The sequence below is a fragment of the Thauera sp. DNT-1 genome (assembly GCF_055393985.1).
Genome location: NZ_AP043752.1, coordinates 3,932,136 through 3,987,707 on the forward strand (window position 1 = coordinate 3,932,136; position 55,572 = coordinate 3,987,707).

General features: G+C 69.6%; 51 protein-coding genes, 1 tRNA gene and 1 other RNA gene (2 of these 53 running past the window's edge). 20 read left to right on the forward strand and 33 right to left on the reverse strand.

The window, feature by feature from the left end:
• From ACZ5PP_RS18095 to ACZ5PP_RS18115, 5 genes are all read right to left on the reverse strand, one after another.
• Positions 1-107, reverse strand: partial view of a prepilin peptidase gene (locus tag ACZ5PP_RS18095; protein WP_004302462.1) — the start only. The gene continues 745 nt to the left of window position 1, outside the view; the window shows 107 of its 852 coding nt (coding positions 1-107); its start codon is at positions 105-107; its stop codon lies beyond the left edge, outside the window.
• A gap of 4 nt (positions 108-111) precedes the next feature.
• Complete coding sequence (locus ACZ5PP_RS18100) at positions 112-1,341, reverse strand: type II secretion system F family protein (RefSeq protein WP_004302460.1); 1,230 nt, start codon at positions 1,339-1,341, stop codon at positions 112-114.
• Positions 1,342-1,356: 15 nt separating this feature from the next.
• Positions 1,357-3,072 (reverse strand): type IV-A pilus assembly ATPase PilB, encoded by a 1,716-nt coding sequence (gene pilB, locus ACZ5PP_RS18105; RefSeq protein ID WP_004302458.1) that lies wholly within the window; start codon positions 3,070-3,072, stop codon positions 1,357-1,359.
• 88 nt (positions 3,073-3,160) lie between these two features.
• Positions 3,161-4,441, reverse strand: coding sequence for an HlyC/CorC family transporter (locus tag ACZ5PP_RS18110; protein WP_004302456.1), 1,281 nt, complete (start codon positions 4,439-4,441; stop codon positions 3,161-3,163).
• Positions 4,442-4,524: 83 nt separating this feature from the next.
• The gene (locus tag ACZ5PP_RS18115; RefSeq protein ID WP_012584904.1) at positions 4,525-5,355 is read right to left on the reverse strand and encodes a cytochrome C assembly family protein; all 831 of its coding nucleotides are present in this window, start codon (positions 5,353-5,355) and stop codon (positions 4,525-4,527) included.
• 48 nt (positions 5,356-5,403) lie between these two features.
• Between ACZ5PP_RS18115 and ffh the strand changes: the two genes are divergently transcribed.
• Genes ffh through gloA form a run of 5 tightly spaced genes read left to right on the forward strand, consistent with a single transcriptional unit; the run spans position 5,404 to position 9,491 of the window.
• The gene (ffh, locus tag ACZ5PP_RS18120) at positions 5,404-6,774 is read left to right on the forward strand and encodes a signal recognition particle protein (RefSeq protein ID WP_004302452.1); all 1,371 of its coding nucleotides are present in this window, start codon (positions 5,404-5,406) and stop codon (positions 6,772-6,774) included.
• 16 nt (positions 6,775-6,790) lie between these two features.
• Positions 6,791-7,567 (forward strand): EI24 domain-containing protein, encoded by a 777-nt coding sequence (locus ACZ5PP_RS18125; protein WP_004302451.1) that lies wholly within the window; start codon positions 6,791-6,793, stop codon positions 7,565-7,567.
• Positions 7,564-8,313: a competence/damage-inducible protein A gene (locus tag ACZ5PP_RS18130; RefSeq protein WP_004302449.1), complete on the forward strand. Its 750-nt coding sequence runs from the start codon at positions 7,564-7,566 to the stop codon at positions 8,311-8,313. The genes ACZ5PP_RS18125 and ACZ5PP_RS18130 overlap by 4 nt, the downstream gene beginning before the upstream one ends.
• Entirely contained in the window at positions 8,310-9,077 is a 768-nt protein-coding gene (locus ACZ5PP_RS18135) for a M48 family metallopeptidase (protein WP_004302447.1), read from the forward strand. The genes ACZ5PP_RS18130 and ACZ5PP_RS18135 overlap by 4 nt, the downstream gene beginning before the upstream one ends.
• Positions 9,078-9,104: 27 nt before the next feature.
• Complete coding sequence (gloA, locus tag ACZ5PP_RS18140; RefSeq protein ID WP_004302445.1) at positions 9,105-9,491, forward strand: lactoylglutathione lyase; 387 nt, start codon at positions 9,105-9,107, stop codon at positions 9,489-9,491.
• Positions 9,492-9,523: 32 nt separating this feature from the next.
• Here the strand turns inward: gloA and ACZ5PP_RS18145 are convergent, their stop codons facing one another.
• Complete coding sequence (locus ACZ5PP_RS18145; RefSeq protein WP_012584906.1) at positions 9,524-10,615, reverse strand: HD domain-containing phosphohydrolase; 1,092 nt, start codon at positions 10,613-10,615, stop codon at positions 9,524-9,526.
• A 77-nt stretch (positions 10,616-10,692) separates the two neighbouring features.
• Complete coding sequence (locus ACZ5PP_RS18150) at positions 10,693-11,937, reverse strand: nitronate monooxygenase (RefSeq protein WP_004302441.1); 1,245 nt, start codon at positions 11,935-11,937, stop codon at positions 10,693-10,695.
• A 140-nt stretch (positions 11,938-12,077) separates the two neighbouring features.
• Here ACZ5PP_RS18150 and acuI point away from each other — a divergent pair, with 140 nt between their 5' ends.
• The 3 genes from acuI to ssrA all read left to right on the forward strand — a co-directional run bounded on the left by acuI (position 12,078) and on the right by ssrA (position 14,091).
• Complete coding sequence (gene acuI, locus ACZ5PP_RS18155) at positions 12,078-13,061, forward strand: acrylyl-CoA reductase (NADPH) (protein WP_004302439.1); 984 nt, start codon at positions 12,078-12,080, stop codon at positions 13,059-13,061.
• A 36-nt stretch (positions 13,062-13,097) separates the two neighbouring features.
• Positions 13,098-13,676 carry a peroxidase-related enzyme gene (locus tag ACZ5PP_RS18160; RefSeq protein WP_004302438.1) on the forward strand — a complete coding sequence of 193 codons (579 nt, stop codon included), beginning with the start codon at positions 13,098-13,100 and terminating at the stop codon, positions 13,674-13,676.
• 87 nt (positions 13,677-13,763) lie between these two features.
• Positions 13,764-14,091, forward strand: a transfer-messenger RNA (tmRNA) gene (gene ssrA, locus ACZ5PP_RS18165).
• 116 nt (positions 14,092-14,207) lie between these two features.
• On the opposite strand, the gene ACZ5PP_RS18170 is transcribed toward ssrA, so the two are convergent.
• A complete protein-coding gene (locus ACZ5PP_RS18170) occupies positions 14,208-15,023 on the reverse strand; it encodes a fibro-slime domain-containing protein (RefSeq protein ID WP_464826425.1) in 816 nt (271 codons plus the stop codon).
• Between the two features lie 195 nt (positions 15,024-15,218).
• Here ACZ5PP_RS18170 and tnpA point away from each other — a divergent pair, with 195 nt between their 5' ends.
• Genes tnpA through tnpC form a run of 3 tightly spaced genes read left to right on the forward strand, consistent with a single transcriptional unit; the run spans position 15,219 to position 17,663 of the window.
• Positions 15,219-15,536: an IS66 family insertion sequence element accessory protein TnpA gene (tnpA, locus tag ACZ5PP_RS18175; protein ID WP_012584785.1), complete on the forward strand. Its 318-nt coding sequence runs from the start codon at positions 15,219-15,221 to the stop codon at positions 15,534-15,536.
• Positions 15,536-15,895, forward strand: coding sequence for an IS66 family insertion sequence element accessory protein TnpB (gene tnpB, locus ACZ5PP_RS18180; protein WP_012584784.1), 360 nt, complete (start codon positions 15,536-15,538; stop codon positions 15,893-15,895). Before tnpA ends, tnpB begins: the two co-directional genes overlap by 1 nt.
• A 22-nt stretch (positions 15,896-15,917) precedes the next feature.
• A complete protein-coding gene (tnpC, locus tag ACZ5PP_RS18185) occupies positions 15,918-17,663 on the forward strand; it encodes an IS66 family transposase (protein ID WP_012584783.1) in 1,746 nt (581 codons plus the stop codon).
• A gap of 236 nt (positions 17,664-17,899) precedes the next feature.
• Here tnpC and ACZ5PP_RS18190 read toward each other — a convergent pair.
• The 5 genes from ACZ5PP_RS18190 to ACZ5PP_RS18210 all read right to left on the reverse strand — a co-directional run bounded on the left by ACZ5PP_RS18190 (position 17,900) and on the right by ACZ5PP_RS18210 (position 22,490).
• Positions 17,900-17,975, reverse strand: a tRNA-Ile gene (locus ACZ5PP_RS18190).
• Positions 17,976-18,017: 42 nt separating this feature from the next.
• The gene (gene rpoD / locus ACZ5PP_RS18195) at positions 18,018-20,018 is read right to left on the reverse strand and encodes an RNA polymerase sigma factor RpoD (protein WP_004302431.1); all 2,001 of its coding nucleotides are present in this window, start codon (positions 20,016-20,018) and stop codon (positions 18,018-18,020) included.
• Between the two features lie 49 nt (positions 20,019-20,067).
• Positions 20,068-21,963 (reverse strand): DNA primase, encoded by a 1,896-nt coding sequence (gene dnaG, locus ACZ5PP_RS18200; protein WP_464826426.1) that lies wholly within the window; start codon positions 21,961-21,963, stop codon positions 20,068-20,070.
• Positions 21,964-22,123: 160 nt separating this feature from the next.
• On the reverse strand, positions 22,124-22,336 hold the full coding sequence (rpsU, locus tag ACZ5PP_RS18205) for a 30S ribosomal protein S21 (RefSeq protein WP_002924646.1): 213 nt from the start codon (positions 22,334-22,336) through the stop codon (positions 22,124-22,126).
• Positions 22,299-22,490, reverse strand: a complete 192-nt coding sequence (locus ACZ5PP_RS18210) for a hypothetical protein (RefSeq protein ID WP_187283028.1) — start codon at positions 22,488-22,490, stop codon at positions 22,299-22,301. The genes rpsU and ACZ5PP_RS18210 overlap by 38 nt, the downstream gene beginning before the upstream one ends.
• On the opposite strand from ACZ5PP_RS18210, the gene tsaD reads away from it, so the two are divergent.
• Entirely contained in the window at positions 22,474-23,514 is a 1,041-nt protein-coding gene (gene tsaD / locus ACZ5PP_RS18215) for a tRNA (adenosine(37)-N6)-threonylcarbamoyltransferase complex transferase subunit TsaD (protein WP_012584910.1), read from the forward strand. The genes ACZ5PP_RS18210 and tsaD overlap by 17 nt on opposite strands.
• Before the next feature lie 217 nt (positions 23,515-23,731).
• Here tsaD and plsY read toward each other — a convergent pair whose 3' ends face one another.
• Complete coding sequence (gene plsY / locus ACZ5PP_RS18220) at positions 23,732-24,340, reverse strand: glycerol-3-phosphate 1-O-acyltransferase PlsY (protein WP_004323472.1); 609 nt, start codon at positions 24,338-24,340, stop codon at positions 23,732-23,734.
• Between the two features lie 167 nt (positions 24,341-24,507).
• On the opposite strand from plsY, the gene ACZ5PP_RS18225 reads away from it, so the two are divergent.
• Positions 24,508-24,882: a dihydroneopterin aldolase gene (locus ACZ5PP_RS18225; RefSeq protein WP_004323471.1), complete on the forward strand. Its 375-nt coding sequence runs from the start codon at positions 24,508-24,510 to the stop codon at positions 24,880-24,882.
• A gap of 19 nt (positions 24,883-24,901) precedes the next feature.
• On the opposite strand, the gene ybaK is transcribed toward ACZ5PP_RS18225, so the two are convergent.
• The 9 genes from ybaK to ACZ5PP_RS18270 all read right to left on the reverse strand — a co-directional run bounded on the left by ybaK (position 24,902) and on the right by ACZ5PP_RS18270 (position 33,700).
• Positions 24,902-25,390, reverse strand: coding sequence for a Cys-tRNA(Pro) deacylase (gene ybaK, locus ACZ5PP_RS18230; protein ID WP_004323469.1), 489 nt, complete (start codon positions 25,388-25,390; stop codon positions 24,902-24,904).
• A gap of 115 nt (positions 25,391-25,505) precedes the next feature.
• Positions 25,506-26,435 (reverse strand): site-specific tyrosine recombinase XerD, encoded by a 930-nt coding sequence (gene xerD, locus ACZ5PP_RS18235; protein WP_464826427.1) that lies wholly within the window; start codon positions 26,433-26,435, stop codon positions 25,506-25,508.
• A complete protein-coding gene (locus ACZ5PP_RS18240) occupies positions 26,432-26,920 on the reverse strand; it encodes a methylated-DNA--[protein]-cysteine S-methyltransferase (RefSeq protein ID WP_004323466.1) in 489 nt (162 codons plus the stop codon). Before ACZ5PP_RS18240 ends, xerD begins: the two co-directional genes overlap by 4 nt.
• A gap of 14 nt (positions 26,921-26,934) precedes the next feature.
• Positions 26,935-27,519 carry a chalcone isomerase family protein gene (locus ACZ5PP_RS18245; RefSeq protein WP_004323464.1) on the reverse strand — a complete coding sequence of 195 codons (585 nt, stop codon included), beginning with the start codon at positions 27,517-27,519 and terminating at the stop codon, positions 26,935-26,937.
• A gap of 35 nt (positions 27,520-27,554) precedes the next feature.
• Positions 27,555-28,832, reverse strand: coding sequence for a glutamate-5-semialdehyde dehydrogenase (locus ACZ5PP_RS18250; protein ID WP_004323462.1), 1,278 nt, complete (start codon positions 28,830-28,832; stop codon positions 27,555-27,557).
• A 109-nt stretch (positions 28,833-28,941) separates the two neighbouring features.
• Positions 28,942-29,952 (reverse strand): DNA polymerase III subunit delta, encoded by a 1,011-nt coding sequence (gene holA / locus ACZ5PP_RS18255; protein WP_004323460.1) that lies wholly within the window; start codon positions 29,950-29,952, stop codon positions 28,942-28,944.
• 19 nt (positions 29,953-29,971) lie between these two features.
• The gene (locus ACZ5PP_RS18260) at positions 29,972-30,499 is read right to left on the reverse strand and encodes an LPS-assembly lipoprotein LptE (protein WP_464826428.1); all 528 of its coding nucleotides are present in this window, start codon (positions 30,497-30,499) and stop codon (positions 29,972-29,974) included.
• 11 nt (positions 30,500-30,510) lie between these two features.
• A complete protein-coding gene (gene leuS, locus ACZ5PP_RS18265; RefSeq protein ID WP_464826429.1) occupies positions 30,511-33,105 on the reverse strand; it encodes a leucine--tRNA ligase in 2,595 nt (864 codons plus the stop codon).
• Positions 33,106-33,370: 265 nt separating this feature from the next.
• The gene (locus ACZ5PP_RS18270; protein ID WP_138860611.1) at positions 33,371-33,700 is read right to left on the reverse strand and encodes a hypothetical protein; all 330 of its coding nucleotides are present in this window, start codon (positions 33,698-33,700) and stop codon (positions 33,371-33,373) included.
• Between the two features lie 342 nt (positions 33,701-34,042).
• Here ACZ5PP_RS18270 and ACZ5PP_RS18275 point away from each other — a divergent pair, with 342 nt between their 5' ends.
• Positions 34,043-36,277: a UvrD-helicase domain-containing protein gene (locus ACZ5PP_RS18275; protein WP_287471408.1), complete on the forward strand. Its 2,235-nt coding sequence runs from the start codon at positions 34,043-34,045 to the stop codon at positions 36,275-36,277.
• A 40-nt stretch (positions 36,278-36,317) separates the two neighbouring features.
• Here ACZ5PP_RS18275 and ACZ5PP_RS18280 read toward each other — a convergent pair whose 3' ends face one another.
• The 5 genes from ACZ5PP_RS18280 to ACZ5PP_RS18300 all read right to left on the reverse strand — a co-directional run bounded on the left by ACZ5PP_RS18280 (position 36,318) and on the right by ACZ5PP_RS18300 (position 40,593).
• The gene (locus ACZ5PP_RS18280) at positions 36,318-37,196 is read right to left on the reverse strand and encodes an HDOD domain-containing protein (RefSeq protein WP_043741847.1); all 879 of its coding nucleotides are present in this window, start codon (positions 37,194-37,196) and stop codon (positions 36,318-36,320) included.
• Positions 37,197-37,387: 191 nt separating this feature from the next.
• Positions 37,388-38,785: a phosphomannomutase/phosphoglucomutase gene (locus tag ACZ5PP_RS18285; RefSeq protein WP_012584916.1), complete on the reverse strand. Its 1,398-nt coding sequence runs from the start codon at positions 38,783-38,785 to the stop codon at positions 37,388-37,390.
• Positions 38,786-38,919: 134 nt separating this feature from the next.
• Positions 38,920-39,348 carry a YybH family protein gene (locus ACZ5PP_RS18290; protein WP_004324122.1) on the reverse strand — a complete coding sequence of 143 codons (429 nt, stop codon included), beginning with the start codon at positions 39,346-39,348 and terminating at the stop codon, positions 38,920-38,922.
• 99 nt (positions 39,349-39,447) lie between these two features.
• Positions 39,448-39,648 (reverse strand): zinc-finger domain-containing protein, encoded by a 201-nt coding sequence (locus tag ACZ5PP_RS18295; RefSeq protein ID WP_004324121.1) that lies wholly within the window; start codon positions 39,646-39,648, stop codon positions 39,448-39,450.
• Positions 39,649-39,672: 24 nt separating this feature from the next.
• Positions 39,673-40,593, reverse strand: coding sequence for a branched-chain amino acid transaminase (locus ACZ5PP_RS18300; RefSeq protein ID WP_012584918.1), 921 nt, complete (start codon positions 40,591-40,593; stop codon positions 39,673-39,675).
• A 239-nt stretch (positions 40,594-40,832) separates the two neighbouring features.
• Here ACZ5PP_RS18300 and ACZ5PP_RS18305 point away from each other — a divergent pair, with 239 nt between their 5' ends.
• From ACZ5PP_RS18305 to mnmA, 3 genes are read left to right on the forward strand one after another with little or no spacing between them, the layout of a single operon-like run.
• On the forward strand, positions 40,833-41,285 hold the full coding sequence (locus tag ACZ5PP_RS18305) for an NUDIX hydrolase (protein WP_004324116.1): 453 nt from the start codon (positions 40,833-40,835) through the stop codon (positions 41,283-41,285).
• Between the two features lie 8 nt (positions 41,286-41,293).
• Complete coding sequence (locus tag ACZ5PP_RS18310; protein WP_464826430.1) at positions 41,294-41,977, forward strand: hypothetical protein; 684 nt, start codon at positions 41,294-41,296, stop codon at positions 41,975-41,977.
• A 28-nt stretch (positions 41,978-42,005) separates the two neighbouring features.
• Positions 42,006-43,103, forward strand: coding sequence for a tRNA 2-thiouridine(34) synthase MnmA (gene mnmA, locus ACZ5PP_RS18315; RefSeq protein ID WP_004324112.1), 1,098 nt, complete (start codon positions 42,006-42,008; stop codon positions 43,101-43,103).
• Positions 43,104-43,180: 77 nt separating this feature from the next.
• On the opposite strand, the gene ACZ5PP_RS18320 is transcribed toward mnmA, so the two are convergent.
• The 5 genes from ACZ5PP_RS18320 to glnE form a co-directional block, all read right to left on the reverse strand.
• Positions 43,181-44,137, reverse strand: a complete 957-nt coding sequence (locus ACZ5PP_RS18320) for a hypothetical protein (protein ID WP_004324109.1) — start codon at positions 44,135-44,137, stop codon at positions 43,181-43,183.
• Positions 44,138-44,189: 52 nt separating this feature from the next.
• The gene (locus ACZ5PP_RS18325; protein WP_004324107.1) at positions 44,190-44,756 is read right to left on the reverse strand and encodes a DUF2062 domain-containing protein; all 567 of its coding nucleotides are present in this window, start codon (positions 44,754-44,756) and stop codon (positions 44,190-44,192) included.
• A 199-nt stretch (positions 44,757-44,955) separates the two neighbouring features.
• Positions 44,956-45,408, reverse strand: coding sequence for a SixA phosphatase family protein (locus tag ACZ5PP_RS18330; RefSeq protein WP_464827067.1), 453 nt, complete (start codon positions 45,406-45,408; stop codon positions 44,956-44,958).
• A 95-nt stretch (positions 45,409-45,503) separates the two neighbouring features.
• Positions 45,504-47,033 carry a CYTH and CHAD domain-containing protein gene (locus tag ACZ5PP_RS18335; RefSeq protein WP_043741849.1) on the reverse strand — a complete coding sequence of 510 codons (1,530 nt, stop codon included), beginning with the start codon at positions 47,031-47,033 and terminating at the stop codon, positions 45,504-45,506.
• Between the two features lie 211 nt (positions 47,034-47,244).
• Positions 47,245-49,953, reverse strand: a complete 2,709-nt coding sequence (glnE, locus tag ACZ5PP_RS18340) for a bifunctional [glutamate--ammonia ligase]-adenylyl-L-tyrosine phosphorylase/[glutamate--ammonia-ligase] adenylyltransferase (protein WP_464826431.1) — start codon at positions 49,951-49,953, stop codon at positions 47,245-47,247.
• 118 nt (positions 49,954-50,071) lie between these two features.
• On the opposite strand from glnE, the gene ACZ5PP_RS18345 reads away from it, so the two are divergent.
• The 3 genes from ACZ5PP_RS18345 to tldD all read left to right on the forward strand — a co-directional run.
• Complete coding sequence (locus ACZ5PP_RS18345; RefSeq protein ID WP_464826432.1) at positions 50,072-54,097, forward strand: YhdP family protein; 4,026 nt, start codon at positions 50,072-50,074, stop codon at positions 54,095-54,097.
• A gap of 94 nt (positions 54,098-54,191) precedes the next feature.
• Positions 54,192-55,016, forward strand: a complete 825-nt coding sequence (locus tag ACZ5PP_RS18350; protein WP_004324446.1) for a carbon-nitrogen hydrolase family protein — start codon at positions 54,192-54,194, stop codon at positions 55,014-55,016.
• Between the two features lie 120 nt (positions 55,017-55,136).
• On the forward strand, positions 55,137-55,572 hold the start of the coding sequence (gene tldD / locus ACZ5PP_RS18355) for a metalloprotease TldD (protein WP_464826433.1). The gene runs 1,010 nt beyond the window's last position; the window shows 436 of its 1,446 coding nt (coding positions 1-436); it begins with the start codon at positions 55,137-55,139; the stop codon falls past the right edge of the window.

Consider the following 55,572-nt stretch of genomic DNA (forward strand, 5'->3'; position numbering starts at 1 on the left):
ATCCTGGGCAGCCGATGGATCACGACGTTGAGGAAGCTGCCGACGAAGAGTCCGACCAGGCCGGAGAGGATGGTGAAGGCGAGCGGGTCGCGGAGAAGCTCGATCATGGGTTCAGACGACCGAACCGAGCTTGAAGATCGGCAGGTACATCGCCACCACCAGGCCGCCGATGATGGTGCCGAGGAAGACCATGATCAGCGGCTCGAGCAGTTGCGACAGGCCGGCGACCGCGTCGTCCACCTCCTGCTCGAAGAAATCGGCGACCTTGCCCAGCATGGCGTCGAGCTGGCCGGACTCCTCGCCGATCGACACCATCTGCACCACCATGGTGGGAAAGACTTCCGCGTTCTGCATCGCGACCGTCAGGCTGGTGCCGGTGCTGACCTCGCTCTGGATCTGATGTGTCGCCACCACATAGACGTGGTTGCCCGATGCGCCTCCCACCGAGTCGAGCGCCTCGACCAGCGGCACGCCGGCCGCGAACATGGTCGACAGCGTGCGCGTCCAGCGTGCGACCGTGGCCTTGCGGATGATCGCGCCGATCACCGGGATGCGCAGCACCAGCCGGTCGACCGCGATCTGCATCGCAGTCGAGCGCTTGTAGCTCCAGGCGATCGCCACGAGGGCCGCGATGAGGGCGCCGAAGATCAGGTACCAGTAGGCCACGAAGGCGTCCGAGATGGCGATGACCATCAAGGTGGGCACCGGCAGCTCGGCACCGAAGCTGGAGAACACGCTCTTGAACTCGGGGATCACGAACAGCATCATCACCGAGATCACGAGACCCGCCACCACGACCACCGCGGCAGGATAGAACAGCGCCGACTTGATCTTGCTCTTGATCGCGAGGATCTTTTCCTTGTAGGTGGCGATGCGGTCGAGCAGGCCGTCGAGGATGCCCGCCTGCTCGCCCGCTGCGACCAGGTTGCAGAACAGCCGGTCGAAGTGCGCAGGGTGCTTGGCGAAGGCCTGCGACAGGTTGGAGCCGGTCTCGACGTCGGTGCGGATGTCGTTGAGCAGGCGCACGAGCGCGGCGTTGCCGGAGCCTTTCATTGCGATGTCGAAGGCCTGCAGCAGCGGCACACCGGATTTCATCATCGTGGCGAGCTGGCGGGTGAACAGCGCGATGTCCTTTTCGGAGATGCGTCCGCCGCGCGCCATCTTCTGCTTGCGGATCTTGATCACCTGGATGCCCTGGCGGCGCAGCATGGCCTGGACCATGGCGTCGCCGGTGGCGCGGATCTCGCCGCGGACGACCTTCCCGGTCTTGTCCTTGCCTTCCCAGATATAAAGGTCCTCCCTCGGACCGGTGGCACGTGCCGCGCGGCTTGCAGTGGCCATGAAATCGAGCGTCCTTTATTCGTTGGTCGTCGCCAGCACTTCTTCGAGCGAGGTGATGCCTTGGCGCACCTTGCGCAGGCCCGACTGGCGCAGGTCGAGCACGCCCTCGCTGCGGGCCTGGGCGGCGATGTCCATGGAGTTTCCGCCGGTCATGATGATGCGGGCGATCTCCTCGCTGATCGGCATGACCTGGTAGATGCCCACCCGGCCCTTGTAGCCGCTGCCCTTGCAGCGTTCGCAACCGCCCGGTCCCATCGGCTGCCAGCCGCCGTCGAGCTCGTCGGGCTCGAAGCCGGCCTCCAGCAGGGCCTGGGCGGGAATGTCGACGGGCTTCTTGCAGGAGCATAGCCGGCGGGCGAGGCGCTGGGCCGTGATCAGGATCACCGAGGATGCGATATTGAACGGCGCCACGCCCATGTTCTTGAGGCGCTCGAGCGTGGAGGGCGCGTCGTTGGTGTGCAGGGTGGACATCACCAGGTGGCCGGTCTGCGCGGCCTTGATGGCGATCTCGGCGGTCTCGATGTCGCGGATCTCGCCCACCATGATCACGTCCGGGTCCTGGCGCAGGAAGGCGCGCAGCGCGGCGGAGAAGGTGAGGCCGGCCTTCTCGTTGACGTTGACCTGGTTGATGCCGGCGAGATTGATCTCGGCAGGGTCCTCGGCGGTGGAGATGTTCACGCCCGGCTTGTTGAGCAGGTTGAGGCAGGTGTACAGCGACACCGTCTTGCCCGAGCCGGTGGGGCCGGTGACCAGGATCATGCCGTAGGGGCGCTCGACCGCGGCGAGCAGCGCCTCGCGCTGCTCGGGGTCGTAGCCGAGCGCGTCGATGCCGAGCATCGCCGAGCTCGGATCGAGGATGCGCATCACGATCTTCTCGCCGTGCAGGGTCGGCAGCGTCGAGACGCGGAAGTCGATCGCCTTGTTGCGCGACAACACGAGCTTCATGCGCCCGTCCTGCGGCACGCGCTTCTCCGAGATGTCGAGGCGCGAGATCACCTTGATGCGCGCGGCGATCTTGTCCTTGAGCACCAGCGGCGGCTGGGCGATGTCGCGCAGGATGCCGTCGGTGCGCACGCGGATGCGGTAGAACTTCTCGTAGGGCTCGAAGTGGACGTCCGAGGCGCCCTCGTTGATCGCGTCGATCAGCACCTTCTGGATGAACTTGACGACCGGGGCGTCATCGACCTCGTTGGCTTCCTCCTCGTCGCGCGGCTGCGCGGGACCGTCCTGCTGCAGCAGGTCCATGTCGAAGGCTTCGCCGGTGAGCTCCTTGAGCGTGTCTGCGGCCGACTCGGACAGGGCCTCGACCGCGCGCTTGAGCTTGTCCGCCTCGACGATCACCAGCTCGATCTGCAGGCCGGTCTGGAAGCGGATCTCGTCCAGCGCGCGCAGGTTGGAAGGGTCGGCGGTGGCGAGCGTGATGCGGCTCTGGCGCTTGGCGAGCGGCGCGACCTGGTGCTTGGCGAGCAGCTTGCGGTCGACCGCCTCGCGCGCGAACATCGCCGCATCGAAGGCGGCGAGGTCGAGGAGCGGATAGCCGAAGGTCTCGGCGGCGAAGCGGGCCATCGCCGCGCAGCTCATCAGGCCGCGGTTGGCGACCTCGAGGATGAAGGCGGTCGCGGCCTCGCCCGCATGGGTGGTGCATGCGATCGCGTCCGCCTCCTTGAGGTGGCCATGCTGGATCAGGGCCCTGGCGAAGCCGCTCAGGGCCGGTTTGGAGGTCGCCGCCATGCCTTGCTCGTGTCCGGACTGCGGCCGATGTTGCCCGCCGCCCCCGGCCTTGTAAAGATGCGCGCAGCCGGTGCCGGGGCGCGCGGGCTCACTGTCCGGCGCCCTCGATCCGCGGACGGAAGATGCGCGCGGTGCGCACCATGCGGTCCTGGGTCTGCACGACCTCGATCGGGGTATCGGCGATCTTCATCGATACCCCGGTCTCCGGGATGTCCTGCAGGTGTTCGAGGATCAGACCGTTGAGCGTCTTCGGACCATCGATCGGGAGTGCGAGCTCGAGCCGGCGGTTGAGCTCGCGCAGGTTGGACGTGCCATCGACCAGCACGCTGCCGTCTTCGCCCCAGTGCATGCGGTCGCCCACGTCCGGGGTGCTGGTGGTGAACTTGCCGATGAGTTCCTCGATGATGTCCTCGAGGGTGATCAGGCCGAGGATCTCGCCGTATTCGTCCACCACGAAGCCGAGACGCTGCTGGTTCTCCTGGAAGAACTGGATCTGCGAGTAGAGCGGCGTGTCGGCCGGCACGAAATAGGGGCGGGCCAGGAGGTCGCGGATGCGGTCCACGCTGAAATTTTCCTCCAGCGTGTTGCCGAGCAGCTTGCGCTGGTGCAGCACGCCGATCACGTGCTCGCTGTCGCCGTCGTAGACCGCCAGCCGGGTGTGGAAGCTGGTGGCGATCTGGCGGCGGACGATGTCCTCGGGGTCGGACAGGTCGATGCTCTCGATCGCTCCGCGCGGCGTCATCACGTCCTCGACCGTGATGCTCTCGAGGTCGAAGAGGTTGAGCAGCATGCTGCGGTGCTTGTGCGGGATGTACTGGCCCGACTCGATCACCATCGCGCGCAACTCTTCGACGGAGAGCGCCGAGCTCGTCTCCTCCTTCGGCTGCAGACGCATCAGGTTCAGCAGCCCGCGCGAGAACAGGTTGATGAACCATACCGCGAAATACGACGCGCGCAGCAGGCCGGTGAGTGGGTAGGCCACGAAGGGGGCGAGACGATCGGCGTGGTTGGCGCCGACGACCTTGGGCGTGATCTCGGAGAACACCAGGATCGCGAAGGTGGCGAGCAGGGTCGCCACGCCGAGGATCCAGCTCTCGTTGCCGAAGAGCTCGAGCGTGATCACGCTGACCAGGGTGGCGGCGCCCGTGTTGACCAGGTTGTTGAACAGCAGGATGACGCCGAGCAGCCGGTCCGTGCGGGCGAGCAGGTCGAGGGCCAGGGTGGCGCCGCGGCTGCCCTGATTGGCGAGGGAGCGCAGGCGGTAGCGGTTGGCCGCCATCATCACCGTCTCCGACATCGAGAAGCATGCCGACAGGGTCAGCAGCACGACGAGGGCGACGATCTGAAGCGTCAGGGTGAGGTCCGTCACGAGGGGCGGTGGAAAGGAAAGGGGCCCCGAGTATTGGAGCCCCTCGTGACGGTGTCAATGCACGCGGACTTCGGCGGGCGGACTCAGGTGCGATGCAGCACGACTTCGATGACGAAGCGGCTGCCCACGTAGGCGAGCATCAGCGCGACGAAGCCGGCCAGGGTCCAGCGCAGCGCCAGCCGGCCGCGCCAGCCCCACAGGCGGCGGCCCACCAGCAGGCCGCCGAAGAGGAACCAGGAGACGAAGGCGAACACCGTCTTGTGGTCGACCCGGAAGGCCTGGCCGAACAGGCTCTCGGAGAACAGCACGCCGCTCGCCAGCGTCAGCGTGAGCAGCACGAAGGCGATGGAAATCAGCCGGAACAGCAACGCCTCCATGGTGAGCAGGGGCGGCAGGCCGGAGAGCAGGCGGCTGAAGCGTGCGTTGTGGAGCTGGCGCCCGGCCACCGACATCAGCATCGCGTGCAGGGCGGCCAGGGTGAACAGGCTGTAGGCGAGCATGGCCACGACGAAGTGGGCGCGGAAGGCCGGCGAGGTGGCGTTGGCGAGCACGTGGTCGCCCGGGAACAGCATCGGCACCAGGCTGCCGATCGCACCTGCGGGCATCACCGCCGCGTGCAGGCCGTCGAGCCGGGTGTAGAGGGTCTCGACCCAGTAGAAGCACACCGCCAGCCAGACCATCAGCGAGACCGCGACGCCGAAGCCGAAGCGCATCTCGCTGCCGGGGAAGATCGCCAGGTGCAGCGCCGCGCCGTGCGCGACGATGGCGCCCAGCAGCAGCAGGCGCTCGCGCGTGCTCATGCACTCCCGGCGCGGCTCCAGCGCGGAACCGCGCGTCATGCAGGTGCGCCAGAAGAACACGCCCAGACCGGCGTAAAGCGAGGCGGGGAGGAGATGAAGTAGAATTGTGCGCATACGTAGCCGCAGTTTACTCCAAGTCACGCGCCCAAGGCCTGCCCCAACATGCTCGACAATCTGACCCAACGCCTGTCCAAGGTCGTCAAGACCCTCCGCGGCCAGGCCCGCCTGACGGAAGAAAACATCCAGGAGGCGATGCGCGAGGTGCGCATGGCCCTGCTCGAGGCCGACGTCGCGCTGCCGGTGGTCAAGGACTTCGTCGCCAAGGTCAGGGAGAAGGCGGTCGGGCAGGAGGTCATCGGCTCGCTGACGCCCGGCCAGGCCCTGGTCGGCGTGGTGCACGACGAGCTCAAGGCGCTGATGGGCGGCGCCCACGAGGGTCTGGACCTGTCCACCCAGCCGCCCGCGGTGGTGCTGATGGCCGGCCTGCAGGGCGCGGGCAAGACCACCACCACCGGCAAGCTCGCCAAGCTGCTGCACGAGCAGCACAAGAAGAAGGTGCTGGTGGTCTCCACCGACGTCTATCGCCCGGCGGCGATCGAGCAGCTGAAGACGGTGGCAGCGCAGGCCGGGGTGGGCTTCTTCCCCTCCGAGACCGCGCAGAAGCCGGTCGACATCGCGCTCGCCGCGCTCGACTACGCGCGCAAGCACCACATGGACGTGCTGCTGGTCGACACCGCCGGCCGGCTCGCGGTGGACGAGGCCATGATGGCCGAGATCCAGGTCCTGCACGCCGCAGTCAAGCCGATCGAGACCTTGTTCGTGGTCGACGCGATGCTCGGTCAGGATGCGGTGAACACCGCGCGCGCCTTCAACGAGGCGCTGCCGCTCACCGGCATCGTGCTGACCAAGCTGGACGGCGACTCGCGCGGCGGCGCGGCGCTGTCGGTGCGCCACGTCACCGGCAAGCCGCTCAAGTTCGCCGGCGTGGGCGAGAAACTCTCCGGGCTGGAGCCCTTCCACCCCGACCGCATGGCCAGCCGCATCCTCGGCATGGGCGACATCCTCGGCCTCGTCGAGGATGCGCGCCGCGGCGTGGACGAGGAGAAGGCCAAGGCCTTCGCGCAGAAGCTCAAGACCGGCAAGGGCTTCGATCTCGACGACTTCAAGGAGCAGATCGCCCAGATGCGCAAGATGGGCGGGCTATCCTCGATGATGGACAAGCTGCCGGCACAGTTCGCCCAGGCGGCGGGCAAGCTGCAGGGCGGGGCCGAGGAAAAGGCGATCTCGCGCATCGAGGGCATCATCAACTCGATGACCCCGCTCGAGCGCGCCAAGCCCGAGATCCTCAAGGCCAGCCGCAAGCGCCGCATCGCCGCGGGCGCCGGGGTGACGGTGCAGGAGGTCAATCGTCTGCTCAACCAGTTCGAGCAGACGCAGAAGGTCATGAAGCAGTTCTCCAAGGGGGGCATGAGCAAGATGATGCGAGCGATGAAGGGCATGATGCCGGGCGGCCTGCCGGGCATGCCGCGCTGAGGGGGGGGGCGGACGCATGAAGGACATCCTCGTCGCCTTCGGGCGCGCCGGTCGCAGCCTCGGGCGGCGCGACATGTTCTGGCACCTGCTGTGGCCCGGCCTGCTCGCGGTGGTGATCTGGGCCGGCGTGGCCTTCTACGCGTGGACGCCGGTCACCGAGTGGCTCTATGCCGCGGTGAGCGGGTGGTCCTTCGTCGGCGGATGGCTGTCGGCCTCGGAGACCACCGCGGCGATCGTGCTGGTGCTGATCCAGATCGCCACCGCGCTGCTGGTGGTCCCGCTGGTGTACGTCACCGCCGCGATGCTGGTGGCGACGGTGGCCCTGCCGCTGATGCTCGAGCGCGTCGCGCGCACCGACTACGCCGACCTCGAGCAGCGTCGCGGCGGCTCCAACCTGGGCAGCGCGATGAACTCCATCGTCGCCGGCGTGCTGTTCCTGCTCGCGCTGGTGCTGTCGTTGCCGCTGTGGCTGATTCCGGGCGCCGGCCTGCTGATCTCGGTCACCCTCACCGGCTGGCTGAACCAGCGCGCCTTCGGCTACGACGCGCTGATGTACCACGCCGACAAGGGCGAACTGCAGCGCCTGCGCGACGCTTGGCGGCCGCAGATGCTCCTCCTCGGCGGCGGCACGGCCCTGCTCGCGTATGTCCCGGTGATCAACCTGGTGGCGCCCGCCTTCGCCGGCCTCGCCTTCGTCCATTACATGCTCGAAACCCTGCGCCGGCATCGCATCCAGCACGGCATCACCGTGCTCGACGCAGAGCCGGGTGCCGACCTGCGGAAGCTGAGATGAATTTCGGTGCACTGATCATCGGCGACGAGATCCTTTCCGGCCGTCGCAGCGACAAACACCTCGCCAAGCTGATCGAACTGCTCGGTGCGCGCGGGCTCAAGCTGTCGTGGGCGCGCTACGTCGGCGACGACTTCGCGCGCCTTGCCGGGACGCTGCGCGAGACCTTCGCCACCGGTGACGTGGTGTTCAGCTTCGGTGGCATCGGCGCCACCCCCGACGACCGTACGCGCGAGGCCGCGGGCGCCGCGCTCGGACTGGAACTCGCCCTGCACCCCGAGGCGGAGGCCGAGATCCGTGCCCGCTTCGGTGCCGAGATCACCCCCGAGCGCCTGCAGATGGGCGTGTATCCGGTGGGCAGCGAGATCATCCCCAACAGTTTCAACCGCATCCCCGGCTTCTCGATCCGCCAGCACTACTTCACCCCGGGCTTTCCGGTGATGGCCTGGCCGATGGTGGAGTGGGTGCTCGACACCAAGTACGCCCACCTGCACCACGCCGAAGACTACGTCGAGCAGGCGGTGACGGTGTGGGATGCCTACGAGGGCCAGCTGATCGGCCTGATGCGTCAGGTCACCGCCGACTTCCCCGACACCACCCTGTTCAGCCTGCCCACGATCGCCGCCGAGGGCCAGCGGCGTTCGCTCGAACTCGGCATGAAAGGCACGGCGGCGCGCGTCGCGGCGGCGATGGCGGTGATCAAGGCCGATCTCTCCGCACGCGGGCTGGAGTGGGAAGACAAGGCTTGAGCGCTCGGGCGGCGGCCTCGGAAGAGCCGCACAGCGTGCTCGTCGAGGGCACCCGTGTCGATCTGGTGCTGCGGCGCTCGGCGCGGCGCTCGTTCGCGCTCCAGGTGGACCACCGCGGCGCGCGCGTGTCGGTGCCACTGCGCACCCCGCTCGGCGAGGTCGAGCGTTTCGTGCATAGCCACGGTGCCTGGCTGCTCGACCGTCTGCGGGCGCGGGCGCAGGCGCCGCAGGCGCTGCCGCTGGAGGTGGCGGAGGGCGTATGCCTGCCGCTCTTCGGGCGTGTCCTGGTGCTGCGCCGGGTGTCGGCGCGCGCGGCGCGCTGGCGGGGCCTGGCGGATGGACGGGAGGAACTCCTGCTGCCCGCGGGCGTCGATCCGCAGCGGGCGCTGGTGCGCGCGCTGCGCGCGCGCGCACTGGCCTGGTACCGCGGGCGGGCGGAGGAGTACTGCCACCGTCTCGGCGTTGCGGTTCCGCCGGTGAGCTTGTCGAGCGCGGCCACGCGCTGGGGTAGCTGCAGCACCCGCTCGGGGATCCGGCTGCACTGGCGGCTGATCCATCTCGAGCCGGCGCTGATCGACTACGTGGTCGCCCACGAGGTCGCGCACCTGGCCGAGATGAATCACTCGCCGCGCTTCTGGGCGGTCGTCGAGCGTCTGTACCCGGACTGGCGTGCCGCGCGCGCCGCGCTGCGCAGCGCGGCGGCGACGCTGCCGGTGATCGCGACCGCCGCCGCCGACCGCGGCGCCTTCACCCGCGAAGATTGAAACCACCACGATACAGGAAGACACCCCATGCGAATCCTTCACACCATGCTGCGCGTCGGCGATCTCGAGCGCTCGCTCGCCTTCTACACCGAGGTGCTGGGCATGCGCCTGCTGCGCCGCCAGGACTATCCGGACGGCAAGTTCACCCTCGCCTTCGTCGGCTACCAGGACGAGGCTCACGGAGCGGTGCTGGAGCTGACCCACAACTGGGGCGTGGACAAGTACGAGCTCGGCACCGCATACGGCCACATCGCCCTAGAGGTCGCGGACGCGAAGAAGGCCTGCGACGACATCCGCGCGCGCGGCGGCAAGGTAGTGCGCGAGGCGGGACCGATGAAGCACGGCATCACCGTGATCGCCTTTGTCGAGGATCCTGACGGCTACAAGGTCGAACTGATCGAGCGCAAGGGCTGACGCAGGCGCCCCCGGGGGTGGGGGCGCAGGCCTCAGCAGGGGGGCGAGACGGGCGGCTCCGGGGCGTGCTCGTCCTGGTAGCGCGACTGCACGGCGAGCACGTCCTCCCAGGTGTGGAAGAGCGCGTCGACGCAGGTCGGGTCGAAGTGGGTGCCGCGCCCCTCGCGCAGCAGCGCGATCGCCCGCGACATCGGCCATGCCGGCTTGTAGGGCCGTGCGGAGGTGAGCGCATCGAACACGTCGGCGACCGCGACGATGCGGCCCTCCATCGGGATCGACTGGCCGGAGAGTCCCTGCGGGTAGCCGCTGCCGTCGAACTTCTCGTGGTGGGTGAGGGCGATGGTTGCGCCCAGGCGCAGGATGCTGGATGACGAACCCTTGAGGATGTCGTGGCCGATCTGCGGGTGGCGCTTCATCACCGCGAACTCGTCCGCAGTCAGTCGGCCGGGCTTGAGCAGGATGGTATCGGGGATGCCGAGCTTGCCCACGTCGTGCATCGGTGCGGCCATCAGCAGGGTCTCGGCGAAGGTGTCTCCCAGGCCCAGGCGGCGGGCGATCAGGGCCGAATAGTGCGACATGCGCTGGATGTGGGCGCCGGTCTCGGGATCGCGGAACTCGGCCGCACGCGACAGCCGGGTGATGGTCTCGCGCTCGCGGTCGAGGATGTCGGCGGTTGCCCGGCGCACCTCGGCGGCGAGGGTCTCGGCGCGGTGCTCGTTGGCGAGGTGGGCCTGGCGCAGCTTGAGCATGTTGCGCACGCGCGCTTCGAATTCGCGCGCATCGACCGGCTTGGTGAGGAAGTCGCTCGCGCCGCAGTCGAGTGCCGCGTAGCGCACGTCGCGCTCGTGGCTGGCGGTGACCATCAGGATGGGCAGGTCGTCGCGGTCGCGGCAGGCGCGGATGCGGCGGATGAATTCCAGCCCGTCCATCTCGGGCATCATGTAGTCGACGATGATGAGGTCGGGCGCATTGGCGAGGCACCACTCGAGCGCGGCGGTGGGGCGCTCGAAGTTGTGTGCACGCGCATCTTGCATGCGGTCGACGAGCTTGCCGATCAGGAACAGGTTGAGCTGCGTGTCGTCGACCACTGCGACCTGCATCGGACGGTCGAGTGGGAATTTCATCCGATGAGTATCGGAGGCCTTGGGCCTCGCACCGAGGAACTATTGCGCGGACGGCATCGCATCCGCGCATCCTCGGTTCAGTCGGGCAGGGCGATGCGGCCTTCGGTGCTGAACTGGTAGTCCTTGAACACGTGCTCGGCGGACAGGATGCGGTAGTCGCCGCCGTCCTCGCGCACGGTGGTGTCCTTGAGCCGGTAGGTGTAGTGGCCGCAGGTCCAGCAGTCGAAGTTGCGCATGTGCGTGCACAGGCAGGTCTTGTCGAAGACCTTGACCTTCTTCGCCTCGGGGTGCGCGGCAACCTCGCGGTTATAGGCCTCGATGTACTGGCAGTTGCCGCTGGAGTCGAGCAGGTAGCCGTAGGCCTCGCAGTTGGGGCGGATGCCGCTGCCGATCGCCGGGCTGCTCTTCAGCATGCGCATCGGGTAGCCGGTGGGCGAGATCTGGTTGACCTCGATCTCGTCCTCCTCGGCCTTGAAATAGTCCTGCTTGACCTCGTCGGGCAGGCCGCACTCCTTGGTGACCGTGAAGCGGGTCGCGACCTGGACGGCCGCGGCGCCCGCCTCGAGGAAATTCACCGCGTCGGTGCCGGTGAAGATGCCGCCGGCCGGGATCAGCGGGATGTCGAGCTGTTGCTCGCGCATCCAGTCGCGGATCTCGGCGACGATGGTGGCGAGGTCGTACTGCGCCCAGTCCATGCCGAAGCCGAGGTGGCCGCCGGCGAGCGGGCCCTCGACCACCACGTAGTCGGGGAGCCGCCCGGTGCGCGCGCTCTTCTTGAGGAAGAGCTGCAGCGCGCGCAGCGAGCTGACGATGATGCCCAGCTGCACGTCGCGGAAGCGCGGATGGTCCTCGATGAGGGAGAGCGAGCCCAGGTGCAGGCCGGCTGCCAGTGTGATGCCGTCGATGCCGTGGTCCATCGCGGTGCGCAGGCGCACACGCAGGGTTTCCTTGGGCGCGTTCATCGTCAGCTTTTCCATGCAGTTGATGAACACCATGCCCGGCCCGCGCTTGCGCTCCATGGTGCGGCCGACGTGGGTCGCGGTCGCTTCGGCGATGAGGCCGAGGTCGAACTGCACCACCGACTTGTCTGCGTTGGCGACGTTGAACTTGTATTGCTGCAGCTTGTTCTTGACGTACTTGGTGTTGTAGCGCCGGTCGGACACGGTCGGCAGCATCGCGTCGGAAATGTGTCCGACCCCGCCCAGCCGGGCGGCCTCGAGCGCCAGATCGGAGGTGGAAATATCCACCCCCATCCCGCCCACCATGATCGGCACGAGTTCCTGGGAGCCCAGTTTCAGGCGGAAGTCATCTACACGCTTCATTGCTTGGAGTCCGTTGATTCGGCAGTCCGACATTATCACCCGAGAGCCCCTTTGGGCCCAAGTTCGAGCGCCATGCGGGCATCGTTTAACATGCGGGTTCGACTGCGAAACCGGCGCGAGGTGCGCCCAGGGAGAGAAAAATGTTCAAGGCAGTGCTGATCGAGAAGGATGATGCCGGCTACCGCGCGGCGGTGAAGGAGCTCGACGAGGCCGCGCTGCCCGAAGGCGACGTCGGCGTTCGGGTGGAATACTCTTCGCTGAACTACAAGGATGGCCTGGCGATCACCGGGCGTGGTGCGGTGGTGCGCAAATTCCCGATGGTCGCGGGCATCGACCTCGTCGGCACGGTCGAGTCCAGCGCGCATCCAGGCGTGGCGGTGGGCGACAAGGTGATCCTCAACGGCTGGGGGACGAGCGAGGTGCACTGGGGCGGGCTCGCGCAGCGTGCGCGCGTGCGCGGCGAGTGGCTGGTGCCGCTGCCCGCGGCCTTCACCCCGCGCCAGGCGATGGCGATCGGGACCGCCGGCTACACCGCGATGCTGTGCGTGATGGCGCTCGAGCGCCACGGCGTCGTTCCGCAGCGCGGCGAGGTGCTGGTGACCGGCGCGAGTGGCGGCGTGGGCAGCGTGGCGATCGCGCTGCTCTCCAGGCTGGGCTTCACCGTGGTGGCCTCCACCGGGCGTCCGCAGGAGGCCGACTACCTGCGCGAACTGGGCGCGACCACCATCATCGACCGCAGCGAACTCGGCCTCCCCGGCCGCGCACTCGGCAAGGAGCGCTGGGCGGGGGTGGTCGACACGGTGGGCAGCCACACCCTGGCCAACGCCTGCGCGACCACCCTGTACCGCGGCACGGTCGCCGCCTGCGGCCTGGCGCAGGGACTCGATTTCCCGGCCTCGGTCGCACCCTTCATCCTGCGCGGCGTCACTCTCGTCGGCATCGACTGCGTGATGGCGCCGCGCGAGGAGCGCATCGAGGCCTGGAGCCGCCTCGCCCGCGACCTCGACGTTCACAAGCTCGAGCGCATGACGCGCGAGATCGGCCTCGGCGAGGTGGTCGACACCGCCGCCGCGCTGCTCGACGGCCAGGAGCGCGGGCGCATCGTGGTCGATGTCGATCGCTGAACCCGACCATAAACACATCGACGGAGGAAACTTCCAATGACCGAAACCATCAGCCGCTTCAAGGTGCCCGAACTCGCCGACCTTGCCGAGGACGTGCGCGAGCGCATCCTCGCCGTGCAGGAGAAGGCGGGCTTCGTGCCCAACGTGTTCCTGATGCTCGCCCACCGCCCGGCCGAGTTCCGCGCCTTCTTCGACTACCACGACGCCCTGATGGAGAAGGACGTCGGCCTCAGCAAGGCCGAGCGCGAGATGATCGTCGTCGCCACCTCGGCTGCCGGCCAGTGCCTGTACTGCGTGATCGCCCATGGCGCCATCCTGCGCATCCGCGCGAAGAACCCGCGCCTCGCCGACCAGCTCGCCACCAATCACCGCAAGGCCGAGATCAGCCCGCGCCAGCGCGCGATGCTCGACTTCGCCATCAAGCTCAGCACGCGTGGCGCCGAGGTCGACGAGGCCGACCTCGCGGTCCTGCGCGCGCATGGCTTCGACGACGAGGCGATCTGGGACATCGGCGCGATCACCGCCTTCTTCAGCATGAGCAACCGGCTGGTGCATCTGACCGGTACGCCGCCCAACGAGCCCTTCTACCTGATGGGGAGGGTGCCGAAGGCGTGAGGTGCGAGGTGCGTGCGGGCTGGAGCCGCGTCGGATAGGGAGTTCGTCCGGCGCGGTGCAATTGCTTACAAACGGATCGGGCCTTGTCCTCGCACAGGCATTGAATGCAGCCGCCGACCTGCGTAAGATCGCGGGCATGGTTGTAATCCCGGCAATCTGGAGGCGTTCTGGACAGGGGTTCGATTCCCCTCACCTCCACCCAAGTGCATTCGGGAGTGTGCTTGGGTGGGGGTGTACCGGTTTCGACAGGGCGGGCAAAGGTGAGCAGGCAACCCGAGAGGCGACGGACGTAATCCGCGCAAATCCATAAACGCCAACGATGAGCGTTTCGCACTGGCCGCTTAAGGCCTATGCCGAGGCTGCTTGAGCCTTGTTACCAAAGAAAAGCCGGTGGGGACTTCGGTCCCCATCGTCACGTCTACGCGGTCCGCATTTCCCTGTATTCGGCGACGTTGCGCGCGTCGAGGCTGCGTTTTCTCCGGAACTTCACGAAGAACGACCGCCCGGCGGGCGGCCGTCGCGGGCGCGGCCTCAGCGCGTGGGAGACCGGCGTCGCATTGCCCCAAGGCCGGCGAGTCCGAGGGCGAGCAGCGCGAGCCCTCCCGGCTCGGGCACGTTGTTCGAAGGAGGCGTGATCGCGAAGCTCGTGGTGATGTTGAAATTCGACTCGCTGGTGTGGCGCTCGGCGAAGAAGATATCCAGGTCGTAGGCCGTTCCCGGTGCCAGTCCGGCGGTCTTCAGCGTCTCCTCGGTGAAGGAGGCGCTTGCGGCGCCATGCACGCCACCGAGGTCGATGAACCGGATGCCATTCACGAACACCCACAGGTCGTCGTCGCCGGTGAAGCTGAATGAATTGTCTGCAGCGGCGGTGGGGTCGGCAAAGGAGAGCTGGCCCTCGAGGTGCAGCGTGAAGTGGTAGTTGTGGCCGCGCCCCTGGTTGCCGAAGAGTTGGCCGTCGATCGGGAAGAAGCTCGACGAGGCGTACGAATAGACGCCGCTTCCGGGCGTGGTTTCGCCGAGCGTCAGCGAGAAGGCCTGGCTCAGGTTGTAGCCCGGGCTGTCCACGTACCATTTCGCGAAGTTGGCCGCCGTCGAAGCTCCGGCAACGATGTTCGCGCCGGCGACGGGGAGCCCGCCGCTCAGGGTCGTTCCGGTCATGTTCGGCACCACCCCGGGGATGGCGCCTTCGAAATCGGCGAGCTGGGTGCATGTCGTAGCGCCCGTGGTGCCCGTGATCGATGGCGCGCAGAAATCGCGGATGGTGCCGGACAGCGTCGTCGTGGCGGCCGATGCCGTGGAGGCGAGCACTGCCAGCGTCAGCGCTGCGCAGAGAGGTTTGACTTGCATGATCATCACTCCTTTCGGGTCCCGTGTGACACTCCCGGAACTCCGGGTCTCGAAGGGTGTAAAGCAAGGGGCATGCCTGTCTCGGGTGAAACTCGGCAAGTTGTTGAATGAAAGTAAGCGCTCCACGAACCCCATCCTTACGTAGCCCCCGTTGAGCCCTCATGCTTCGGCTTCCGTTTTTCGGGGAGCACGAGCATGTCGGAGCGCAGTACGTTCTGGTTGTCGCACCTGTCGGCAATCGAAGCCGAGGGCATCACCACGAAGGCGTACGCCGAGCGCGAGGGGCTGTCGCCGCAGGCGCTCTACCAGTGGCGCAAGCGCCTGGTGGCCGGTGGCCGTCGTAGCCGCGCCAAGCTTGGCGGATTCGTCCCGATCCAGATCGAACCCTCGATGACGCCCCGCGCGGGCTGCACGGTGGTGATCGACGCGCAGTTGCGGCTCGAATGCGCGATGCTGCCCGGCGTCGACTGGCTGGCCGCGCTGTCGGTGGCCCTTGCCGAGCGGGGGCGCTGATGCACCCGGGGCATTCGATCGGTGCGGTGTATCTGTACCGGCCGGCGATCGACTTTCGCAAATCCATCGGCGGACTGTCGGCACTGGTCGAGCAGGAGCTGGGGCTGAACCCGTTCGGCGACGCACTGTACCTGTTCATCAACCGTCGCCGCGACAAGCTCAAGGCGCTGTACTGGCACCGCAACGGCTTTTGCCTCTGGTACAAGCGGCTCGAAGCCGAGCGCTTCGCCTGGCCGGCGGCCGAGGCGGGCGAGCCCACCTGCGTACTGACGATGAAGGAGCTCGAATGGCTGCTTGAGGGCTTCGATCTGTGGGCGGCAAGGCCGCATAAAACGCTGCAATACCAATCAGTTACGTAGCGTGATCGGGTATAATTCCGGCATGCCGCAACGTACCGCCGCCCCTCGCTCGAACCCTTCCGTTGGCGTGTGCGCATCCGTCCTGGCCGAGCTGTTGCCCGACGATCCAGCAACGCTCAAAGCCTTGTTGCTGGCACAGCAGCGTGCCTTCGAGACGCGTGAAGCCGAACGGCAGGCAGCCTTCGAGGCCCGTGAGGCCGCACTCCAGAAAGTCTTCGATGCGCGGGAGGCTGAACGCCAAAGAGCCTTCGATGCGCGGGAGGCTGAACTGCAAAAGGCCTTCGAGGCACGCATCCTCGAGCTCTACGAGCAGCTTCGCCTGGCGCGTCGGCGCATGTTCGGGCCCAGCAGCGAATCGCACGCGGGCCAGGCCTGGCTCTTCGACGAGGCCGAGGCGCTGGCCGAGTCCGCACCCGAGGCGCTCGACACCGCAACCTTGCCGCCGCCGGCCACCGAGACGACGGGTGAGGCGTCCGCCGACACCGGCAAGAAGAAGGCGCGTGGTAAGCGCAAGCCCTTGCCCATCGAGCTGCCGCGCATCGACGTCGTCCATGACGTCCCCGAGGCCGAGCGCACCTGCGCCTGCGGCACGCCCATGGTCGAGATCGGCCAGGACGTCAGCGAACAGCTCGACATCGTCCCGATGCAGGTGCGTGTGCTGCGCCATATCCGCAAGCGCTACGGCTGCCCCGAGGGCGACCAGGCGCCGGTCACCGCCCGCGCCCCGGCGCAGGTGCTGCCCAAGAGCAACGCCAGCAACGACCTGCTGGCCTTGCTGATCGTCATCAAGTACGTCGATGGGCTGCCGCTGGCGCGTTTCGAGTACGTGCTCGCTCGCGCAGGCGTGCTTGTGCCGCGCCAGACCCTGGCGCGCTGGGTGATCGGTACCGCCCAGGCGCTGCAGCCGCTCGCCAACCTGATGCGCGACGTGCTGCTCGGGCACGACGTCATCCACATGGACGAAACCCCGGTGCAGGTGCTCAAGGAGCCTGGCCGGGCAGCCACGAGCAAGAGCCAGATGTGGGTGCAGCGCGGCGGACCGCCGGGCAAGCCGGTGGTCCTCTTCGAGTACGATCCGAGCCGCGCGCAGGCGGTGCCCTTACGCCTGCTCGAAGGCTGGAAGGGGCATCTGATGGCCGACGGGCTCGAGAGCTACGGCGCAATTGCCTTCACCGAAGGGGTGACCCGGCTCGGTTGCTGGGTGCACGCGCGACGTCGTTTCGTCGATGCCAGCAAGGTGCTGCCTGCCGGCAAGCGCGGCCGCGCCCACGAAGCGCTGGCCCTGATCGGCAAGCTCTACGCCATCGAGAAGGACGCGCGCGAACTGAACGACGCCCAGCGCCTGGCGCTACGCCAGAGCAGAAGCCGCGCCGTCATCGACGAACTGCGCCGTTGGCTCGACCAAGTGCTCCCCACCGTGCCGCCCACCTCGGTGCTCGGGGGTGCCCTGGGCTACCTGCATCGGCAGTGGCCGCGTCTGACGCGCTACCTCGAGCGCGGCGATCTGCCGATCGACAACAACCCCGCCGAAAACGCCATCCGTCCCTTCGTGGTCGGGAGAAAGGCATGGCTCTTCTCGGACACTCAGGCCGGTGCGCGTGCCAGCGCACTCCTCTACTCGCTGGTCGAAACCGCCAAGGCCAACGGCTTCGAGCCGTATCTGTGGCTGCGCCACGTGCTGCGCGCCTTGCCCACCGCGACCAACGTCGAACATTTCGAGGCCCTCCTGCCCTGGAATCTCAAGGCTGAGCAGTTGATCACGGCGTAAAGAGCCCGGGAAGGATGGGGTTCGTGGAGCGCTTACGAATGAAAAATAGGAAATTCTTGCGGGCAAGGTGATTGGCTGGCGTGATCCGGGCGGAACTGTAAAAAACGCCGACAACGACTCGATCGGCGGCACGCGCCAGTGCCCCTTCCAGTACGACGCTGCCTTGGACGGAATGTGGGAGACCCGAAAAGCACAACGCCAGCCCCGGGGAGGACTGGCGTTGTGCTTGAAAACGTTGGTGGGCCCTGCGGGATTCGAACCCGCAACCAAAGGATTATGAGTCCTCTGCTCTAACCGTTGAGCTAAAGGCCCGCATGCCCGACGGCGGGCGCCGCCGGGCGGTGCACCGGGCCTTTACGCGTCGCTGTCGAGGAAGCTGCGCAGCTTCTCGGAGCGGCTCGGGTGGCGCAGCTTGCGCAGGGCCTTGGCTTCGATCTGGCGGATGCGCTCGCGGGTGACGTCGAACTGCTTGCCGACCTCTTCCAGCGTGTGGTCGGTGTTCATCTCGATGCCGAAGCGCATGCGCAGCACCTTGGCCTCGCGCTGGGTCAGCGAGTCGAGCACCTCGCAGGTGGCGTCGCGCAGGCCGGAGTACATCGCCGCCTCGGCCGGGGCCAGGGTGGCGGTGTCCTCGATGAAGTCGCCCAGGTGAGAGTCGTCGTCGTCGCCGATCGGCGTCTCCATGGAGATCGGCTCCTTGGAGATCTTCATGATCTTGCGGATCTTCTCCTCGGGCATCTCCATCTTCTCGGCCAGCGTCGCGGGATCCGGCTCCTGACCGGTCTCCTGCAGGATCTGGCGGCTGATGCGGTTCATCTTGTTGATCGTCTCGATCATGTGCACCGGGATGCGGATGGTGCGCGCCTGGTCGGCGATCGAGCGCGTGATGGCCTGGCGGATCCACCACGTGGCGTAGGTCGAGAACTTGTAGCCGCGGCGGTATTCGAACTTGTCCACCGCCTTCATCAGGCCGATGTTGCCTTCCTGGATGAGGTCGAGGAACTGCAGGCCGCGGTTGGTGTACTTCTTCGCGATCGAGATCACCAGGCGCAGGTTGGCCTCGGTCATCTCGCGCTTGGCGCGACGCATCTTGGCTTCGCCGGTGGACATCTGGCGGTTGATGTCCTTGAGTTCCTTGAGCGGGATGCCGATGCGGTCCTGCAGGTCGATGAGCTTCTGCTGCTCCTCGAGCACCGCGGGGTGGATGCGCATCAGGCCGTCGGCGTAGTTCTTGCCGGCGGCGATCTCGTCCTTGAGCCAGTCGAGGTTCACTTCCTGGCCGGGGAACACCTTGATGAAGTGCTGGCGCGGCATGCCGGCGCGATCCACGCACAGCTGCAGGATCTGGCGCTCGTGGCTGCGCACCTGCTCGACCATGTGGCGCACCGAGTCGCACAGCTTCTCGATGGCCTTGGCGGTGAAGCGGATGTTGAGCAGCTCGTCGGAGATCTGCTGCTGCAGCGCGAGGTAGGAGAGGTCCTGCGAGCCACGCTTCTCGAGCGCCTGCATCTTCTTCTCGTACAGCCCGCGGATGACGTCGAAGCGGGCGAGCGCGTCGTTCTTGAGTTGCAGCAGCGAGGCGGCATTGGCGCGCTCGGCGCTCTCGGCGCTGTCTTCCTCGTCGTCGCCCTCGTCCTCGTCCTCCGCGCCCTCGTCCTCTTCGGCCTCGGTGTCCTCGTCGGCGGACTCCTCCTCCGCGGCCGCTTCCTCGGCGCTGCCGGCGTTGGGGTCGATCAGGCCGTCGACCAGCTCGTCGATCTTGGCATCGTCGGCGGCGATGCGGTCGACGATGCCGAGCATCTCGGCGATCGTGGTCGGGCAGGCGGAGATGGCCTGCACCATGTGCTTGAGGCCGTCCTCGATGCGCTTGGCGATCTCGATCTCGCCCTCGCGGGTGAGCAGCTCGACCGTGCCCATCTCGCGCATGTACATGCGCACCGGGTCGGTGGTGCGGCCGAATTCGGAGTCGACCGAGGACAGCGCCTGTTCGGCTTCCTCTTCGGCGACGTCCTCGTCCACGTTGGTGGCGACGCTGTCCGACATGAGCAGGTCTTCGGCGGCCGGCGCCTCGTCATAGACCTGGATGCCCATGTTGTTGAAGGTGGCGATGATGCCTTCGATCTGCTCGGCATCGGCCACATCGTCGGGGAGGTGGTCGCTGATCTCGGCGTAGGTGAGATAGCCGCGTTCCTTGCCGAGCGTGATCAGCGTCTTCAGCCGGGTGCGGCGCACCTCCGCGTCGAGCGGGGTGGCGGCGGGGCTTTCGACCACCGGGGCTGCCTTGTCCTTGGCCTTGGCAGGGCGGCCCTTCGCGGGGGCGTCCTTGCGTGGGTCCTTGGCTTTTTCGCGTGCCATAGCACTCCTCAAGTGAGGGTGTAAGAAAATGGGGAAACCCGAAATTGTACTATAAATCTGAGACTTTGCCGCTGCTCGCGAGGTTCCGCTTCTCGAGCAGCAGCTCTCCGAGGCGATGGCGGCCGGCGGCGTCCAGGCCTTGCTCACGATCCCGTTGTAGCAGGGCGGTGATCTCCTTGCCGACGCCGTCGATCTGCAGTTTGCGCAGGGCGTCCTCGAACAGCGTCTCGACCACCGCTTCGTCGAATTCCGCCTCCACGAGTTCCGCGGCGACACGCGAGAGGGTTTCGGCGTGGGGTGTCTCGCGGAAGCGCTCGATCAGCGCGCCCAGTCCGCCCGAGGGGATCGGCTCGCCGAGGCTGCAGAGGTCGATGATCGCGATCAGCGCGAGGCCTTCCGGGCTGTCGTCGGGCACCAGGCCGACCGGCATGCGCGCGGCCCAGGTCGGGTGCTGCATCACCAGGCGCAGCAGGGTGCCGGCGGTGGAGGGGGGCTTGCGCCGGCCGCCCGCGCGCGGGCGCGGCGCCTGGCCGCGCGGCGGCGCGCTGCGGGCGGGCGGGGGGGCATCGTCGAAGAAGGGGGTGTCCGCCTCGGCGCTTGCGATGCTCGCGGCGGGGGCGCGGGGCGGGGTGGGCGCCGAGGCGCCACGCCGGCGCGGGGCGCTGGCGGCGAGCTGCTCGAAGGCGTATTCGACCTCGCCCTGGGTCATGCCCGCGCTCTCGGCCACCGCCTTCACCACCTGCAGCTTCAGCAGCGGCGCGGCGATGCGAGTGACCAGCGGCGCCGCCTCATGCACGAAGGCCGCGCGGCCCTCGGCGCTGTCGAGCGGATGGCGGCCGGACAGCTCCTGGATCAGGAAGCTCCCCAGCGGGGTGGCGGCTAGCGCGGCCTTGCGGAAGGCTTCGGCACCCTCGGCGCGCACGAAGGAGTCCGGGTCGTGCTCGGCGGGCAGGAACAGGAAGGCCAGGGTGGCGTCGTCGCGCAGGGATTCGAGTGCGTTCTCGAGCGCACGCCATGCCGCGCGGCGGCCTGCGGCGTCGCCGTCGAAGCAGAACACGATGCGGTCGGTCTGGCGCAGCAGGGTGTGGATATGCTGCGGCGTGGTCGCGGTGCCGAGCGTGGCGACCGCATTCTCGATGGCGAACTGGGCGAGCGCGACCACGTCCATGTAGCCCTCGACCACGACCGCGAAGCCGGCGTCGCGGATCGCCTTCTGCGCCAGGAAGAGGCCGTAGAGCTCGCGCCCCTTCTCGAACAGCGGGGTCTCGGGCGAGTTCAGGTACTTGGGTTCGCCCTTGTCGAGCACGCGCCCGCCGAAGGCGATGATGCGTCCGCGGCGGTCGTGGATCGGGAAGATGATGCGGTTGCGGAAGCGGTCGTAGCGCCGCCCCTGCTCGTTGTCGATGACCAGGCCGGCGTCGGCGAGCGTCTTCGCCTGGTAGTCGGGGAAGGCCTTCTCCAGCGCCTGCCACTCGTCGGGCGCGTAGCCGAGCCCGAAGCGCGCGGCGACCTCGCCCGACAGCCCGCGGCGCTTGAGGTAGTCGATGGCCTGGCGGGAAGGCTTGAGCTGGTCGCGGTAGAAGCGCGCCGCCACCGCCATCGCCTCATAAAGGCGTTCGCTCGGGTCGTCATGCACGGGTGCCGCGCTGCGGCCATCGTCGGGCACCTGCAGGCCGACCTGGGCAGCGAGCTCCTTGATCGCGTCGACGAAGCCCAGCCCGCTGTACTCCATCAGGAAGCCGACCGCGCTACCGTGCACGCCGCAACCGAAGCAGTGGTAGAACTGCTTGGACGGGCTGACCGAGAACGAGGCGGATTTCTCGCCGTGGAAGGGGCAGCAGGCGAAGTAGTTGGCGCCGCTCTTCTTGAGCGGGAGGTAGCGTTCGATGACGTCGACGATGTCGACGCGGGAAAGCAGTTCCTGGACGAAGGACTGGGGAATCATCGCGCGCGCAAAGACAAACGCCCGTCGCTTCCGCATGCGCGGACGACGGGTGTTCGTGAAAAAGCATCACGCCGGGCGGGGATCGAGCGACCCCGGGCCGGCGTGTGATCGCCCGCCAGGGCGGGCATGGGCGTCCCGCGAGGGCGGGTCGCGTACCGGATCAGTAGAGCTTCGGCGGCAGCGTCTGGCTGCGCAGGCGCTTGTGGTTGCGCTTGACGGCGGCGGCCAGCTTGCGCTTGCGCTCGGCGGTGGGCTTTTCGTAGAACTCGCGCGAGCGCAGTTCGGTCAGCACACCGGTCTTCTCGATGGTGCGCTTGAAGCGGCGGATCGCAACTTCAAACGGCTCGTTTTCCTTGACGCGGATACCGGGCATTGCGGACTTCCTTGGGTGTCTGGTGGGCAGAAAGACCGCGAATATAAACCAGCCGACCGTCGATGGCAAGGCCGCGGATCGCCCGCGCCGGCGGTGGCGGGTTAAAATGCGACACCGAATCAAACGGATGCATCCCGATGAAAGTGCTCGGCATCGAAACCTCCTGCGACGAGACCGGCGTGGCGATCTACGACACCGACACCGGCCTGCGCGCGCACTGCCTGCACTCGCAGATCGACCTGCACGCGGCCTACGGCGGGGTGGTGCCCGAGCTCGCCTCGCGCGATCACATCCGCCGCCTGCCGCTGCTGCTGCGCCAGACCCTGGCCGCGGCCGGCCTCGCCGCCGCGGACATCGACGCCGTGGCCTACACCAGCGGTCCCGGGCTCGCGGGCGCGCTGCTGGTGGGGGCGAGCGTGGCGGAGTCGTTCGCGATGGCGCGCGGGATCCCGGCGCTGCCGGTGCATCACCTCGAGGGCCACCTGCTGTCGCCGCTGCTGTCGGCCGATCCTCCGGCCTTCCCCTTCGTGGCCTTGCTGGTTTCGGGCGGCCACACCCAGCTGATGCGGGTGCGCGGGGTGGGCGACTACGCGCTGCTCGGCGAGTCGGTGGACGACGCCGCCGGCGAGGCCTTCGACAAGACCGCCAAGCTGCTCGGCCTGGGCTATCCCGGCGGGCCGCAGCTCGCCGGGCTGGCCGAATCCGGCGTGCCCGGCCGCTTCCGCCTGCCGCGGCCGATGCTGCACTCGGGGGACCTCGACTTCAGCTTCAGCGGTCTCAAGACCGCGGTGCTCAACGTGGTGTCGGCGCCCGACTGGGACCCGGCGCGCATGGCCGACCTCGCTGCCGAGTTTCAGCAGGCCGTGGTCGATGTGCTGTGCGCGAAGGCGCTCGCGGCGCTGAAGAAGGTGGGGCTGAAGACCCTCGTAGTGGCCGGCGGGGTGGGTGCCAACCGCTGCCTGCGCGCCACCCTGGACGCCGCGCTCGCGCGCCGCGGCGGGCGCGTGCATTACCCCGAGCCGGCGCTGTGCACCGACAACGGCGCCATGATCGCCTTCGCCGGCGCCTTGCGCCTGGCGGCCGGCGAGTCCGTGCCGGAAGTCTGCGCCGTCCGCATCCGCCCGCGCTGGCCCATGGTCGAACTGCGCCCGCCGGTGCAGGCGCCCGCCATCCTGTAGGAGCGGCGCAAGCCGCGAACCCGGCGCCCGGCATCAGAGCCGCCGCCGCTCCACCGCCGTATTCGCGCCTGGCGGCGCTCCCACAGGAAACGTTGCGGCTTCCCTTTGTAGGAGCGGCGCAAGCCGCGAACCCGGCGCCCGGCATCAGAGCCGCCGCTCCTCCCCCGCATTCGCGCCTGCGGGCGCTCCTGCATGGACCTCCGCGCGCCCGGAGGCCTTACGCCGCCGGCCCGTCCTTCTTCTTGCCGCCGATCTTGCCCTCGGTGCCGGCGCGCAGGCGGGCGATGTTCTCCTTGTGGCGCCAGAACAGCACCGCCGTCATCACCGCGAGCAGGCCGACCGCCGGCTTGGCGCCGAGGAAGAGCAGGCCCGCGAGGGGCGCGGCGAGCGCCGCCGACAGCGCCGCGGCCGAGGAGTAGCGCGTGGTGTAGGCCACCATAAGCCAGATCACCGCGCAGAAGATCGCGATGCGTGCGTCGACCCCGGCGAGTACGCCGAGCGCGGTGGCCACGCCCTTGCCGCCGTTGAAGCGCAGGAAGAGCGAGAACACGTGGCCGAGGAAGGCGGCCAGCCCGGCGAGCGCGGCGATGTCCGGCTCGAAGCCGAGGCGCAGCGCCGCCCACACCGCCAGCCAGCCCTTGAGCGCGTCGCCGAGCAGGGTGAGCACGGCCGCGGCCTTGTTGCCGCTGCGCAGCACGTTGGTCGCGCCGGGGTTGCCCGAGCCGTACTTGCGCGGATCTTCCAGGCCGAACAGGCGGCTGGTGACGATCGCGAAGGGAATGGAGCCGAGCAGGTAGGCGGCGACGATCAGAAGCAGGGTGGACATCTTGGCTCCACTGCCCGCCGGCGGGCAGCTCGAAAGGGACGGAAGGGGGGAGGGGGCATCCGGCACGCCTCGCCTGTCACAAGCCGGCACCGATGGTGTGCGACAGCTTTTCCGGGCGCGCGCGCGGGGGCGCGTTAGAATCCGGACGATTCTAAACGGGAAGCAGCATGGATTTCATCTTCATCGAGGAACTGCGGGTCAAGGCCTGGGTCGGCATCTACGCGCGCGAGAAGACCGGCCCGCAGACGGTCGAGCTGAACCTCACCTTCGGCGTTCCCGACGCCGCCGCAGAGCACGACGACATCGCCGACACCATCGACTATGCGGTGGTGACCGAGCGCATTCGCCGCGAGCTCGGCGAGCGCCACTTCAACCTCATCGAGAGTCTGGGCGAGTTCGTCGTCAAGCTGCTGTTCGAGGAGTTCGGCGCGCCCTGGGTCAAGCTCAAGGTGGGCAAGATCGGGGTGATGAAGGATGTGCGCCGCGTCGGCGTCTATATCCAGCGCAGCAAGGCGGGTGTGGTCGTACCGCCGGCCGCCTGAGCGCCCGCGTGCGCTCGCTTCAGTTCGCCACCTGCACCAGCCTGGGCTGGAGCACGCGCAGCAGGTCGTGCGGGTGGATCCCGACCAGGAAGCCGCGCCGCCCGCCGTTGATGTAGACCAGCGGCAGATCGAGCACGGTGCGCTCCATGTACACCGGCATCTTCTTGCGCGTGCCGAAGGGCGAGGTGCCGCCCACCAGATAGCCGCTGTGGCGGTTCGCGGTCTCCGGCTTGCAGGTCTCGACGTGCTTGCACGGGATCTGGCGCGCGAGCTCCTTGGTGGACACCTTGTGGTCGCCATGCATCAGCACCACCATCGGCTGCGCGTTCTCGTCCTCCATGATCAGGGTCTTGACCACCGCGTGCTCGGGCACGTTGAGTTCGCGCGAAGACACCGTGGTGCCGCCGTGCTCCTCGTATTCGTAGAGGTGGCTGGAGAAGGCGACGCCGTGCTGGCGCAGGAAGCGGGTGGCGGGGGTCTCGGGGGCGTGGGCTTCGTTTCTGCTCATGATCGGACGGCCTGTCGGGCGCGCCGCCGCGAGCGGGCGGCGCGGTCTCCACATTGTAGTGCCATCCGCCATGCCGGGGCGTATGGACGCGTCGCCCCGGCCGCGGCCGGCGCGCTCATGCGCGCGGATGGTGGCGCGCGTGCAGCTGCTTGAGGCGCTCGCGCGCGACGTGGGTGTAGATCTGCGTGGTCGAGATGTCGGCGTGGCCGAGCAGCAGCTGCACCACGCGCAGGTCGGCGCCGTGGTTGAGCAGGTGGGTGGCGAAGGCGTGGCGCAGGGTGTGGGGCGAGATGCGCTCGGGCGCGATGCCGGCGGCGAGGGCGTAGTGCTTGATCAGGCGCCAGAACATCTGGCGCGACATCGCCGCCCCCAGGCGGGTCACGAAGATCTCGTCGCAGCTGCGGCCGGCGAGCAGGACCGGGCGTGCCTCGGCCAGGTAGCGCTGCAGCCAGTCGGCGGCGATCTCGCCGAGCGGCACCAGGCGCTCCTTGCTGCCCTTGCCCATGACCCGCACCACGCCCTCATTCACCCCCACCGCGAAGATCTTCAGGCCGACCAGCTCGGAGACCCGCAGGCCGGCGGCGTAGAGCACCTCCAGCATGCAGCGGTCGCGCAGGCCTTGCGGGGTGTCGAGCGCGGGAGCGGCGAGCAGGGCCTCGACCTGGGGCTCGCTCAGGGTCTTGGGAAAGCGTTCGGCCGCGCGCGGGGTGTCGATCGCCAGCGTGGGGTCCTCGGCGATCTCGCGGTTGGCGAGGAGCAGGCGGTAATAGCGCCGCCACGCGGCGATCAGCCGGCGTTGGCTCGCCGGCTTCGCGGTGCGGCTGAATTCGGCGAGGTAGGCGGCGAGGTCCGCGCCGGCGGCGGCGGGCAGGCGTTGCGCACGCGTCTCCAGCCAGGCGGCGAAGCGGGCGAGGTCGCTGCGGTAGCCGGCGAGGGTGTTCCTGGCCAGCCCGTGCTCGAGCCAGAGCGCATCGGCGAAGCGGTCGAGCTCGGCGCGGTGCGCGGGCTGCAGGCCGGCTTCGCGTGCCGGCGCGCGTCCGCTCACAGCGCCCCTTCGAAAGCGAGCAGCCAGCGCTTGACGTCGAGGAGCCAGCCTTCGCGGGCGTTGGCGAAGCCACCGAGCCCGGCGGCCGAGGTCACGCGGTGGCAGGGCACGATCAGGGGAAAGGGGTTGGCGCCGCAGGCCTGGCCGACCGCGCGCGGCGCGCTGTCCAGGCTGGCGGCGAGCTCGCCGTAGGTTGCGGTACGTCCGCGCGGGATTGCCGCGATGGCCGTCCATACGCGACGACGGAAGGGCGTGCCGCAGGGTGCGAGCGGCACCGGGAAGGGCTGGTCGGGGTCGTCGATCCAGGCGCGCAGCGCGTGCGCCGCGGCGCCGGCGCTGGCGTTGCGCGGTTCGTGCAAGGGCGTGCCCGGAGGCAGGAAGACGAGCTCCTGCACCTGCCCGTCGTGCGCGCGGATGCCGAAGGGGCCGAAGGGCAGCGCGATCACGGCGTCGAATACGGACGCGGGAGCACGGCCCGCCGTCATGGCGAGTTCCTGCCTCACTGCGGATTCTTGAGCAGCGCCTCGCGCAGCTCGCTGTCGGCCGGGCGCTCGCCCAGCCAGATGCGCAGCAGCGCGGGATAGAAGGCGGCGTCGGCGATGTCCTCGCCCTGCTGCTTCGTATCGACCAGCAGCCGGGTGGCGCCGTTGCCGAGGCGATCGAGCACGATCTCGGTGCCGGCCTTGACCTCGCCGACCGCGGCGAGCGCGCCCAGCAGCGCGTCGGTGGCGGGCTTGAGCGCGGCCAGCGCGGCGTCGTCGTGGTTCTTCTCGAGCCCGGTCTGCAGGGCATCGCCGAACTGCTTCGCCTCGAGGTCGCGGATCGGCACGATGCGGATGCGCTTCTCGCCTTTGTCGGCCAGGATCGCGCCGGCCTCGGCGAGCGGGGCGCGCAGGTACAGGCCCATCGCATAGACCTTGAAGCCGAGCCGGGTGCGCAGGCCGGCGCCGTTGAGCTCGAGCGTGCGCTGCTGCACGGTCTGCTGCGGGGCGAACTCGACGTTGCCGACCTTGACGGCGGCCTGGGCGAGGCTGGCCGAGAGCAGGGCGGCGACGATCAGGCTGCGGAGGATGCGGATGCTCATGGGGTTCCTTGTCGGGGTGGTTCCATTTGGCAGTGTCAGCGGCGGACTTCGCCGTTGCCGAACACGATCCATTTCTGGCTGGTAAGGCCCTCCAGGCCGACCGGGCCGCGGGCGTGGATCTTGTCGGTGGAGATGCCGATCTCCGCGCCGAGGCCGTACTCGAAGCCGTCGGCGAAGCGGGTGGAGGCATTCACCATCACCGAGGATGAATCTACCTCGCGCAGGAAGCGCATGGCGTGGGAATAGTTCTCGGTGACGATCGCTTCGGTGTGGCCCGAACTGCAGGTGTTGATGTGCTCGATCGCCTCGTCGAGGCCGGCGACGATCTTCACCGCGATGATCGGGGCGAGGTATTCCTCGCGCCAGTCGGCCGCGGTCGCCTCCACCAGCTTCGCCCCGGCGATGCCGGCCTCGCGCAGGAGGGCGAGCGACTCGGCGCAGCAGCGCATCTCCACGCCCTTGGCGGCGAGCGTGCGGGCGATCTCGGGCAGGTAGATGTCGGCGACGTCGCGCGCCACCAGCAGCGATTCGGCGGTGTTGCAGGTGCCATAGCGCTGGGTCTTGGAGTTCTCGACGATGGGTACGACCTTGGCAGGGTCGGCCTCATCGTCGATATAAACATGGCAGTTGCCGTCGAGGTGCTTGATCACCGGCACGCGCGCGTCCCTGGAGATGCGCTCGATCAGGCCCTTGCCCCCGCGCGGCACGATCACGTCGACGAACTCGGGCATGGTGATCAGCGCACCGACGGCCTCGCGGTCGGTGATCTCGACCACCTGCACCGCGTGTTCGGGCAGACCGGCCGCCAGCAGGCCGGCGCGCACGCAGGCGGCGATCGCGCGGTTGGCGTGGATCGCCTCCTTGCCGCCGCGCAGGATCGCGGCATTGCCGGATTTGAGGCACAGCGCCGCGGCGTCGGCGGTGACGTTGGGGCGGGCCTCGTAGATGATGCCGATCACGCCCAGCGGCACGCGCATCTTGCCGAGCGCGATGCCGGAGGGGCGGCGCTTGATGTCGCTCATCTCGCCCACCGGGTCGGGCAGCGCGGCGACCTGCTCGAGGCCGGCGGCCATGGACTCGATGCCTTTCTCGTCCAGCGTCAGGCGGTCGATCAGCGCCGGCTCCAGGCCGGCGGCACGCGCCTCGTCGAGGTCTTGGGCATTGGCGGCGAGCAGTTCGGCGCGGCGGGCGCGGATCTCGGCGGCCATCGCGATCAGGGCGGCGTTCTTGGCCGCGGTGGAGGCGGCGGCGAGCACGCGCGAGGCGGCGCGGGCCTGGCGGCCCAGGGTCTGCATGTAGTGCTGGATGTCCATGGGGGCTCTTCTTCGGCGTCGGTCGCGGCATCCACGGACGCCGCGGGGCAAATCCGCATTAAATCATCGAACCGGATGCGGATGAAGCCTGGCGCGGGTCGGCCGCGGTTCAGCCGCGGCGCGCCAGGCGCAGCGCGAGCTGGAGGAACTCGTCCCACAGGTCGCCGCTGGCGAGGCCCTTGATCATGCGGTCGATGCGCGCCGCGTGCATCAGCGCGGCGCGCAGATGGCCCTGGCCGAGGCGACCGAGGGCACGGGTCATGGCCTGCTGGCGGCGCGGATCGAAGATGCGCTCGGCCTTGAACAGGGCGGCCAGGGGCTGGCCGGCGTCGCGGCCCGCGCTCAGGGTGGCGAGGCTGCGTGTCTCGTGCGCGAGCGCCCACAGCACCAGCGGGGGGGCGGCGCCCTCACCCTCGAGGCCTTCGAGCAGGCGGGCGCAGCGCGCCGGGTCGCCCTCGACGACCGCCAGGCGCAGCTTGTCGATGTCGTAGCGGGCGACGTCGAGCACCGCGTCCTGCACCTGCTCGAGCGTGAGCGCGCCCTCGCCGTGCAGCAGGCCGAGCTTGAGGATCTCCTGGTGGGCGGCGAGCAGGTTGCCTTCGACGTGATCGGCAATGAAGGCGAGCGCCTCGGGCGGGGCGGACTGCTTCTGCGCGGCGAGCCGGCGCGCGACCCACTCGGGCAGACGTTCGCGTTCGGGGGCGTGGAGTTCCAGCGTCGTCGCGGCGTCGGCCAGGCCCTTGAACCAGGCGGTCTTGCGCGTCGCCCAATCGACTTCGGGCAGGGTGACCAGGGTCAGGGTCTGGGAAGGCAGGTGGGCGATGTAGCGCTGCAGCGCATCGCCGCCGTCGCGGCCGGGCTTGCCCGTCGGGATGCGCAGGTCGATCAGCTTGGCGCCGCCGAAGAGCGACAGGTTGCCCGCGGCGAGGGCGAGCGCGTCCCACTTGAAGCCGTGGCCGACGACCAGGGTCTCGCGCTCCTCGTAGCCCTGGCGACGGGCTGCGGCGCGGATTGCGTCGGCAGCCTCGAGCACCAGCAGCGGCTCGTTGCCGTGCAGCAGCCAGAGCGGCGCGAGCGGGCGCTCGAGCTGGGCGGCGAGCTGGTCGGGGCGCAGGTTCACGCGGGGCGGCGGAACGGGTTCAGCCGCTGCGGCGGGCGGCGGCGAGGCGGCGCATGAGCTGCTGCACCAGGTCGTTCTGCATGTCGCGGTAGAGCAAGGCCTCTTCCTGTTCCTTGCCGAGCACCTGACTGTCGTCGAAGGTGTACTCGCGCCGCGCCGTCAGGCTGGTGGGCGGGATCAGCGCCTTGCCCGCGCGGTCGAGGAGCTGGAAGCGCAAGGACTGGACGAGCTGGTACTCGCGCACCTTGCCCGCACCGGTGAGGCTGAGGATCTCGCGGCCGCGGTCGTTGGAGAGGATCTGCAGGAGGGCTTCGGCCTTGGCTGCGTCCTCCTCGACCCGGGTGGTGCCGGTGGTGGCTACGAGGCGACGCAGCTGGGCGCCGAATTCGCTCTGCTCCGGCACGCTGATGTGCACGGTCGCAAAGTCGAGCGCCTGCGGGCCGCGCAGGCGAAAGCCACAGCCCGACAGCAGCAGCGCCGCGGCACCGAGGGCGCCACCGAGCAGGCGCCGCCGCGCGGTGGCCATGACGGGACCAGGAGCAGGCATGCCGCGCTTCCTCAAACGACGATGTTGACCAGACGGCCGGGCACGACGACCACCTTCTTCGCCGGCCTGCCCTCCATGAACTTCTGCGCCGCTTCCGAAGCGAGGGCGAGCGCCTCGATGTCGGCCTTAGCCGCGTCGGCCGCGACCTCGAGGCTGCCGCGCAGCTTGCCGTTGACCTGCAGCATCAGCTCGATCTCGTCCCGCTTCAGTGCGTCCTCGCTGACCTCGGGCCACTGCGCCGCCAGGATGTCGGTGCCGAAGCCGCAGTCCTGCCACAGCGCGTGGCAGATGTGCGGGGTGATCGGCGACAGGAGGCGCAGCAGGATGGAGAAGCCTTCTTCGGCGACCTCGGCGTGCGCCGCCGGCTCGGTGCCGGCCAGATCCTTGTGCGCCTTCTCGAGCGCGTTGAGGATCTTCATCGCCGCCGACACCACCGTGTTGAACTGGTGCTTGCCGAAGTCGTAGCTCGCCTGCTTGAGGTGGGTGTGCACCTCGCGGCGCACGTCGGCCGCGGCGGCGGGCAGCGTGCCGGCGGCGAGCGCGCGCGCGGCCGGCAGCGCGGCGCGCGTGGCGGTGGCGAAGGTGTGGCCGTAGTTCCACACCCGGCGCAGGAAGCGCGAAGCGCCCTCGACGCCGGAGTCGGACCACTCGAGCTGCTGGTCGGGCGGCGCGGCGAACATCATGAAGAGACGCGCGGTGTCGGCGCCGTACTGGTCCACCAGCGACTGCGGGTCGACGCCGTTGTTCTTCGACTTCGACATCTTCTCGGTGCCGCCGATGACCACCGGCAGGCCGTCGGATTCGAGTTTCGCGGCGACGATGCGGCCGCGCTCGTCACGCTCGACGACCACGTCGGCCGGGTTGATCCACTGCTTCTTGCCGCCGTCGAGCTCGCGGTAATAGGTCTCGGCCACCACCATGCCCTGGGTGAGCAGCGCGCTGAAGGGCTCGGAAACATTGACCAGGCCGCAGTCGCGCATCGCGCGGGTGAAGAAGCGCGAGTACAGCAGGTGCAGGATGGCGTGCTCGATGCCGCCGATGTACTGGTCGACCGGCGCCCAGTAGTTCACGCGCGCGTCCACCATCGCAGTCGTGCTGTCGGCGCAGGCGTAGCGCAGGAAGTACCACGACGACTCCACGAAGGTGTCCATGGTGTCGGTCTCGCGCTTGGCCGGCTTGCCGCACTTCGGGCAGCTGCATTCGTAGAACGAGGCCATCTTGGCCAGCGGCGAGCCGCGGCCGGTGATCTCGACGTTCTCGGGCAGCACGACCGGGAGCTGTTCGTCCGGGACCGGCACGTCGCCGCAGTCGGCGCAGTGGATCATCGGGATCGGGCAGCCCCAGTAGCGCTGGCGCGAGATGCCCCAGTCGCGCAGGCGGAACTGCACGCGTTTGGCGCCCAGGCCACGGGCTTCGAGGTCGGCGGAGATCGCATCGACCGCGCCCTGGAAATCCAGGCCATCGTACTTGCCGGAATTCACCAGGCGGCCGTACTCGGCGTAGGCGTCCGCGCCGACCACCATGCGGATCGGCAGCTCGTACTTGGTGGCAAAGGCGAAGTCGCGCTCATCGTGCGCCGGCACCGCCATCACCGCGCCTTCGCCATAGCCCATCAGCACGTAGTTGGCGACCCACACCTCGAGCGGCTCGTCGGAAAGCGGATGGCGCACCTTGAGGCCGGTGGGCATGCCCTTCTTTTCCATCGTGGCGATGTCGGCCTCGGCGACGCCGCCGCGCTTGCATTCCTCGATGAACTCGGCGAGCGCCGGGTTGCTGGCCGCGGCCTGGGTGGCGAGCGGATGCTCGGCGGCCACCGCGACATAGGTCGCGCCCATCAGGGTGTCGGCACGGGTGGTGAATACCTTCAGCGCGCCCTCGTGACCGATGCTGGAAACGTCGAACGGGAAGCTGATCTCCACGCCTTCCGAGCGGCCGATCCAGTTCTTCTGCATCAGTTTGACCTGCTCGGGCCAGTCCGGCAGGTCGTCGAGCGCGGACAGCAGTTCGTCCGCGTAGGCGGTGATCTTCATGTAGTACATGGGGATCTCGCGCTTCTCGACGAGCGCGCCCGAGCGCCAGCCGCGGCCGTCGATGACCTGCTCGTTGGCGAGCACGGTCTCGTCCACAGGGTCCCAGTTGACCGTGCCGAGGCGCTTGTAGATCAGGCCCTTCTCGTACAGGCGGGTGAACAGCCACTGCTCCCAGCGGTAGTACTCGGGGGTGCAGGTGGCGAGCTCGCGCGACCAGTCGATGGCGAAGCCGAGGCGCTTCAACTGCGCCTTCATGTAGTCGATGTTGGCGTAGGTCCACTTCGCCGGCGGCACGTTGTTCTGGATCGCGGCGTTCTCGGCCGGCATGCCGAAGGCGTCCCAGCCCATGGGCTGCAGCACGTTGTAGCCCTTCATGCGGTGGAAGCGCGCGAGCACGTCGCCGATGGTGTAGTTGCGCACGTGCCCCATGTGCAGCTTGCCCGAGGGGTAGGGGAACATCGACAGGCAGTAGTACTTCGGACGGCTGGCATCCTCGGTCACGCGGAAGGCGTCGGTGGAGTCCCAGTGCTGCTGGGCGGCCGTCTCGAGGGCGGCGGGCTGGTATTTTTCCTGCATGGCGGGCGCGCGGGCTGGATGACGTTGAAAACACGCCAGTATACCGTGAAGCGCGACACCGGGCGCTCCCGATGCCTGCCGCGGCAGGCCGGGCCAAGGCAGGGCTCGCCGCGAAGCCCGCGCGGCGCGCAAACAGGCTTGCTGCGGGCAAAAAAATGGCGCTCCGCGTGGGCGGAGCGCCGAATCTCCATTGAAGGAGGGAGGGAGACAAGCAAGCGTTGTCGCGCCGCTGGCGCGGCGCGAGGGGTTCGGGACGGGGTGCCGCTTACGCGGCGCGGCGGTGGTCGGCGCCGTGCTGGCGCTGCCAGCTTGCGTGGAAGGCCGAGAACAGGTCTTCCATGGCGATCAGCGGCAGGCGCCACATGCGGTTCTGGGTGCGGACGTAGGACTGCACGCGCGGCGCGCACAGCGTGCTGCGCTCTTCTTCGAGCAGACGCAAGAAGTGATCCATGGCCGCACCCCAGTACTCGGCATTGCCGACCCAGCCGGTTTCGGCGGTGGCTTCGCGCACGGCCTTGCGCCACAGGGTTTCGGCGCGCTCGATCGAGACGCCCGCTTTGCGGGCATACCAGGGCAGCAGTTTGGGCGTTTTCATGATGCGTTCTCCGTCGGGGCCGGGTGTGGCCCTCGTTTCGGCAACCGCCTTCTGGGCGGAGGCCTTATCAAAAAATGTTGTGGCGCAATAGTAGCCGGGCGCCCGGGTTAGTTCCTTGATTCTGCACAATTCCGACCAGTCTTTCCGTGAGAAAGTTCCGGGATTCCGATTCGTTTGGTGCAGTGCACAACTTCAATTTAGCGCAAGCTCGGGATCCTGCAAACACGTTGTTGCTGCGACGCAACATCATGTTGTGTCCTTTTCTCTCCGCGCTGTCCCCGGCCTGCCGTATCGGCCTCGTCCCCCGGGGTCGATACAATGCCGGCTCGAAGAGGAAACGCGATGTCCACCCTGCTGAGCAACCTGAACCCCGAACAACTGCAGGCGGTGAGCCTGCCCGCGCAACACGCCCTGATCCTGGCCGGAGCCGGCTCGGGCAAGACGCGCGTGCTCACCACCCGCATCGCCTGGCTGATCCAGTCCGGCCAGGTCGACCCGGCCGGCATCCTCGCGGTTACATTTACCAACAAAGCTGCCAAGGAAATGCTCGCCCGCCTCGGCGCGATGCTGCCGGTGAGCACCCGCGGCATGTGGATCGGCACCTTCCACGGCCTGGCCAACCGCCTGTTGCGCGCCCACCACCGCGACGCCGGGTTGCCGCAGCTCTTCCAGATCCTCGACTCGGCTGACCAGCTCGCCGCGATCAAGCGCCTGCTGAAGACCTTGAACGTCGACGACGAGAAGTTCCCTCCGCGCGAGCTCCAGCATTTCATCAACGGCCAGAAGGAAGCCGGCAACCGCCCGCACGTGGTCGAGGCCTGGGACGACTACACCCGCCTGCGCGTGCAGCTCTACCAAGAGTATGAGGCGCAGTGCCAGCGCGAGTCTGTTGTGGATTTTGCGGAGTTGCTGCTGCGCAGCCACGAACTGCTCGAGCGCAACGAGCCGCTGCGCCGCCACTACCAGCGCCGCTTCCGCCACATCCTGGTCGACGAGTTCCAGGACACCAACCGCCTGCAGTACCGCTGGTTGAAGCTCTTCGCCGACGAGGGCCGTGAAGGCGGTGCGGCAATGTTCTGCGTCGGCGACGACGACCAGAGCATCTACCGCTTCCGCGGCGCCGAGGTCGGCAACATGCGCGATTTCGAGCGCGAGTTCCGGGTGAACAACGTGATCCGCCTGGAGCAGAACTACCGCTCGCACGCCAACATCCTCGACGCCGCCAACGCGATCATCCTTCACAACAGCAACCGCCTCGGCAAGAACCTGTGGACCGACCAGGGCGCGGGCGAGCCGATCCGTGTCTTCGAGGCCTATGCGGATGCCGACGAGGCGCGCTGGATCGTCGAGGAGATCCAGGCCCTGGTGCGCGACGGCGCGCTGCGCAGCGAGATCGCGCTGCTCTACCGCTCCAACGCGCAGTCGCGCGTGCTCGAGCACCAGCTCTTCGCGGCCGGCATTCCCTACCGCGTTTATGGCGGGCTGCGCTTCTTCGAGCGCCAGGAGATCAAGCACGCGCTCGCCTACCTGCGCCTGATCGCCAACCCCGACGACGACACCTCGTTCGCCCGCGTGGTGAACTTTCCCACCCGCGGCATCGGCGCGCGCTCACTCGAGGTGCTGGCCGACGCCGCGCGCACGTACAACACCAGTCTCTACGCCACCGTGCCGCATCTGTCCGGCAAGCCCGGCAGCGCGCTCGCGGTCTTCGTGCGCCTGGTCGAGGAGCTGCGCCGCGACACCGCCGGCCTGCCGCTGCCCGAGCTGGTCGATCATGTGCTCGACCTGAGCGGGCTGCGCGCGCACTACAAGGCCGACAAGGAGGGCCGCGAGCGCCTCGAGAACCTCGACGAACTGATCAACGCCGCGGCCAACTTCCTCGCCGAGGCGCAGGCCCAGGCGGGCGCCGGCGAGGCGCAGCCGCACGCGCTGCTGGCGGATTTCCTCGCCCACGCCTCGCTGGAGGCGGGCGACCACCAGGCCGACCAGGGCGCGGACGCGGTGCAGCTGATGACCGTGCATGCGGCCAAGGGCCTGGAGTTCGACGTGGTCTTCCTGTCCGGGCTGGAGGAGGGCCTGTTCCCGCACGAGAACAGCATCCTCGAGCAGGACGGGCTGGAGGAGGAGCGCCGCCTGATGTACGTCGCGGTGACGCGGGCGCGCGAGCGCCTGTACCTGAGTTTCGCGCAGAGCCGCATGCTGCACGGGCAGACGCGCTACAACCTGCGCTCGCGCTTCCTGGAGGAGATCCCCGCCGGGCTGACCAAATGGCTCACCCCGCCCCAGCCGCGCTCGGCCGCCGGCGGCGCGATGGGCGGGATGGGCGGGGGCTACTTCAAGCCCTCGGCCAAGTCCGCGGTGAGGAGCACGCCGCAGGTGCAGCGCGCGCCGCGCCCGGCCTTCGCCACGCTGCCCGGCGGCCTGCGCATCGGCCAGGCGGTGGCGCATGCGAAATTCGGCCAGGGCGTGATCGTTGCCGCCGAAGGCAGCGGCAGCGATGCCAAGGTGCAGATCAACTTCGGCCCTGCGGGGGTGAAGTGGCTGCTGCTCGGAGTGGCCAAGCTGGAGCCGGTGTGAGCGGCGCGCGTCCGCCGGCGGCGGCGCATCCGCGCGGCGCTCAGGCCGGGAGGTCCTCGCCTTGGCGGTCGAGCGCGTAGAGCAGGTCGTCGGCGAGGTCGTCGAGCTCGGTCGGCGCGTAGCCCAGGAAGCGCGCCACCGCCTCGCGCCCCTTGTCCCACTCGGCATCGCGCCGGGTGCGCAGGTGGGTGCCGGCGACGTACTCGGCCACCAGGTTGAGCGCGATCAGGGTTTGCGCCTCGACCTCCAGGCCGGAGTCGGGGGAGAACACCGAGTAGTCGTGATGGCACAGGATGCCGGTGCACACCGCGTCGGTGAGGCCCCAGGAGCGCGCGAGCAGGTAGCCGATGGTGGCGTGGTTGGTGTCGAGCGCCTCGTCCTCGACATCGGTGAACCAGCGCCCGGTGGCCTGGTTGGCCGTGGCCAGGATGCGCTTGTATTCGGGGAAGCGCCTGACCAGCAGCGGGATGCCGCAGTCGTGGAAGAGGCCGAAGGTGTAGGCGGTCTCCGGGCGCGCGATGCCGGTGCGGCGGGCGAGCATCGCGCTCGCCTGCGCGGTGCAGCGCGAGCTGTCCCAGAAGCGTTCGAGCGCGGCGCCGGGGTCGGCGATGTTGCTGCGCAGTAACGCCTCCTGGACGAGGTTGGCGAGCATGCCGAAGCCGAGCATGCGGATTGCGTCGTCGATCGAGGCGATCCGCCGCCCGCTGCCGAAGTAGGGCGAATTGGCCGAGCGCACCACCACCGCGGCCAGCCCGACGTCCTGGCCGATCAGCGCGGCGATGCGCTTGCCGCTGACCTGCGGCTGGCGGAACTCGTCCATGAGCTGGGCGAGGACGCCGGGGCAGGACGGGATGTCGATGCCCTTCTGGGCCTGCCTGCTGTCGCGTGCGCGTGCTTCGCGCTGTTCCCGTGCCGTCATGGACTGCCTCGCTCGCCTTGGATTGGGTAAAAAGAATCTTCGGATTGTGCGCTGCAACTGATGTGAGCAGCGTGCTTTTTTTCGCGTTTGCTGTCCGCTTGCCCGGATCGCCGCGTGCCGCGCGCGCCGATGCCGGATGGGCGGGCCGGTCGGCGCCCGGCGGGCGTGCGCGCGGGCGCTCGTCCGTGGCCTCAGAACGGCAGCGCGAGTCCGGGCCAGACTGCGTCGAGCGCGCGCCGGAACGCCGCCTCGATCGAGGCGAGCGCCGCGGCGTCGTCGGCCTCGAAGCGCAGCACCACCATCGGCGTGGTGTTCGAGGGGCGGGCGAGGCCGAAGCCGTGGGCGAACTCCACCCGCAGGCCGTCGAGCGTGATCACCTCGCGCGCTTCGGCGAAGCACGAGGGCGTGGCGAGCGCGGCCTCGCGCAGCCGGCGCACCAGCTCGAAGGGCTCGCCCTCCTGCATCTTCAGGTTCAGCTCCGGGGTGCTCGTCGCGTCGGGCAGCGCCTTCAGCGCGGCGTTGGCGTCGGCGCGGGCGGAGAGGATCTCGAGCAGGCGGGCGCCCGCGTAGAGGCCGTCGTCGAAGCCGTACCAGCGCTCCTTGAAGAACATGTGGCCGCTCATCTCGCCGGCGAGTGCGGCGCCGGTCTCCTGCAGCTTCGCCTTGAGCAGCGCGTGGCCGGTCTTCCACATCGTCGGCCGGCCGCCGTGCGCGCGGATCCACGGCGCCAGATTGCGGGTGCACTTGACGTCGTAGAGGATCTCGCCGCCCGGTACGCGGGCGAGTACGTCCGCGGCGAAGAGCATGAGCTGGCGATCCGGGAAGACGATCTCGCCGTCCTTGCACACCACGCCGAGGCGGTCGCCGTCGCCGTCGAAGGCCAGGCCCAGCTCGGCGTCGGTCTCGCGCAGCGCGCGGATGACGTCCTGCAGGTTCTCCGGCCGCGACGGGTCGGGGTGGTGATTGGGAAAGCGGCCGTCGACCTCGCAGAACAGCTCGACGAGCTCGCAGCCCAGGCGGCGGAAGAGTTCGGGCGCGACGGCGCCGGCCACGCCGTTGCCGCAGTCGAGCACGATCTTCAGCGGGCGCGCGAGCTCGATGTCGCCGACGATGCGGTCGAGGTAGGCGGCGCGCACGTCGGCGCCGCGCAGCGCGCCGGCACCCTCGACGAGGTCGTCCTCGGCGATGCGCCGGCGCAGGTCCTGGATCGCCTCGCCGTGCAGGGTGCGGCCGTCGAGCACGATCTTGAGGCCGTTGTAGGCGGGCGGGTTGTGGCTGCCGGTGACCGACACGCAGGAGGCGCAGCCGAGCTCGAAGGCGGCGAAGTAGGTGAGCGGGGTGGGCACGCAGCCGATGTCGATCACGTCGATGCCGGCGGCGCGGATGCCCGCGGTCAGCGCGCCGGCCAGCGCCGGGCCGGACAGGCGGCCGTCGCGGCCCACCGCGATCGCGCGCTGGCCGCGCACCGCGGCTTCGGAGCCGATCGCGTGGCCGATCGCGCGCACCGCCGTGGGAGTCAGCACGGTGTCGACGATGCCGCGGATGTCGTAGGCCTTGAAAAGCTCTGCTGCGGGCAGGGGGTGGCGCATGGGCGGTTCCAGGCAGGGCGAAGGCGGGGAAGCTCGCCCGGCGATGCCGGCCCGGGCGGCGGTTGGCGCGATTCTAGGCCGCGAAGCGCGACCGGGTCACGCCGCCGCGGACGAGTCGCCGTGCGCGGGCGGGCTCAGTGCAGCACGCGCGGTGTCGAATCCTCGGGACCCGAGATCTCGGGCACCGGCGAGGCGTGGTGCAGCACCATGCGCCAGCCGTCGGCGCCGCGCACGAAGACGTTGGTCGCGGCGATGGTCGCGGTACGCGGGGTGGGACCGTCGGTGGCGAGGCGCTCGAGCACGCAGTGCATCGCCATCATCGCGGTGGAGCTGGTCACCGCATGGCTGATGTCGATGCGGATGCGGGCGCCGTCGGCGAGGATCTGCCGCCAGATCTCGCGCACCGCGGCCAGGCCGACGATGCGCGGGCCGCCCGGCTGGACGCAGACGACCTCCTCCTCTTCCGACCAGACGGCCATCAAGGCCTCGAAGTCGCCCTCGGAGAGTGCGCGGTAGAAGGCGGCTTCCGCTTCGAGGGCGGTGGTGAAGACAGGTCTGCTCAAGGTTGTGTTGTTATTGTGGGTGGATCGTAAAGACCACGGGGGCCGCAGCCCCCGTGGTCCGGTCGGGTCGCGGGCCATTCCGGCCCGGCACCCGGGTTCTCAGTGATGGCCCTTGGGGCGCTCGCCGTTGAACACGTAGTGTGCGCTGCAGTACGGGCAGACCGCCTCGCCGGTCTTCAGGATGTCGAGGAACACGCGCGGGTGGCGGGCCCACAGCGGCGCGCCCGGCGGCGGGCAGTGCAGCGGCAGGTCCTTGGCGGTGGTGACGACGGCCTGGGTCTTGTCGGTGTTCTCAACCATGACGGAATCCTCGGAGCGTGGAAATCAGACGTGGGCGAGCCAGTGCGCGTATTCGGGCGCACGGCCGTTGACGACGTCGAAGAAGCGGGTCTGGATCTTCTCGGTGACCGGGCCGCGCCTGCCTTCGCCGATCTGGCGGTCGTCGAGCTCGCGGATCGGGGTGACCTCGGCGGCGGTGCCGGTGAAGAAGGCCTCGTCGGCGAGGTAGATGTCGTCGCGGGTCAGGCGCTTGGTGCCGACCTCGTAGCCGAGCTCGCGCGCGATCACGTGGATGGAGTCGCGGGTGATGCCGGTGAGCGCGGAGGCGATCTCGGGCTCGTAGATGCGGCCGTCCTTGACGATGAAGAGGTTCTCGCCTGCGCCCTCGGCGACGAAGCCCTGGTTGTCGAGCAGCAGGGCCTCGTCGTAGCCCATGCGGGTGACCTCGAGGTTGGCGAGGATCGAGTTCGGGTAGGTCGCCGACAGCTTGGCGCGCGGCATCGTCGAGTTGACGTGGTGGCGGGTGTAGGACGAGGTCTTCACACGGATGCCCTTCTGCAGGCCTTCCTCGCCGAGGTAGGCGCCCCAGGGCCAGGCCGCGATCGCGACATGGACGCGCGCGCCGAGCGTGGAGATGCCCATCTTTTCCGAGCCGTAGAAGGCGATCGGGCGCAGGTAGCAGGACTCGAGCTTGTTCGCGCGCACGACCTCCTTCTGCGCCTCCATGAGTTCATCCTTGGAATAGGGGATGTCCATCATGTAGATCTTGCCGGAATTGATCAGGCGCTGGGTGTGCTCGGCGAGGCGGAAGATCGCGGTGCCGCTGACGGTGTTGTAGGCACGGACGCCCTCGAACACGGCGAGGCCGTAGTGGAGCGAGTGGGTGAGGACGTGGGTGGTCGCCTCGCGCCACGGAACGAGCTTGCCGTCCTGCCAGATGAAGCCGTCGCGGTCAGCCATGGACATGATGAAGATCTCCGCCTTGAAAAATGTTCGCTGGATGGGTTCGTCGCGCACCCTCGATCGTCCACGGGGCGCAAAGCCTTCGGATTCTAGCGTAAAGCCGTGCCGAGGACGCGGGCCGCGCGCAAAGCCGCGACCGTCGTCGCAGACCGGGCGCCAGCGCGGTCGACGGGCAAGCGGTGCTCCTCCATCCCCGGTGGTGCGCGCTAGAATGCGGGCCTTCATGCGCCTGGAGCATCGAAGTGAAGGATCGTCCCTGGAAACCCAATGTCACCGTCGCCGCCATCATCGAGCGCGACGGCCGCTTCCTGCTCGTCGAGGAGGAGACGCCCGAAGGCCTGCGCTTCAATCAGCCTGCCGGCCACCTCGAGGAGGGCGAGTCTCTGCTGCAGGCCACGGTGCGCGAGGTGCTGGAAGAGACCGCCCACCACTTCGAGCCGGAATACCTGGTCGGCATCTATCAGTGGACCCGCCCCCAGGGCGACATCACCTACCTGCGCTTCGCCTACGGCGGGCGTCTGTGCGGCGAGGAGTCCGGGCGCAGGCTGGACGAGGGCATCGTGCGCGCGGTGTGGCTGACGCTCGACGAGGTGCGCGCATGCGCCGATCGCCACCGCAGCCCGCTGATCCTGCAGTGCATCGAGGACTGGATCGCCGGGCAGCGCCATCCGCTGGCGCTGGTGCATCACCGCTGAACGGGATGATGGCACCTGCGCTCCGCCTGCTGCTGCCCGCGCTGCTCGCCCTGCAGGCGACGACGTGGGCGATGGCGGGGGCGCAGGGCCCCGCCGGCGGTGCGCGCGTCAACATCTGCTACAACTACGGCTGCGCGAGCGAGGGCAGCGTGCGCGTGCGCGAGTCCACCCTGCGCCGGATCGGCGAACGCCTCGCTGCGGCACGCAGCGCCGGGGAGGAGCGCGAGCGCCTCGCCGAGGCGGTGGGCGGGCTGTACCGGGTGGCCGCGACCCAGACGGCGATCGCGGCCGACCGCGCCGGCAACCTGCTCGACGAGGGCGCGGACGGGCGCATGGACTGCATCGATCACTCGACCTCCACGACCCGGCTGCTGCAGCTGCTCGAGGCGCGCGGCGCGCTGCGCTTCCATCGCGTGGTCGAACCGGCGCGCCGCACCCGGCTGATCCTGCAGCATTTCAGCGCGGTGATCGAAGCGCTGTCGGTGGAGGAGCGCTTCGAGCGCCTGCCGCCCGGCCATGCGTTGGCGGGCTGCAACTGCACCGAGGACGGGCTGGTGATCGGAGAGATGGACGGCGACGACCGTCCGGGACAACGTTACGTGGTCGACAGCTGGTTCGTCGACAATGGCGAGCCGGCGGTCGTGCTGCCGCTCGCGGAATGGCTCAATGGAGGTGGACCGAATGTCCAGTAGTCGGCATGGAAGGCAGGACGGGGCGGGGATGAAGGTGGTGGTCGGCATGTCCGGCGGGGTGGACTCGGCGGTGACCGCGCTGCTGCTGAAACGCCAGGGCTACCAGGTCACCGGGCTGTTCATGAAGAACTGGGAGGACGACGACGATTCGGAATATTGCTCGACGCGGCAGGACCTCGTCGACGTGGCCTCGGTGTGCGACGTGATCGGCATCGACCTCGAGGTGGTCAACTTCAGCGCCGAATACAAGGACCGCGTGTTCGCCGACTTCCTGCACGAGTACGAGGCCGGGCGCACGCCCAACCCGGACGTGCTGTGCAACTCCGAGATCAAGTTCCGCTGCTTCCTCGACCACGCCATGCAGCTCGGTGCCGAACGCATCGCCACCGGCCACTACGCCCAGGTGCGCGAGTGGGCCAACGACGGCCGCAGCGAGTACCAGCTGCTCAAGGCCGAGGACGGCACCAAGGATCAGAGCTACTTCCTCTACCGGCTCAACCAGGAGCAGCTCGCCAAGACGATGTTCCCGCTCGGCGCGCTGTACAAGCGCGAGGTGCGCCGGATCGCCGCCGAGGCCGGGCTGCACGTGGCCGAGAAGAAGGACTCCACCGGCATCTGCTTCATCGGCGAGCGCCCCTTCCGCGAGTTCCTGATGCGCTACCTGCCGACCCGGCCGGGCGAGATCCGCGCGCTCGACGACGGCCGCGTGCTCGGCGAGCACCAGGGCCTGATGTACCACACCATCGGCCAGCGCAAGGGCCTCCACATCGGCGGCCTCAAGGGCCACCAGGACGAGGCGGGCGAACACGAGGCCTGGTACGTGGCGCAGAAGGACGTCAAGGCCAACGTGCTCTACGTGGTCCAGGGCCACGCCCACCCCGCGCTGCTCAGGGACCACTTGGTCGCCGGCGAGCTGAACTGGATCGCCGGACGCGACCCGCACTCCCACTGGGTGTACACCGCCAAGCCACGCTACCGCACCCCCGACCAGCCCTGCGAGATCGACCGCATCGCCGACGGCCGCGCCGAGATCGCCTTCGCCCAGCCGCAGTGGGCGGTGACCCCCGGGCAGAGCGTCGTGGTCTACGAGTCGAAGGTGTGCCTGGGCGGCGGGATCATCCTGTGAGGCGCGAGCGGCCTCTCCTGTAGGAGCGACGCAAGTCGCGATGCTTCTCCGCGCACGCCCCCGCGCGCGCTGTTTGTTTACGCGCGCGTCTCGCCCAAGCCCACGTTGGCGGCAGCGAGCGGGGGATGCGAGGCCGCCTGCGCGCGTGCCGCGAAGGTCTCGCAGCGCTCGATGAACTCGCGCGCGCTCTTGGGCATGGTCACGCGTGCGCGGATGATGTCGGTGACCAGGTTGCGCCCCTGCAGGATCAGGTGCAGGCCGTCGGCGGCGAGCTGGCGGGTGCACTCGTCGGCGCCCGGGCCGAGCGCCGGCGTGAGCGCGGCGAGGCGCTCCGAGGCGGTGACGAACTCCGCCCACACGTCGAAGATGTCCGGGTCGGTGCGCAAGGTCTCGCACTTGATCTTGGCGATGCGCGCGAAGTCGAACACCAGCGGCTCGATTCCGCGGAAGAGCGGCGTCGTGGCGAAGGTGGCGGCCATCACTGCAGCGATGCGGTCGACCTCGCGCAGCGCCTGGGCGATCTTGATGTAGCGGCTCTCGTAGAAGGCCTCGACCGGGATCGAGAAGGCGCGGAAGGGCTCGCCCCACAGTTCGTCGATGCCCTCGTCGCCGCTGCGGTGCAGCACCAGGCGGCCGAGCTTGAGCGCCTCCTGCAGGCAGCCGCCGCATTCGCGCATGAGCGGGTTGTCGGTGGCGATCTCGATGCCCAGCTCCTGCAACTCCACCAGCTTGGTGAAGATGTCGGTGGCGCGGTTGAACAGCGCGCCCGCGTACATCGCGCCCTTGACGCGCTTGCGCGCGGGGTCCTCCTCGGTCTCGTAGGCGCGGCGCGCATCGTCGAGGCGTTTGCCGGGGATGTTGATGCCGTGCTCGACATGGTTGAACAGGCGCCGGGTGAGCGCCTGGATCAGCCGCTTCTTGGCGTCGAGCGTGTCCGCCGGCGGCTCGTAGGCCTTGAGCCAGTAGCCGTCGTAGTAGATGCGGCGGACGCCGTCGATGATCGCGACCGTACCGTCGGGGATGCACTCTTCCATGGCCATGGCCGTCCGTTGGGCGGATGAGGGGATGCGAAGGATACGCCCGCGTTCAGGCGCTTCCAATAGCCTGCGCGGATGCGCGCGCGCTGCGCTCGCGGCGCTGGCGGCGACGACGGGCGGCGACGCGGAGCCGCCACACCAGCTGCGTGCCCCAGTAGGCGACGAGCGCGCCCGTCACCGCCATGATCACCATGCCGACCAGCAGCGGCTGGCCGATGCCGCCGATCCAGGCCCAGGCTTGGGCGAGCGAGTCGATGGCGCGCACCGGCGCCTCGACGTCGTCCGCGGTGAGCGCGGCTGGCGTGCGGCGGCCGATCACGCCCGCGCCGAGCTGGTAGGCGAAGTAGTAGAGCGGACCGTAGGTGAGCGGATTGCTGACCAGCGTGGAGGCTGCCGCGATCAGCAGGTTGCCGCGCAGCAGCAGCGAGGCGATCGCTGCCGCCGGGATTTGCGCGATCGGGATCATCAGCCCGAAGAACACGCCCATCGCCACGCCGCGTGCCACCGAGCGCCGGTTGACGTGCCACAGCAGCGGGTCGTGCAGGCGCGGCCCCAGCCAGCGCAGCATGCGACTTTGCGTGATGGCCTCGCGAGTGGGCAGAAAGCGTTCGAGCATGGTCCGTTCCGGAAGGAAGACGGCATCTTACGCATTGCATCGCAAAGCACAAGCGAGCCCTCCACGGGCTTCGAGGACCGTGCGCGAGCCTGCCGTCCGGGATATTTCACGACGAGTTGGACCGTGCTCGCGGCGAGGAATTCAATGGGAGCGCCAGGCGTGAGCAGCGGGGCGCCCCGCGCTCCTCACGCCTGGCGCCTTACACCAGCTCGCTGGGAATCACCGCGCGCAGCACCGTCTGCGTCTCGTCCTCGCGCACGCGGTTGGTAAACCACCACAGCGCACCCTTCTTGATCGTCCAGTCGGCCTCGCTGCCCGACAGCAGCAGCGCGCACAGACGGCCAAGGGCGGGCTGGTGGCCGACCACCAGGGCGGCGCCGTTGCCCTCGGGCCAGCCGGTGGCGGCGAGGATGTCGGCGACGTTGCCGCCCGGGCCCAGGCCGCCGACGATCTCGAAGTCGTCGGTGAAGGCGGTCGCGGTCTGGCGGGTGCGCAGCGTGGGGCTGACCAGTACCTTCAGGTTCTTCGGCCGGTTGTCTTCCAGCCAACGCGCCATGCGACGCGCCTGCTTGAGACCGCGGGGGGTGAGTTCGCGGGTGTGGTCGGGGCTGCCGTCCACCGCTTCCGCGTGACGCCAGAGCAGCAGGTCCATGTCGTTCATCCGGGGTTCGAGGGCGCGCATCATCGGCGGCTGCGGTTACAGCACGATGACCGCGGTCTGTCGCGCCGCCGCCGTGGGGCGCCGTCTCACCACGGCTTGCCGCCCCACAGCAGCGGCTCGCACTCGCGCAGCACGCGGCGGCGCAGGCGGGCGTAGCGCGGGGCGTGCCAGCCGAGCACGAAGGCCGCGGCCGCGGCGAGCGCGGGCTGCGTTCGCGACCAGTCGGCCAGGCGCTGGTGCGCGGTGTCGACGTCCTGCAGGAAGCCGAGCGTGGTCTGCGCGCGCACCACGCCGTCGAGATAGCGGGTGATGCTCCTGGTGCCGAACAGCGGCGCGAAGAACTCGACGCCGTAGCGCAGCATCTTGAAGTCGATGCGCAGCGCGTGCAGGCGGGTGGGCTCCAGGCTGGCCGCCGCCCGGGCGCCGCGGCGGGCGCGCTTGCGCAGCCGGTCGAGGCGCAGGCGGGCGAAGCTGCGCAGGTCGGCGGCTTCGGCGAGGCTGTCGGCACGCAGGCGGTGGAGTGCGGCGGTGAACTCCAGCAGCAGCCGGCCCTGGGTGGCGAGGTCGAGGCTGACGCCGGCGTGGTGGCGGGCGCTTGCGCGCGCCGTGCGCACGGTCTCGAGCAGGGCCGCCATCGAGGCTGCGTCGGCGAGGCCCTCGGGGGTCACCGGCTCGAGCAGCTCGGCGTGGAACACATCCAGGTCGCGCGCATCGCCGAAGCGGTTGGCGTTGTCGCGCAGGCGGGCGTTCCAGGTGCCGGCGAAGGTCGCGGGCAGGGCGGGTGCGAAGATCTTGAGCAGCGCGCGCAGGCGGCGATGGGCGACGCGCAGCTGGTGGATGTTGTCGGGGTCGATCGCGTCGGGGTCGCCCTGCGCGAGCGCGGTCGCGGCGTTGCCCTGCCACTGGCGCACGCAGGACAGTGCCAGGCCCTGGAAGGCCTCGACCACGTTCTGGCCGGGCTCGAGCGTGGAGATCTCGGAGCGCAGCGCGCCCGCGGGCGTGTCGAGGAAAAGGCGGTAGCCGCGTTCGGCCTTGGAGAGGTCGGCCGGCATCAGCGGCAGGTCCTGCGCGAGCGTGCAGGCGAGGTCGAGGAGGTCCTGCGCGCGCCCGCTCTCGAGTTCCAGCTCGAGTTCGCAGATCTCCGCCTCGCGCTCGACGCCCTCCGGGGTGCGCACATGCACCGCGCCGGTGTCGATCATCAGCAGGATGGACACGCCCGCCTGCGGGACGAGTCGCCGCGTCTCGCGGCGGAAGCGGGTGGTGAACACCGGCACCAGTTCTGCGCGGTGGCGTTCGAGCAGACGCGCGGTGGCGGGGTCGTCGACCGGCGTGAAATCGAAGCCGCCGGTCCACGCGGTCTCCCACTCCGGCCGCTGCGACAGCCCGCCGCTCGATACCGCCGCGCATTTCACCGTCTGCAGCATCTGGCGGCCCTGGCGGCGGGTGCGCACGGCCACCTTGCGCGCCTTGAGCTGCAGCTTCGGGGTGTCGTAGTAGGTGTTGTCGAGGGTGAGGGCGTTGCCGCATTTCTCCGCCGCGGCCACCAGCGGGTGGCGGCGCAGCGCCGGGAGCGCGCGCCTGGGCAGCGCGAGCTTGAGTTCGATTTCGTGGCTCATGGAGGTCGCCCGCGGGCGGGCGCTGGAAGACAGGTGCCCTGGATTCTAGACGCCGGCCCGCGGGGCGTCATGCGCGCTTTTGCGACGTGAAATATTTCACTTTCCCGCGCTGGGCCTGCAGCGGATCGGTGCCCGCTGGCGTCTCGCGCCGCTCGACGGTCGATCGCGACTCGCGTCGCTCCCACGGGAAAGCGCTGCGCAGCCGGGCGGCCTAGTCCCCGAACACGGCCCGCCACAGCGCGCGCACCGGCTTGCGTGCGGCCGCGGCCTCGGCGGGATCGACGCGGGAGGGACGCTCGTTGAGGCGCTGGCGGTGTTGCAGGCGGCGCAGTTCGCGGTAGCTGTCGGCGCAGGCGGCGGCGAGGTCGGCGGGGACCAGGCCGAGCTCGCCGGCGATGCCCAGCAGCGCGATGTTGCCGAGGTTGCCGGTGAGGCGCGGGTGGTCGTGGCTGTGGCCGAGCACCAGGTACTGGATCAGGAACTCGACGTCGATCAGCCCGCCTTCGTCGTGCTTGAGGTCGAACACCTCCTCGCTCCTGCTGCCGTGTGCGTCGCGCATCTTGTGCCGCATCGCCAGCACCTCGGCGCGCAGGCTGGGCAGGTCGCGCCGCATGCACAGCACCTCGCAGCGGATGCGCTCGAAGGCTTCCCCGATCGTGCAGTCGCCGGCCGAGAAACGCGCGCGCGTCAAGGCCTGGTGCTCCCACACCCAGGCCGACTCGAGCTGATAGCTGCGGAAGGACTCGAGCGAGCTCACCAGCAGGCCGGACTCGCCGTTCGGGCGCAGGCGCAGGTCGGTCTCGAAGAGCTGGCCGGCGGCGGTCTGGCTCGACAGCCAGGTGCTGACGCGCTGCGCCAGCCGGGTGTAGACCTCGGGCGCCTCCCCCGCCTCGTCGTCGTGGAGGAACACGATGTCGAGGTCGGAGGCGTAGCCGAGCTCCTTGCCGCCGAGCTTGCCGTAGCTGATCACCGCGAACTTCGGCGCCTCGCGGTGGCGGATCTTGATGCGCCGCCAGCACAACGGCAGGGTGAGGTCGAGCACGATGTCGGCGAGCTCGGAGAGGTGGTCGGCGAGCTTCTCGACCGTGAGCAGGCCGGCGAGGTCCTGGGTGAGCAGGCGGAAGACCTGGGCGTGATGGCGCTCGCGCATCACGTCCATCTGGCGCTCCATGTCGGGTTCGAGCGCCTCGAGCTCCTCGGCCAGGCTGGCGCGGAAGGCCTTCCAGTCGGGGGCGTTGTCCAGGCTGCGCGCGTCGAGCATCTCGTCGAGCAGGATCGGATGGCGAGTGAGGAACTGCGCGCCCCAGCGCGATGCGCTCATCAGGTCGGCGACCCGGCGCAGCGCCTGCGGGTATTGCTGCAGCAGCGCGAGATAGGCGCCGCGGCGGCCGATCGCCTCGATGAGGTCGAGCATGCGCGCGAGCGTCTCGTCCGCGCCCGGCGTGCTGGCGGCGGCTTCGAGCACGCGCGGCATGAGCGCGTCGAAGCGGCTCTTGATGTTGTTGGGCAGCTGGCGATAGCGCGGGCTGGCGTGCATCGCGGCGAGACGCTCGGCGGCCATGCGCGGGTGGCGGTAGCCGAGCTCGCCGAGCGCGCCGGTGGCGGCCTCGGTGTCGCGCGCGTTGGCCCAGGTGGCATCAAGGCTGTGGTCCTCCTCGGAGGGGTCGCCGAACACGCTGTCGAAGTGCCGGCTCACCACCTCGCGGTGGGCGTCGAGCACCGCGAGCAGCGCCGCGTAGTCGGCGAAGCCCATGGCCTCGGCGATCAGCGCGCGATCCTCGTCCTTCTCGGGCAGGTCGTGGGTCTGGGCGTCGTCGAGGTACTGCAGGCGGTGCTCGAGCCGGCGCAGGAAGACGTAGGCGTTCGACAGCTCCGTCACCGCCTCCTCCGAAAGGATGCCGCGCTCGGGCAAGCGGGCGAGCACCGCGAGCGTCGGTCGCACCTGCAGCGCGGTTTCGCGCCCGCCGCGGATGAGCTGGAAGACCTGGGCGATGAACTCGATCTCGCGGATGCCGCCGGGACCGAGCTTGACGTTGTTGGCGCGCTCGCGGCGGGCGACTTCGCGGCGGATCTGCGCGTGCAGTTCGCGCATCGCGTTGATCGCACCGAAGTCGAGGTACTTGCGGAACACGAAGGGGCGCGCGAGCTGTTCGAGCTCGGGCCAGCGCTCGCCCAGCATCACCCGCGCCTTGATCCAGGCGTAGCGCTCCCACTCGCGGCCCTGGGTGACGAAGTAGTTCTCCAGCATGTCGAAGCAGCACACCAGCGGGCCGGAGTCGCCGTTCGGGCGCAGGCGCATGTCCACGCGGAAGACCTGGCCGTGCTCGGTGATCTCGGCGAGCGCCTGGATCAGCTGCTTGCCGAGCTTCTCGAAGAACTCGTAGTTGCTGATCGCCTTGCGCCCGCCGGTGTCGCCGTCCTCCGGGTAGATGAAGATCAGGTCGATGTCGGAGGACACGTTGAGCTCGCGCCCGCCGAGCTTGCCCATGCCGACCACGAGGAGCTCCTGCTCCCAGCCGGTGGGCGAGAGCGGCTGCCCGTGGCGCTCGACCAATCCCGCGCGCAGCACGTCGTGGGCGTGGCGCAGCGCCACCTCGGCGAGCAGGGTCATGGTCTCGGTGACCTCGGCGAGCGGGGCGCCGAGCGCGAGGTCGCGCACGATCAGGTGGCACAGCGTCCACATGCGCAGCTGGCGCAGCGCCGGGCGCAGCGCGCCGTCGCCGCCACCGTGGAGGACCTCGCGCGCGGCCACGAAGCGCTGCAGGTCGGCCTCGGCGAGCGGGCGCTCGATGCTGGCGGCCAGCGCCTCCGCCAGCCAGGGCTGGCTGTCGAGCATGCGCGCCAGATAGCGCGACAGGCGGCGCGCCTGCGCCACCGCGGGCGGGAGGGCAGGGGCGGAAACGCTGTTCGGGGCGGACATGAGGGGGCTCCAGTGCGGCGCGAGAGGGTGATCGAGAGGGCGATCGAGACTTGGTAGAATGCGCGCGCGTCGGCGATCCGGTGGCGGGCGCGATCCCAATATTCTAGCTGCCCGCGCCATGCGCCGGCAGCGCTGCAACCGCGCTCCCACACAACGTCCTGCGAGCATCCGACTGAGCCCCTCCGCCCCGCACGCACCTGCCGAATCCGTACCCCCGTCCGTCGACGGCCTGCCGGCCGCGCGCGGCGGCTGGCGGCGCGCGGCCGGCAGGCTGTCCGATGCGCTGCTGCTGGTCTGGTGCGTGCTCGCGGTCGGGGTGCTGGTGCTGCGCCATCTCGTGCTGCCGGCAGTGGGCGAACTGCGCGTGCCGATCGCCGAGTTGCTCGGCGAGCGCCTTGGCGTGGCGGTGGCGATCGAGCGCATCGAGGGCGGCTGGGCGGGCTGGCGACCGCGCCTGCGCCTGGCCGGGGTGAGCCTGTCCGACGCGCAGGGCCGCCCCGCGCTGACCCTGCCCGAGATCGACGCCACCCTGGCGTGGTCCTCGCTGGCGATGCTCGAGCCGCATTTCCACCGCCTCGAGATCCGCGCGCCGGACCTGTTGGTACGCCGCGATCCGGAGGGAGCGCTGCACGTCGCAGGCATCGCGCTTGCACACGGGGACGAGGGCGGCGACGGCGGCCTCGGCTGGCTGCTCGCGCAGCGCCAGATCCTCATCCACGGCGCGCGTCTTGCCTGGGCGGACAAAGCGCGCGGTGCGCCGGTGCTCGAGCTCGAAGAGGTGGAATTCCGCCTCGATCGACGCACGCGTCCGGCGCGCTTCGCGCTCGAGGCACGGCTGCCGGCCGCCCTCGGCGAGCGTGCGAGCCTGCGCGGCGAGCTGCGCCGCATCGACCCGCTGCGCCCGCAGCGTTTCGCCGGTCGGTTGTACGTCGAACTCGGGCGCACGGCGCTGGGCAACTGGCGGCCCTGGGTCGACCTGCCTTTCGGCCTGGAAGGCGAGGGTGCGCTGCAAGCCTGGCTCGACGCGGACGGCCGTGGCGGTCATGCGCTGACCGCCGACCTCGCGCTGGACGGGGTGCGGGCCGTGCTCGGCGAGGATCTGCCGGTTCTCGAGCTCGCCCGTCTCGACGGTCGTGTCGAGCTGGCCCGCGGCGAGGATGGATTCCGCTTCGCCGGCCGCGGGCTCGGGTTCGAAACCGCCCAGGGCCTCGTGCTGCCCCCCACCGATGTCGAGCTGGGGCTGGATCCGGCGCTCGATGGCAAGGCGCGCGATCGTGGCACCGGCGAGGAGCAGGCCGGGCGCGGGCCCGCGGCGGCCGGGGGGCGCCTCGTCGCAGACCGGCTCGAACTGGCCACGCTCGTCGCGCTCGCCGCCCACCTGCCGCTCGATGCCGGGCTGCGCTCGCGCCTGGCGGCGCTTGCGCCGCGCGGTCGGGTCGAGGGCCTGCGCCTCGCCTGGAAGGGGGAGCCCGCCGCGCCCGAGCACTGGGCGCTGACGGCAAGCTTCGCCGGGCTCGGGCTGGCGGCGCAAGACGGTCTGCCCGGCGTCACCGGGCTCTCCGGCAGTGTGGACGGCGACCGGCAGCGCGGGCGCTTCCGGCTTGCCGCGGCGGACATGCGGATCGACCTGCCGGCGGTCTTCGATCCCGGTCCGCTGGACTTCTCGCGCCTGCAGGCGCAGGGCGGCTGGCAGCGCGCGGAGGGCCGGCTGGCGATCGTGCTCGACGAGGCCGCGTTCGAGAACGCCGACGCGGCCGGCACCGCCGCGGGCCGTTACTGGCCGGCGACGACGGGGGCGGGCGAGATCGATCTGCAGGCGCGCCTGACCCGCGCCGAGTCGACCGCGGTGTGGCGCTACGTGCCCAGGGCGGTCAACGACGACACGCGCGACTGGCTGCGCCGCGGGATCCGCTCCGCGAAGGTGCCCGAGGCGCGGCTGGAATTGCGGGGCGCGCTCGACGACTTCCCCTTCCGTGCCGGCCAGGGCCGCTTCCTGGTGAGCGTTCAGGTTGCCGACGCCGCGCTCGACTACGCCCCCGGCTGGCCGGGCATCGAGGGCATCGACGGCGAGGTGCGCTTCGAGGGCCCGGGTCTGCGCATCCTCGTGCCGCGCGGGCGCATCTTCGGGGTGGATCTGGTGGACGTGGTGGCGGAGGTGCCCGACCTCGACCAACTTCCGAGCGAGATCATGACCATCACCGGTCGTGCGCGCGGTCCGACCGCCGAGTTCCTGCGCTTCGTCTCGGCGAGCCCGGTGTCGCGCCGCATCGACGGCTTCACCGACGGCATGGTGGCCGAGGGGCGGGGCGAACTGGAACTCGAGCTGGTGATGCCGCTGCGTGCGACGATCGACTCCCGCGTGCAGGGCGAATACCGCTTCGCCGACAACCGCATCGCGCTGCTGGAGGCCTTGCCGCCGCTCGAGGCGGCGCGCGGGCGGCTGCGCTTCACCGCGGACACCCTGAGCATCCCGGAGGCGCAGGCGCGCCTGTTCGGCAATCCATTGCGCCTCTCCGCGCAGACCGGCGAGGACGGCACGGTGCGCTTCCGCGCCGCCGGGCGGGCGGACGCCGCGGCGCTGGCGGCGGCCTGGGAGGTCCCGCTGCTCGACGAACTCGCCGGCACCGCGGAGTGGTCCGCGGACATCCGCGTCGGCCGGCGCGGCACGCGGGTCGAGATCGCCTCCGACCTTGCCGGTTTCGCCTGCAGCCTGCCGCCGCCGTTCGGCAAATCGGCCGCCGAGGGCTGGCCGGCGAGGCTGGCTTTCGAGCGTCCGGCCGGCAGCCAGGATGCGCGCATCACCCTCGCGATCGACGACCGCCTGCGCGCGGAGCTGCTGCGCTCCGCCGGCGGGGTGGTGCGCGGCGGCGTTGCGCTCGGGCGTGCGAGCGCAGACGCGCCGCCGGGTTCCGAGGCGGGCGTGCGTGTCGCCGCGGTGCTCGATCGCCTCGACCTCGACGCCTGGCGCGCCGTGCTGGAGCGCGCCGCGCCCCTTCCCGCCGCGGGCGCGGAGGAGGCTGCCGTGGCCGGCGATGGAGCGCCCGCCGCGGTGGCGGAGTTCGCGCTCGCGGCGGACGAGGTGGGTGTGTTCGGCCAGACCTTCAAGGCGGTGGACCTGCGCGCGCGCGCCGATCCGGGCGGCTGGAAGGCGCGCCTGGAGAGCGATCGCGCGGACGGCGAGTTCGACTGGCGGGCGGCGGGCAAGGGCACGCTCGCGGCGCGCTTCCGCCACCTGCGTCTGGTGCGCGAGGCCGGCGGCGCGCAGGCTGGCGCAGACGGCGACTCCGCGGGCGACGAGGCGGTGGACGATCCGCCGCAGCGCCTGCCCGCGCTCGACGTGGTGGCCGAGCGCTTCGACATCAACGAGCTCGAACTCGGCCGCCTCGAGGTCCTCGCACGCAACCGCGGCAACCTCTGGCAGCTCGACCGCTTCGCGCTGGTGAGCGCCGACGGACGCCTCGCCGGCAAGGGGCAGTGGCGCGCGGGCGCGCGCCAGCGCACCGAGCTCGACTTCGCGCTCGAGACCGCGTCGATGGGTGGGCTGATCCGGCGCCTGGGCCACCCCGACGTGGTGCGCGGCGGCTCTGCCAGCCTGGCCGGCCAGCTCGCATGGCGGGGTGCGCCGACCCGGATCGACTATCCCAGCCTGTCGGGCAGGCTGCGGCTGGAGACCGGTGCGGGCCAGTTCAACCGGCTCGAACCCGGCGTCGGCCGTCTGCTCGGCATCCTCAGCCTGCAGTCGCTGCCGCGCCGGATCACGCTCGACTTCCGCGACGTGTTCTCCGAAGGATTCGCCTTCGATCGCATTTCCGGTAGCATCGAGCTTGCCCGTGGTGTGCTGCGCAGCGAGGACCTGGAGATCCGCGGACCCGCGGCGCGCGTCGCGATGAGCGGCAGCGCCGACGTGGTCTCCGAAACGCAGGACCTGCGCGTTCTGGTGCAGCCGACGCTGTCCGAGTCGGTGGCGATCGGCGCGGCGGCGGGCTTGGTGAATCCGGTCGCCGGCGTGGTGACCTATCTCGCCCAGAAGGTGCTCAGCGACCCGATCGAGAAGCTCTTCGCCTTCGAGTACACGGTGACCGGCGCGTGGTCCGACCCCCAGGTCGCCAAGCGCGGCAGGGCCGCTGCGCCGGAGTCGCGCTGATCCGGGGGCGAGCGCCCAAGCGGCGTGCCCTTCCTTGCCCAACCCCCGCGGGGTCTTGCCGCCAGCGGCAGCACCCCGCCCCAAGCTCGCCGACATGACCGAAACCTCCCTTTCCGCGCCGGTGCGCATCGCCGCCATCCAGACGGTCTCCGGGCCCGACGTCGCCGCCAACCTGGAAACCGCGTCGCACCTGATTGCCCAGGCCGCCGCCGCCGGCGCCCGCGTGATCGCGCTGCCCGAATACTTTCCGCTCATCAGCAAGGACGAGACCGCCAAGGTGCGCATCCGCGAGCCCGAGGGCGCCGGCCCGCTGCAGGATTTCCTCGCCGGCGAGGCGCGCCGCCACGGCGTGTGGCTGATCGGCGGCACCCTCCCGCTGGTCGCCGAGGCCGAGGACAAGGTGCGCAACAGCACCCTGGTCTTCGACGACCAAGGCCGGCGCGTGGCGCGCTACGACAAGATCCACCTGTTCGGCTTCCAGCGCGGCGAGGAGCGCTACGACGAGGCGGCCACCATCGAGCCGGGCGGCACGGTCGCCTGCTTCGACTCGCCGGCCGGGCGCATCGGGCTGTCGGTGTGCTACGACCTGCGCTTCCCCGAGCTCTTCCGCGCCATGGGCGAGGTGGATCTGATCGTGCTGCCGGCCGCCTTCACCTGGACCACCGGCCGCGCGCACTGGGAGGTGCTGCTGCGCGCGCGCGCGATCGAGAACCAGTGCTACGTGATGGCGCCGGCCCAGGGCGGGTGCCACGAGAGCGGGCGGGTGACCTGGGGCCACACCATGATCGTCGATCCCTGGGGCGAGATCCTCGCCTGCCGCGACGAGGGCCCCGGCGTGGTGGTCGCGGACCTCGATCCCGCGCGCCTCGCGGCGGTACGCGGGAGCCTGCCTGCCCTGCGCCACCGCTGCCTGGCCTGAACGCGCCGTCCGCGAGGGGGCGGACGTGGCCGATGCCGCCGCCTCCTCGTGTCGTCGCCCCGCAATGATCGTTTTTGCCCGATGCCGGTCCAACCGGCATCCTCCGCCAAGGATTTACCGATGAGCAAGAGCCAGAATCCCCTCAAGGTCGCCGACCGTTACCTGCTGTCGCCCTACGGCCTGGGCGAGGCGGAGCTCGAGAAGACCTTCCGCAAGCTGATGCGCCACGACATCGACTTCGCCGACCTCTACTTCCAGTACCAGCGCTCCGAGGCCTGGAGCCTGGAAGAGGGCATCGTCAAGTCGGGCAGCTTCGACATCGAGCAGGGCGTGGGCGTGCGCGCGATCAGCGGCGAGAAGACCGCCTTCGCCTACTCGGACGACATCTCGCTCGACGCCCTGATCGGCGCCGCCACCGCCACGCGTGCGATCGCCGCGGCCGGCGAGCGCCGCCGCGTCGGCATCGTCCCGCACAAGCTCAGGACCCGCCTGTACCGGGCCGACGACCCGCTCGACTCGCTCGACGACACCGCCAAGGTCGAGCTGCTCGAGCGCC

Coding starts and splice junctions, on each gene's coding strand:
- ACZ5PP_RS18100 (WP_004302460.1), bottom strand. CDS start 1,341: ATGGCCACTGCAAGCCGCGCGGCACGTGCCACCGGTCCGAGGGAGGAC.
- pilB (WP_004302458.1), bottom strand. CDS start 3,072: ATGGCGGCGACCTCCAAACCGGCCCTGAGCGGCTTCGCCAGGGCCCTG.
- ACZ5PP_RS18115 (WP_012584904.1), bottom strand. CDS start 5,355: ATGCGCACAATTCTACTTCATCTCCTCCCCGCCTCGCTTTACGCCGGT.
- ffh (WP_004302452.1), top strand. CDS start 5,404: ATGCTCGACAATCTGACCCAACGCCTGTCCAAGGTCGTCAAGACCCTC.
- ACZ5PP_RS18125 (WP_004302451.1), top strand. CDS start 6,791: ATGAAGGACATCCTCGTCGCCTTCGGGCGCGCCGGTCGCAGCCTCGGG.
- ACZ5PP_RS18130 (WP_004302449.1), top strand. CDS start 7,564: ATGAATTTCGGTGCACTGATCATCGGCGACGAGATCCTTTCCGGCCGT.
- gloA (WP_004302445.1), top strand. CDS start 9,105: ATGCGAATCCTTCACACCATGCTGCGCGTCGGCGATCTCGAGCGCTCG.
- ACZ5PP_RS18145 (WP_012584906.1), bottom strand. CDS start 10,615: ATGAAATTCCCACTCGACCGTCCGATGCAGGTCGCAGTGGTCGACGAC.
- ACZ5PP_RS18150 (WP_004302441.1), bottom strand. CDS start 11,937: ATGAAGCGTGTAGATGACTTCCGCCTGAAACTGGGCTCCCAGGAACTC.
- acuI (WP_004302439.1), top strand. CDS start 12,078: ATGTTCAAGGCAGTGCTGATCGAGAAGGATGATGCCGGCTACCGCGCG.
- ACZ5PP_RS18160 (WP_004302438.1), top strand. CDS start 13,098: ATGACCGAAACCATCAGCCGCTTCAAGGTGCCCGAACTCGCCGACCTT.
- ACZ5PP_RS18170 (WP_464826425.1), bottom strand. CDS start 15,023: ATGCAAGTCAAACCTCTCTGCGCAGCGCTGACGCTGGCAGTGCTCGCC.
- tnpA (WP_012584785.1), top strand. CDS start 15,219: ATGTCGGAGCGCAGTACGTTCTGGTTGTCGCACCTGTCGGCAATCGAA.
- tnpB (WP_012584784.1), top strand. CDS start 15,536: ATGCACCCGGGGCATTCGATCGGTGCGGTGTATCTGTACCGGCCGGCG.
- tnpC (WP_012584783.1), top strand. CDS start 15,918: ATGCCGCAACGTACCGCCGCCCCTCGCTCGAACCCTTCCGTTGGCGTG.
- rpoD (WP_004302431.1), bottom strand. CDS start 20,018: ATGGCACGCGAAAAAGCCAAGGACCCACGCAAGGACGCCCCCGCGAAG.
- dnaG (WP_464826426.1), bottom strand. CDS start 21,963: ATGATTCCCCAGTCCTTCGTCCAGGAACTGCTTTCCCGCGTCGACATC.
- rpsU (WP_002924646.1), bottom strand. CDS start 22,336: ATGCCCGGTATCCGCGTCAAGGAAAACGAGCCGTTTGAAGTTGCGATC.
- tsaD (WP_012584910.1), top strand. CDS start 22,474: ATGAAAGTGCTCGGCATCGAAACCTCCTGCGACGAGACCGGCGTGGCG.
- ACZ5PP_RS18210 (WP_187283028.1), bottom strand. CDS start 22,490: ATGCCGAGCACTTTCATCGGGATGCATCCGTTTGATTCGGTGTCGCAT.
- plsY (WP_004323472.1), bottom strand. CDS start 24,340: ATGTCCACCCTGCTTCTGATCGTCGCCGCCTACCTGCTCGGCTCCATT.
- ACZ5PP_RS18225 (WP_004323471.1), top strand. CDS start 24,508: ATGGATTTCATCTTCATCGAGGAACTGCGGGTCAAGGCCTGGGTCGGC.
- ybaK (WP_004323469.1), bottom strand. CDS start 25,390: ATGAGCAGAAACGAAGCCCACGCCCCCGAGACCCCCGCCACCCGCTTC.
- ACZ5PP_RS18240 (WP_004323466.1), bottom strand. CDS start 26,920: ATGACGGCGGGCCGTGCTCCCGCGTCCGTATTCGACGCCGTGATCGCG.
- ACZ5PP_RS18245 (WP_004323464.1), bottom strand. CDS start 27,519: ATGAGCATCCGCATCCTCCGCAGCCTGATCGTCGCCGCCCTGCTCTCG.
- ACZ5PP_RS18250 (WP_004323462.1), bottom strand. CDS start 28,832: ATGGACATCCAGCACTACATGCAGACCCTGGGCCGCCAGGCCCGCGCC.
- ACZ5PP_RS18260 (WP_464826428.1), bottom strand. CDS start 30,499: ATGCCTGCTCCTGGTCCCGTCATGGCCACCGCGCGGCGGCGCCTGCTC.
- leuS (WP_464826429.1), bottom strand. CDS start 33,105: ATGCAGGAAAAATACCAGCCCGCCGCCCTCGAGACGGCCGCCCAGCAG.
- ACZ5PP_RS18270 (WP_138860611.1), bottom strand. CDS start 33,700: ATGAAAACGCCCAAACTGCTGCCCTGGTATGCCCGCAAAGCGGGCGTC.
- ACZ5PP_RS18275 (WP_287471408.1), top strand. CDS start 34,043: ATGTCCACCCTGCTGAGCAACCTGAACCCCGAACAACTGCAGGCGGTG.
- ACZ5PP_RS18280 (WP_043741847.1), bottom strand. CDS start 37,196: ATGACGGCACGGGAACAGCGCGAAGCACGCGCACGCGACAGCAGGCAG.
- ACZ5PP_RS18285 (WP_012584916.1), bottom strand. CDS start 38,785: ATGCGCCACCCCCTGCCCGCAGCAGAGCTTTTCAAGGCCTACGACATC.
- ACZ5PP_RS18295 (WP_004324121.1), bottom strand. CDS start 39,648: ATGGTTGAGAACACCGACAAGACCCAGGCCGTCGTCACCACCGCCAAG.
- ACZ5PP_RS18300 (WP_012584918.1), bottom strand. CDS start 40,593: ATGTCCATGGCTGACCGCGACGGCTTCATCTGGCAGGACGGCAAGCTC.
- ACZ5PP_RS18310 (WP_464826430.1), top strand. CDS start 41,294: ATGGCACCTGCGCTCCGCCTGCTGCTGCCCGCGCTGCTCGCCCTGCAG.
- mnmA (WP_004324112.1), top strand. CDS start 42,006: ATGAAGGTGGTGGTCGGCATGTCCGGCGGGGTGGACTCGGCGGTGACC.
- ACZ5PP_RS18320 (WP_004324109.1), bottom strand. CDS start 44,137: ATGGAAGAGTGCATCCCCGACGGTACGGTCGCGATCATCGACGGCGTC.
- ACZ5PP_RS18325 (WP_004324107.1), bottom strand. CDS start 44,756: ATGCTCGAACGCTTTCTGCCCACTCGCGAGGCCATCACGCAAAGTCGC.
- ACZ5PP_RS18330 (WP_464827067.1), bottom strand. CDS start 45,408: ATGGACCTGCTGCTCTGGCGTCACGCGGAAGCGGTGGACGGCAGCCCC.
- ACZ5PP_RS18335 (WP_043741849.1), bottom strand. CDS start 47,033: ATGAGCCACGAAATCGAACTCAAGCTCGCGCTGCCCAGGCGCGCGCTC.
- glnE (WP_464826431.1), bottom strand. CDS start 49,953: ATGTCCGCCCCGAACAGCGTTTCCGCCCCTGCCCTCCCGCCCGCGGTG.
- ACZ5PP_RS18345 (WP_464826432.1), top strand. CDS start 50,072: ATGCGCCGGCAGCGCTGCAACCGCGCTCCCACACAACGTCCTGCGAGC.
- ACZ5PP_RS18350 (WP_004324446.1), top strand. CDS start 54,192: ATGACCGAAACCTCCCTTTCCGCGCCGGTGCGCATCGCCGCCATCCAG.